This window comes from Sinisalibacter aestuarii (genome assembly GCF_027923545.1).
Lineage (GTDB): Bacteria > Pseudomonadota > Alphaproteobacteria > Rhodobacterales > Rhodobacteraceae > Sinisalibacter > Sinisalibacter aestuarii.
The window spans coordinates 1-54,827 of the sequence record NZ_BROH01000016.1; the positions used below are offsets into that span (position 1 = coordinate 1).

A 54,827-nucleotide genomic window follows, 5' to 3' on the forward strand; every position below is an offset into this window, starting at 1 on the left:
GCTGGTTCCGCATGGCCCATCGTCCTCACCTGGCGCGCCCAACGTGCGCCCGTCGCGGGCGAAAGCTGCAAACGCAACGCTGCCGCGCGCCCGCTTAACCCTTCTTCAATGTATCTCTGAAATCGCGTCCTGAGTGCCGATGGCAAAGGGGCTGACATGATCCATCCTCCCAACAAGGATGAATCACATCCGATGCCTCAAGGGAATCCCCCGCGAGTCAGGTTCAAGCCGAAACGCTTTAGCTTGAAGCGGGCAGGGCGGTCTCGTCGCCTTTGCCGATGATCAGGCTTTGACCTGAGACGCCACTTTCCTCCACTCGTCGGGAGCGTCCTCCGGTTTGTGCACTGGCCACGTCCAGCGTGAGCCGCGATGCGGTTCTGTAGCCTGCACCGCCCCAGTCCGGGCGATGGTGCCCGGACCGGTTAAAGCCAGCCATGCCCTCAGCCCTGATAATCTTCGTCCGAGACCTTCTCCAACCAATCGACTGCCACACCGTCGACCGCTTCCTGAATGGCGATGTGGCTCATCACGGTCTTGGGCGAAGCGCCATGCCAGTGTTTCTCACCAGCCGGGAACCAGACCACGTCGCCCGCCGAAACCTCCTCGACCGGCCCGCCTTCGCGCTGCACCCGGCCACGGCCGAAGGTGATGATCAGCGTCTGGCCCGCCGGATGCGTGTGCCAGGCCGTGCGCGCGCCGGGCTCGAAGGTGACGTGACTGCCGGCGACGGTCGCGGGCGGTTCGGACTGGAACATCGGATCGACGCGGACCGTGCCGGTGAACCAGTCTGCCGGGCCGGGCATGGAGGGGATAGTGCCGGAGCGGGTGATTTTCATGGGATATCTCCTTGGCTTGGCGCGTGTTCAGTCGCGCAGTTTGTCGAAACGGTAGGTCAGGGCCGCCCCGCCCGGCTGGTTATAGGCCAGTTCGGCGGTGACCATGGCGAAAGGCTCGACGAAGCGGGCCGTGCGCAGGCCGCCCGCCTCCAGCGGCTCGAAGCCGATCTCGCGGACAAGATCGCCGGCGATTTCCTTGGCTTCCGGGTCATCGCCATAGATCAGCAGATGCGGCGATGGATCGAGATGTTTGCGGGCGAACACCGGCGCGAAGCTCTCCGACGGGCTGGTATTGAGCGTTGCCACCCAGCGCGCCCGGGGGCGCATCCGGGCGAGCTCCTCGGCACCCGAGGTCGTCATGCCGACGACGATATCCGTGTTGCTCTCGTCGAGCGGCACGCAGCAATTGATCACCACCTGCCCCGCCATATCGCCCGCCTGCGCAAGCACGTCTTCGATGCGTGACCAATGCACCGCGAGCAGAATGGCCCCGGCCCCCGCCACCGCCTCGGCGACGGTGCCATGCGCCCCGCCGGACTCCCGCGCAAGGCGTTCCAGCTTCGCGGGGCTGCGGGAATAGGCGAAGGTCACGTCGTGGCCGCATTGGCCCCAGAGCGTGCCCAGCTTCGCCCCCATTAAGCCCGATCCGAGAATGGCGATCTTCATGGCGTGCTCCGTGCTACTCGGCGCGTTGCTCGAACACCTGCTTGGCAATCGGCAGGGCCGAAAACACCTTCGGCCAGCCGGTGTAGAAGGCGAGATGCGAAAGCACACCGCTTGCCTCTTCCTGCGTCAACCCGTTGTCCATGGCGCGGGCGAGGTGGAAGCTCATCTGGTCGGGCTGGCCGGCGGCGACGAGGGCGGCGACGGTGACAAGGCTGCGGTCGCGCGGGGCCAGGCCGGGCCGGAGCCAGAGATCGCGGAACAGCAGATCGCGGGTATTGTCGACCACGCCGATGCTCACCTCGCCGAAATTGCCACGCACCATCTGTTCGCGCATGTCTTCGGCCTGTTCGTTGAGCGGCAGAAGCTCGACGTCGACAGCGGGCAGATCCGCAACCTCTACGCCGCGTGCATCGAAGACCGGCGCGGCGGCCTCGGCGGCGGCCATGGCATTGCCCCAGCCGGAGTAGAACGCCAGATGCGTGATCGTCTCGGAAATCTCGGCCGCCGTCACGCCGGCATCGAGCGCCAGCGCGATATGGGCGGAAAGCGCCTCGGTTTCATGCCGCGTCATCAGGGCCGCGAAGGTGACAAGGGCGCGGTCGCGCGCGGACAGTTCGTCGCCCTGCCAGACGCGGCCATAGAGGTCGTCGGTGGTGTAGGCCTGAAGCGCGGGAGCGACCCGGCCGAGGCTTTCGGGGATCGTGTCCTGCGCCAGCGCGGCGGTGGACATGAGGGCAAATGCCGATGCGACGATGGGGGTCTTCATGACGGGGCCTCCGTTCGGGGGGTTGGCTGTGCTTCCAGATATGGACCCCGTCGCCCGGCAGGTTAATGCGCGCGCCCCGCAAGCCAATCATGAGGCAGCTTCATCAATCAGCCACGCTCGCGCAGGGCCTCAAGCACAATGTCGAACGCCGCCGAGGGCCGCTCGCGGCTGGGGTAGTAGAGGTAGAACCCGGGGAAATAGGGCGAGTAATCGCCAAGGCAGACTTCCAGCGCGCCAGTGGCAAGGTGCGCCGCGACCAGACGCTCGGGAACCAGCGCCAGCCCGTGCCCGTCCACCGCCGCCTGCATCACCGGGTTGATCGTGTTGAACGTGACCTGCCCACCGACCTTGACGCGGATATCGTGGCCGTCCTTGTCCTCGAACTCCCAGGCATAGAGCGCACCATGGTTCGAGAGGCGCAGGTTGATGCAGCTATGTGCGCTCAGATCCTGCGGCGTCTCCGGCGTGCCGGCCCGCTCGAAATACGCAGGCGCCCCGACGCAGACCATGCGTTCGTCCGGGCCGATCCGCATGGCGATCATCCCCTCGCTCACCTGATCGTTGTAGCGCACGCCGGCATCGCATTGCGCCTCGGCCAGATCGGTGTAGCCGTAATCCATGACGAATTCGACATTCACCTTGGGATGCTGTTTCAGCATCGGCGAGAGCTTCGGCCAGAGCAGGCTTTCGATCGCGTATTCCACCGCGGCGATGCGCACCGTGCCGATCGGCTCGCCCCGGTCCTCGTTGAACGCCTCCAGCCTTGCTTCGATCCGGTCGAAACAGGGCGCGATGGTGGCCAGCAGATCCTCGCCCTCGATGGTGGGCGCGACCGAGCGGGTGGTTCGGATCAGGAGCCGGCGGCCAAGCCGCTGTTCCAGCGCCTTGATGGTATGGCTGAGTGCGGATTGCGACACGTTCAGCCTTGCCGCGGCGCGGGTGAAACTGCGTTCCTCGGCGACGGCCTGGAAGGCGATCAGGTCGTTGATGTTCTCGCGCAACATGGCATTCCCCGCACCTTTTCCTCGGCGCATGTGGACCATGCACCGGGCCACTCCCCCGAGCAGATCACGGATCCGAAGGCTTGGCAAATCAATCAATGATTGCTGGTCATGACTGGGTTGAGAACAGCGGGCATTATCATCGCGCAGTGCCGGGGCGATCTTTGCAGGAGGTTCGGCGCTGCCGTTGCCGGACCAGCTTGGAGAAGCCCGCCGCAAGGAGGTGACCTGCGAAGCGCGCTTCTGCTACGTCATCGGCATGACGAAGGCCCGAGTGGATCATGTGCACCGCATTGACGTCTGGTCGCGCGGCGCTCATTTTCACCGATGGACCGGGTAAGATGGGCGACGTGCAAAGGAGGGCGTCATGATCAGAAGAATCACAGGTCCCGCGCTCGCCGTCTTCCTCGCATTTCCTGCACTCGCCGGAGCGGACACACCGAAGGAGGCCGCCATGACTGAAATCGTCGTCATCGTCGACGGCGTGCATCTGCCCGCCACGCTCGACGACACCACTGCAGGGCGCGATTTCGCCGCGCTCCTGCCGCTGGAGCTGACGCTCAGCGATTATCATGCAACCGAGAAAATCGCCGATCTGCCGCGCAGGCTCGACACCACAGACGCGCCCGCCAGCTATGCCGCCCCCAACCCGGCGATATCACGCTCTACGCGCCCTGGGGCAATCTGGCGATCTTCTACAAGCCCTTCCCGGCCTCCGCCGGTCTGGTGCGCCTCGGCGCCTTCGATGGCCCGATAGATGCGCTCCTGAAGGACGGAGATTTCCCGGTGCGGATCGAACGCGCCGATTGATTGGCGCACAGCACCGCACACGGCAAACCAGGGCCGGTTTGTCCAATCTGTGCGGCGCCGGATTAATGCTCTGCGCTCATGAGTGGGTTCAGGTTTCGCCCGATTGTCTCGGCGGGGTTGCAAGGCCACATATCCACCAGACGCACCGGAAATGACCGGCCCGCAACGAAAGGAACGACACATGATCCTGCAAGAGAATTACACCCTGTCCAACGGCGTCGAGATCCCGAAACTCGCGCTGGGCACCTGGATGATCAAAGACGACGTGGTCGCCGACGCGGTCAAAACTTCCGTCGCGCTGGGTTACCGCCACTTCGACACCGCGCAGGCCTATCGCAACGAGCGCGGCGTGGGCGAAGGCGTCCGCGACAGTGGCGTGGCGCGCGAAGAGCTGTTCGTGACCACCAAGCTCGACGCCTCGTTCAAGGACTATGACGGCGCGAAAGCGGCCATAGAGGGTTCGCTGAAGGCGCTGGGGCTCGACTATATCGACCTGATGATCATCCACAGCCCGCAGCCCTGGCAGGATTTCCGGGGTGACGACCGCTACTTCCAAGGCAACCTTGCGGCGTGGAAAGCGCTCGAGGACGCCTATGAAGCCGGCAAGATCCGCGCGATCGGCGTGTCGAACTTCGAGAAAACCGACATCGACAACCTGCTCGACAACGCGAAGGTGAAGCCGATGGTGAACCAGATCCTCGCCCATGTCAGCAACACCCCGACAGCTTTGATCGAGTATTGCCAGAGCAAAGGCATTCTGGTCGAAGCCTATTCGCCGGTCGGGCATGGCGAGATCCTCAAGAACGCCGAGATCGGCGCGATGGCGGAGAAATACGGCGTCAGCATCCCGCAGCTCGCCATCCGCTACGTGCTGCAACTGGGCCTGCTGCCACTGCCGAAAACCGCGAACCCGAACCATATGCGCGCGAATGCGGAGGTCGATTTCGACATCTCCAAGGCTGACATGGAGGCGTTGAAAAACGTCGAGACGATCAAGGATTACGGCGAGGCCAGCTTTTTCCCGGTCTACGGCGGCAAGATCTAGGAAGGCGTGCCGGGCCAACCGGGCCCGCGCGGCAAACCCCCGGCAACGTGGGAAGCGAATCCTGCGTTGCCCGTTTTACACGCGCTGGCGGCACATCCAATCGCAGCCCCGGCGCCGGTTTCGATGATGGCTTCGAGTGTGATACAGGCGCTCTGCCCCCAGCCCGAAAAGCACGGGCGGGCATTGACATGGAGAACACGGATGCAGGTAGACGCCACGCACAACCCGGACCATCGGCATCTGCGCCTCTGGGCCGAATTCCTCGTGCTCTTCCTGCTCACCCCGGTCGCAATGGCGTTGTTCCTGCCGCCCACCGCGATGTTTCCGGTGCTGTTCGCCTCGACCCTGGTCGGGGCGATCCTGTTGCACCTCACGCCGGGCTTTCGCTGGCGCGATCTGAAACGCGGCTGGCAGCAGGGCGACTGGCGGACGGTCATTGCCTTCGCTCTGGTCACCGCGCTCCTCTCATGGGCCGTGTTGATGACGGTCCTGCCCGAAGCGTTTCTCGGGATCTTTCAGGTCAGCCCGTGGCTATGGCTCGCGATCATGCTGCTCTACCCGATCCTGTCGGCCCTGCCGCAGGAGGTGGTGTTTCGCCCGCTGTTCTTCCGCCGCTACGAACCGATCCTGCCGCCGGCACGCGCCGGGCTGGCGCTGAACGCGGCGCTCTTCTCGCTTGCGCATCTGCTCTACTGGAACTGGATCGTCGCGGCGATGACCTTTGGCGGCGGTCTGGTCTTCGCCTGGGCCTACGAAGTGCGGGGGTCTTTCCCGCTGGCCCTGGCGCTACATGCGGTTGCGGGCAATATCCTGTTCACCATCGGGATGGGGGTGTTCTTCTACTCCGGCAATGTCGTGCGCCCGTTCTGAGCCAACCGCGGTCGACAAAACCACCCGGGACAACGGGTGTTCGGTTGGCGTCAGATCCCGCCCGGTGCTGCGTGCTTTGCCTTGGCTGGCCCCATGGGCTTGCCCCTGATCCAGACGTTGCTTCCTGGCCGGGACGATCTGACCATAACTTATGGTCAGTTTTTTGGGGCCTGTGGTCATCTACCAAGGGGTGATCGCGGGGAGTAAGGGAGCTTCTCGTATGGCGCTGGCGAAAAACAGAAAAGTGTGCGCTTGGACGAAGAAAAAAACGCGTCATACGGAGTGCAATTCTGGATGCGGCACTGGCGACGATCGAGGCATCCGTGTTCGACGGCGTGACAATGACGGAGTTGGCAGCGCGCTCGCTATACGAGTGGCGATCAAGATCGGTGGCATGTGGAGCATCGGCAGGTTTTTGATCACGGGTCTCGTTTACAAAGTATCCAAGCGTTCCGCAGCGCTGCCTGGGTGTTATTGCGTTGTTTGGAAAATAGATTGCATTATTCCATCCAGTCAAAAACCCACAATGAACGGGGTGGCAACAGAAGACACTGGCACGAGATGGCCAGCGGCCCTGCGCGGAATGGTTGTCGCGAGACGGTCCGTTCCGATCTCGCTGCGCCTCAGCCGGTTTTGGCTGACGCGGTTGCCGCAGGTTCCCCGGAGAACAACGGCCCAACGCCCACCTCGCTCACGCCGCCCGTCGGATCGCGGAGCAGGAACAGGGCGTCGAGCCCGCGTCTGCGTGCGAGGGCGGCCCCCTTTTCGGGGCCGAGCACCATCAGCGCGGTCGCCCAGGCATCGGCCTCGGCGCAGGTCCGGGTCACGACGGTGACCGACGCGGGAGAGCCGATCAGGGGTGCGCCGCGGATCGGGTCCATGGTGTGTGACAGGCGCCGCCCCTGCACCTCGACCCAGTGGCGGTAGTCGCCCGATGTCGCCACGGCGGCATCCTGCAGCGCGAGGATGGACCGGGGCGCGCGGCGCGCGGGGTCGGGCGCCTCGACGGCAATGATCCATGCCGTGCCATCGGGCCGCAATCCGAGCGCCCGCATCTCGCCGTCGATCCCGACGAGGGCATCGGCGATGCCGTGGTCGCGCAGGGTTTCGGCCAGCCGGTCGGCGCCATAACCTTTGGCGATCCCGTTCAGGTCGAGCGCAAGGGGGGCGGACTTGCGAACGCGGCGCTCCCCGATCTCCAGCACCTCATGCGCCGGGGCGCGCGGCGAGGTCATCGCGGCCCGGATTCGCGCCGAACTGGCGGCCTCCGGCCCGAAGCCCCAGGCGGTTACCGCGTCGCCCATGCCGATATCGAAGGCTCCGCCCGAGGCGCGGCCGACCTCGACGCCGAGGCGCAGAACCTCCCTGAGATGTCCGGGAGCCGCCACCCATTCGCCCACCGCCGCCGCGTTGAGGCGCATCAGGTCGCTGTCGGGTGTCCAGGTGGACATTTGCGCGTCGACCTCGTTCACCGCCGCCTGCAGCGCCGCGCGGAGCGGATCGGGGTTAAAGCCGGGCTCCGCGAAGAGCAGCGCCGACCAGCGGGTACCCATGGTCGGGCCGCTCAGGGCAAGGCGCAGGGTCTTAGTAGACATCTTCGACATACCGCCCCTCCGCTTTCAGAAGTGCGGGCGTAAGCCCTGTCGGCGCGAGGATCTCGGCCAGAGCGTCGGTCACGCCGGCGGCCATGTCGCGTCCGCCGCAGACCATCACGCGGGCGCCGTCCCGGATGAGCCGGGCGAGCGCGGCGGTGTCACCGCGCAGCGCGTCCTGCACGTAGTGGGGCCGGGCCCCGCGCGAGACGGCGGTGACCAGACGGGCCAGACGGCCTTCCTCCTGCCAGTCGGGCATCTCCTCGCCGTAGAGGTAGTCGCTGTCGGGATGCCGCATGCCGAAGAAGAGGTGGATGGGGCGGTGCCGGGCATTGGCGCGCACGAAGCCTGCGAGCGGCCCGATCCCGGTTCCGGCGCCGATCAGGATCAAGGGCGCGCGGCCACGACCGGGGCGGAACCCCGGGTTACGGCGCCGAAAGGCGGTCACGGCGTCGCCGGGTTCCAGTGCCGTCAGTTGCCCCGAGCAGAGGCCGCCGGGGTGCTTCTTTACCACGATCTCGATGAAACCGTCGCGGCGCGCGGAGGCGAGCGAGTAAAAGCGCGGCACCGGGCTGCCTTCGGGCAGAATACCGATCAGGTCGCCCGCGTCGAAGCGCGCGAAGCCCGTCCCGGCCAGCCGCCGCCAGAGCGTGGTACGCGGCAGCGCGAAGCGCAGGATCGCGGTCGGCGCCTGCACCTCGGCGCCGTAGTCCCGGCGGGAGACGAGGGTCAGCGTCTCGGTTCTGGGAAGAACCGGCTGATGGGTCAGTTCGAGGTCGATCCCCAGCACCTCGCCGAGCGCGCGGCCCCAGCGCGCGAAGTCTTGCGGCGATTGGCGGTCGATCGTGTCGAGCGGCAGAAGTTGCGGCCAGCCCTTCGCCTCGGCTGCGTCAGCGACTGCCTTTGCGAACCCGCAATAGGCCGGAAAACTGCGGTCGCCGAAGCCGAGCACGGCAAGCGGCGCATCGGGCGCGTAGTCGGTTGCGCCCAGCCGGGCGAGAAAGCCTTTCGCCGAAGCAGGCGCCGCGCCGTCGCCATAGGTCGCGGCCAGCACGATGATCTGCCCGGCGCGGGTGTAGCGATGTGGCGCGAAGGCTGACATCGGTGAGACATGCACGCTCTGGCCCGCCTCGGTCAGAGCGGCGTGGAGCGTGGCGGCGAAGCCCCATGTGCTGCCGCCTTCGCTGCCGACGAGCAGGATCGTTTCGGCACGTCCGGCAGGCTGATTGCCCCGGATGCGGGGCCGCCCGCGCCGCCCGGCGAACCAGATCAGGGTGCCGGTCATGCTCATTGCCGGCACGCCGAGCGCTACGAGCCCCAGCAACAGCCCCAGCGCCGCGGCGCCTTGCCCGGTATGCAGCATGTAGATGGTTTCCGAGATGCGCTCCCACCCGGTCAGATCGGCCCAGCTCAAAAGCGCGCCGGTGCCCTGATCGAGATACCCGGTGCCCTGAGCGGTCTTCAACGTGAAGACATCGGTGACATCGCCCGGATAGGGAAAGCTCAGCTCGCGCAGCGCGGCGACAGGCGTTTGCCGCAGAGCGGCTATCTCGTTCAGCGCGGCCCCCGTCTTGCCGCTCACTTCGGCGGGGGCGGCCGGCGTGACGCTGCCGTCGGGAAGCAGATCGAAGGTGGAGGCCGTCATCCAGAGGGCCGTGCTGGCCGAGAGGACAAGGCCGAACACCGCGATCCGCGCGATTTCGACATGAAGGCGCCCTGCGAGCGGCCCGCGCAGGGGCGCGAACCAGTGCCGCCAGCCGCCCGCCCGCCGCGCGACCAGCGCCGCGCCCGACAGCGCCAGGACCAGCATCGCCGCCGCCCCGGCGGCCATCGCGATGCGGCCGCCATCGCCAAGAAACAGCGAGCGGTGCAAATTGGTGAGCCACCGCTCGGCCTGGTTGGGGTCGGCCGATGCCACGCCCCGGCCCGTGGCGGGCTCGATCACGGCGGCTCCGGGCGCGCCCTGATCGAACCAGTAGGCGGTGATCCGGCCCGAAGGTGACCGGCGGATCTGCTCGACGCCCGGATAGATCGCCCGGATACGCTCAGCCAGAGCGCCGACCGTCAGGCCGGCCTCGGCTTGCGGCGCAGCGATCCGCTCGGCCGCGGGAAAGACCGAGAGCGCCGCGCCGCTCAGGGCGAGGATTGTGACGAGCGCGAGGGCCAGAAGACCCGGCCAGCGATGGAATGCACGGATCATGGCCCTGTTTCCTCACATGTCGTAGGTGAAGCTGGCGACGTAGCGGCGCCCGTTCACAGGCGTGCCGGCGCCGTCCGTCGTCAGCGGAGCGCTTACTTCGTTGGGGCTGTCGCGCATGTCTTCGACGGCGGCGTCGATGTGAAGCGTATAGCCCGCATCGAAGAGTGCATCGGCGAGGTCAAGGGTGATCTCCAGCGTCCGACCCGCGCCGACGCTCGCGCCGGTGATGCCGTTCACCTGTGCGGTATCGCCGCCTGTCGCGCGATACCAGTCGCTCAGATGCTCGTAGTATTTGGATTTGCCGCCCGCCATCCAGAGGCTGCCGACATAGGCACCCGAGGCGTCGGTGACGTAGAGCGCCAGATAGGCGCCGTCGCCGCCGTAATTGTTCAGGGTGGTGGTGAGGGTCACCGGCCGGGCCATGGCCAGGCCGGGAAGCGTCAGCGCGGTGGTCACCGCGAGCGTTGCGAGGAGCGATTTCATTGGGGGGATCCTTGTTCGGGGAATTGCTGCGGCGAAGCTCAGTTCACCTGGACCTGCGGCGGGGTGGTGTTGCCGAAGAGGCCGTTCCGCGGCGGCGCGACGGTGCCGGCGGGCGCGGGATTGCGGGCACCGCGGCGGCGGTCGTCGTCCTCGTAATCCATCTCGACGATTGCCAGCGTCATCGGGTCGAGTTTTACCTCGATCTCGCGGCCTTTGCTGTCACGTCCCTTGATCTCGTAGCAGCCATCGTCGATCCCGACGTGGCGCACATTCCAGCCGTTCTGCTCGGCCACCTGCATCGCGGCCTCGCGCGGCTGCCACTGGCCGCGGGGCGCGTAGCAATCGTCGTCATCGGCAAGGGCCGCGCCTGCGGGCAGAAGTGCCGCGAGTGCGAATGCGGTGAGGGTCTTTCTCATGACAGGTCTCCTTTTGTCTGCTGAGACCTGTCTGGAGCGCCGACCTGAGGGTTTCCTGACGGCGCGGCGATTCCCCCTTCAGCTTGCCGTCAGGAAGGGAAAAGGCCGGCTGAAGCAGCCGGCCTTCGAAGCTTCTTTTGGGTGGGAGAGAGCCATCTGACCACCTGTTGCCGGGCCTCAGTTGTCAAAGCCAGGTTTGTGCGGATCACCGATACCCGTCATTGGCGTGAGCTAGGCTTCATAAGCGGGTCCGGCGGGATCGTGACGGTCGCCGGATGAGCAGATGAAGGGTGCGCCCGCGCGGCCATGTCGACGAGCAGTGCCGACGGGTAGAGCACGTCGATATCGCTGGTCTGGTGCCAGATCATTGTCTCTGCCAGGCGCGTTGTTTCGGCGTCCCCGTTCTCGTCCGCCACTGCATAAAGCTCGACCAAAGCAGTCACGAGGTTTACGTCACCGTCGTAGAGCTGCGACAGTTCCGCCTCGATGCGCATCCGGTCGGGTAAGTCCACCATCCGGCTTGTTGGCACAACACCGACCCAGCCAAGCAACGGCAGGACCAGCCGTTCTTGCGCGGCGTTTTGCAGTGCCATGAGTTCGGCGGCTGCGCGGGCGGCGGCGCCAATCTCACCGGGCCTTGTAGTGATTTTCTCGAGCTGTGCCTGGAAATCCGCGTGAACTGCGCTCAGGGCGTAGGGGGTTTCGTAGGGTGCCGCCTCGGCAGGGATGACAAGGGGCGACAGGGCCGCAGCGACGATCAGAATCTTTTGCATCTTAGCCTCCTCTTACTTGATGAATTCAATGTGAGGGTCATGCCTGATGTTTGCCTGACGGGAGTGCGGTTTACGGTTCAGCTTGCCGTCAGGAAAAGGCCCTGCGCTGAAGTGCGGGGCCAGGTGGGATCGAAGGGACGGTCGGCCCTGTAGCCTGTGCGAGTCAGCAGATGTCATCTGGTCCCGGGGTGCGTTTGTGGCCGGTAACCATGGCACGCGCGAGGTTCTCGCGATGCCGGACGGATGCCAGCACGACGCCACCGACATGCAGCGCCGCAAGCAGCAACATCAGGTTTGCCAGCGTCTCGTGGACCTCTTTCAGCGGACCGTCAATCTCGTCCCGCGCGCCGTATTCGTGCGCGTCCCGGTCGCCGTCGGCCCGGGCAGGGGGCACGATCCAGGTTGCGTCCGGCAACATCGCCACGCGGTCCGGCTCTGCAATGAGCCAGCCGGTGAAGGCGGTGCCCGACAGGGTAATGAGCAGCGCCAGGATCATCGCGGCGCCCGCTGGATTGTGGCCGAGATGGCGCTGTTCGCTTCGCCCGGCCATGTCGCGGAGATAGGCGAGCGTAGCGCCAGGGCCCTTGAGAAACTGGGCGAAACGCGCATATCGTCCGCCGACAAAGCCCCAGATCAGCCGAAATGCAATGAGGCCGGCCACCGTATAGCCCGCGATCTCGTGCAGCGGCTGCACTTCGTCGGCGGTGAGCCAGGCCGTCGCGAAAGCGGCGACAAGGCTCCAGTGAAACACCCGCACCAGCGGATCCCAGACCCGAACCTTGCCGGACGTCTCAATCTCCGTCTGCGGCGGCTTGTGCGTGGCGGTGTCAGTCATTGTCGTCTCCGTCGCGATCCCGGCGCGGGCGATCGTCATCATCGTCCTCATATTCAAACTCGATCACCTGAAGCGTGGCGGGATGGATGGTGACCTCGATCTGACGCCCATCGGAATCGTAGCCTTTGATCTCGTAGCATCCGTCGTCGATCTTGATGCGGCGCACCGACCAGCCGTTCTCCTCGGCAAGCCGGGCGACGGCATCGCGCGGCTGCCAATCGGCCATCGGCACGAAGCAGTCATCGTCCGCCAGGGCGGCGCTGGCCGGAAAGACCGCGAGAAAGCCGAGAATTGTCAATGTCTTCTTCATGGGCCAAACTCCTCGCTGCGGCCATCTTGATGCACTTCATGCGCGCCGAAGCTGACAGCAGCCTGAAGGGGCATGCGGCCCCGCTTCAGCTTCGCGTCAGCCAAACGGGTCATGGAGGGTCATCGGGGAAAAGAGAGGCGACCATGCGCATCCTGCTGATCGAGGACGACACGGTTCTGGGCGCCGCCGTGCGCGACCAGATCGCGGCCGATGGCCAGTCGGTCGACTGGGTCACGCGCCTCGATGCCGCGGGCGACGCCCTGCATGGCGCGTCCTACGATCTGATCCTGCTCGATCTCATGCTGCCCGACGGGCGCGGCATCGGGTTCCTGAAGCGCTTGCGCGCGCGGGGCGAGGTGACGCCCGTCATCATCCTGACCGCGCTCGATCAGGTGTCGGACCGGATCGAGGGGCTGAATGCCGGCGCCGACGACTACCTGGTCAAGCCCTTCGATCTGGCCGAGCTTTCCGCGCGGATCGGCTCGGTCGCCCGGCGTTATAGCGGAAACCCGAACCCCATCGTCACCCATGGGCCGCTTGAGATCGACCTTGCGGCACGCAGTGTGCGCCGAGATGGCAGGCCCGTCCAGCTGACGGCCCGCGAATGGGCCCTGTTCGAAGCCTTCCTTGCGCGCCCCGGCCAGCTCTTGTCGAAGGCGCAACTGGAAGACAAGCTCTACGCCTTTGACGCCGAGGTGGAGAGCAACACGATCGAAGTTCATGTCAGCCGCCTGCGCAAGAAGCTCGGCTCCGCGGTTATCGAGACCGAGCGGGGCCTGGGCTACAGGCTGGGCAAGCCATGAGGCTGCCCCGCAGCCTTCAGGCAAGGCTCGGTCTTTCGGTCGGGCTCGCGCTGACGATCCTGTGGTTCCTGGCCGCGACGGGCACAGCGGTGATCCTTCGGGGCGAGATGGACGAGGTCTTCGACAGCGCCCTGCGCGAGACCGCGGAGCGCATTCTGCCGCTCGCCGTGACCGATATCGTCGGGCGCGAGGATGAGGGGATCACCCAGCGGCTCGCGCCGATCCGCGAGCATGACGAGTTTTTCACCTATGTCGTGCGCGATGCCGAGGGGCGGATTCTCCTGCAATCCCATGCGGCGGATCCGGAGGTCTTCCCGGCTTATGACGGGCCGGGATTCCGGCAGACCGCGACCCATCGCCTGTACAGCGATGCGGCGCTTCAGGGGACGATCCGGATCACGGTTGCCGAACCGCTGGCCCATCGGGCGGCGGTGGCGCGGGAAATCCAGATGGGTCTTGGCCTTCCGCTGCTGATCGTGCTGCCGATCGCACTGGCAGCGATCATTCTGGCCGTCCGGTTCAGCCTCGTGCCCTTGCGCCGCTACCGCGCAAGGTTGGAATCGCGCGGCGCCCACGACTTGTCGGAAGTTCCGGCTGACGATCTGCCGGCGGAGATCGGTCCGCTGGCCGAAGCCCTGAACAGTCTGTTGGCCAGGTTGCGAGAGGCATTCGAGGCCGAGCGCAGCTTTGCCGCGAATGCCGCACACGAACTGCGCACGCCGCTCGCGGGCGCCATTGCCCAGGCGCAGCGGCTCCGGTCGGAATCGCGAGACCCTGCCGTCGAAGCGCGTGCCGCCGAGATCGAGGCCACGCTCAAGCGGCTGACGCGGCTCTCGGAGCGTCTTATGCAACTTGCCAGGGCAGAGGGCGGCCGGCTACGCCTCGACAGAAGCGCAGACCTGCGGGCCGTTGCGCGGGTTATGGTGGAGGATATCGGACATGCGCACGCACCGGGGCGTATCGTGCTGACGCTGCCGGAGACGCCGGTCATGTCGGATCTCGATCCCGATGCCTTCGCGATCCTGTGCCGCAACCTCGTGGAGAACGGTCTGCGGCATGGATCGGAGAGCGCCCCCGTCGACGTGACGCTGACCGCCGGCGGGCAGCTGATCGTCGCAAACGATGGGCCCGTCGTGCCGCGCGATGTTCTGGACCGTCTGACGGCCCGGTTCGAGCGGGCAGATGCAAGCAGCGATGGCAGCGGGCTGGGCCTTGCCATTGTCGCCGCCATCGCCGACCGGATCGGCAGCCCGCTTGTTCTGACCTCGCCGCGCCCGGGCGCTACGGCCGGCTTTCAGGCGTCGGTGATGTTGCCGACAGAGGGTGCCGTTGGGCCATACCCGTTGATCGCTGAAAAAAGATCGTGAAACAAAGCCGGAAAGCAGGCCGCCGAGGGTCCCTCGACGGCTGCGAAGCGACCCGCCGCCAACCCGAGCCGATCGAACTTTCAGGATCCGCGGGCGAGGTTGTCGGGGCTTCGTGTGAGGCATCTTTCCGGAGGGCGGTGACGCGGTGGTATTGCCGGGCCATAGGCAGCGGCGCGGTCGATGCCAGGCCATCTGAATGATCCAGCCACCTCCGGCTCAGGTCTTTGCATTTCCAAATTATTACCAAAATACTTCCGGCTAATCGTTTTGAGCATAAGACAGCACCTGTTCAGGTTCCTAGGATCTGGCCAACCGTATTGATCCAATATCGAAAGGCCAGCGCCATGATGAAAATGCCGGAAATGCCCAATCTCGATCTGCAGGCCATCGTTGACGAACTCAGATCGTCGGCCCGCCGCACCAAGCAATTGTGGCTGAACGACGACTCCCTCGCTTTCGTGGCGCGGGGCCGCGAATATCGCAGCGAGTTTCATGTGAACCCGAGCTATGAGATTCAGTATTCGCTGATCGGGGATCTGCACCTGCATTACCGCACGCCGGAGGGCAAGGAAGAGGTTGCCGTGGTGCCGGAAGGTTCCTGCCTCTATCAGCCCGCCATGGTGCCGCACTCGCCGCGTTTCGGGCCGGATTCGTTCCAGCTGGTGATCGAGCGCTCCCGCAAGCCCGGCGAGGTCGACCAGTTCAACTGGTATTGCCCCGCCTGCGACGAGCTTCTGCACACCGTCACCCACACGGTTGACGACTACAAGGTTGACCCCGTTTCGCGCGCCTATGAGCAGATGAACGCCTCGGAAGAGATCCGCACCTGCAAATCCTGCGGCAACGTGATGCCGGTGATCGAAATGAACCAGCCGAAGATCAGCGGATCGTAATGGCGGGTTTGACCACGCTTGCCGCCCAGGTCGCGCCGGCGCACACGGCGCTCCTGGTGATCGACATTCAGAACGACTTCTGCGACGAGGCCGGGTTTCTCAGCCGTGAGCGCGGCTATGACGTGAGCTTTGCCGCGCCTGTCGTCGACAGGATCGGCGCGCTGGTAGCAGACGCCCGTGCCGCCGGGGCAGGGATCGTCTGGCTGCGCTCGCATTACGATTTTCGCTTTCTGAGCGAGGCGCAGCAGGTCAAACGCGGGGCCGAGGGCTGTTGCCTCGAAGGGGCATGGGGGGCCGATTTCTACCGCATCGCCCCGGAGCCAGGCGATACAGTGGTCACCAAGCACAGCTTCAGCGGGTTCTGGAACACCGGGCTTGACGCGCTGCTGAAGGAGATGGGCGTGAAAACGCTGGTGGTGACCGGGGTCGCCACCAATGTCTGTGTCGATTCCACGCTGCGCGACGGGTTTTTCGCAGGCTATTACATCGTGCTGGCCGAAGACTGCGTCGGCAGCAACAACGCCGCCGGTCATGCCGGAACCGTCGCGACTGTCCGCACCAATTTCGGCATGGTCGCCGACAGTGTGCAGATCATCGCGGCGATGCGGGGGCAGGGCGGGTGACCATTGCGCCGCCCCGGACCGCCGCCGCTCCGGGGTATACTGTGCCGGGGCGTCAGCCGAGATAGGCGACGCAGTCGATCTCGACATTCACGCCCTTGCGATGGGGGGTGGCGCCGATGCAGGTGCGTGTGACCTTTTCGCCCGCCATCACCTCGCGGAAGGTTTCGTTGAAGGCGGGAAAATCGGCGGTGTCGCGCAGGCAGACACGCATGTTGACCACATGGGCAAAGCTCGCGCCTGCCGCGTCGAGCACCGCGCGCAGGTTTTCAAGCGTGCGGCGGGTCTGAACGGTGATGTCGCCCTCGACAACGTCGCGCGTTTCGGGGTCGAGCGGGCCCTGGCCGGAAACGTAGACGAAATCGCCCGCCCGGATCGCCTGCGCCAGCGGCGAGGGATTGGATTTGTCGGTGAAGCCCGTGACCGGGGCGGAACTGGACTGGATGATCTGCTTGGGCATGGACGGTCGGGCTCCTCGGATATCGCTGGGGTTTTGTTGGGTGAAAGTATAGCCAGAATTTCGATTTCTTAAATGGATTTCGATGTTTTCAGCGGTGGTTTCCCCTCCTTTTCGGCCTGTTATGCCCAGTGTGGTGGCGTCTTATAACCAGTCTAAGAGGCAGCATTCAGGAAACGCATAAGCTGATCCGCCGCGCCATCGGATAAGCTTAAAGGGTTGATTCGGGAGGAAAGTTCTATGCAGTGGGCCGATCTGAAGGCGGATGAGATTTCCGGCCTTCCCAAGGATGAGACCATCGTTGTGGTGCCGGTCGCCTCGCTGGAGCATCACGGACCCCACCTGCCGACCGGGGTCGATATCGTTCTGACCTCCGAGATCGCCCGGCGCACCGCTGTTCTGACCGATCCCCACCGGCCAGTGCTGGTGACGCCGGCGGTCTGGAGCGGGCTGGCCGAGATGCATATGAGCCTTGGCGGCACCATCACCCTCGATCTTGACACGCTGCACGCGGTGCTGCGCTCGATCTGCCGCTCCATCGTCCGCCAGGGCTTTGGCAAGGTGCTGCTGCTCAACGGCCACGGCGGCAATATCGCCGCCCTTGGTGCGATCACCAACGAGATCGGCTCGACCCTCGATATCGCCATCGCCACGACGAGCTACTGGGAACATGCCGCCGAAAGGTTCGCCGCGATCCTCGAAGATCAGGACACGATCGGCCATGCCTGCGAGGGCGAAACCTCGATGATGCTGGCGCTGGCCGAAGGGCTCGTCGACCGCGACAAGTTCGGCCAGGCGATCGGGCCGGATAATCCGACGGTGGCCGATATCGCCGGCCCCGCCGTTCTGCGCTGGCGCAGTTTCGCCGCGCGCAGCACTGTCACCGGCACGCTCGGCAACCCGACCCGCGCCAGCGCCGGGAAGGGCGAAAGGCTGCTCGACGCCGCCGCCGAAAGCCTGTCGGCCTTCCTGCGCAACGACGCATTCTGGAATATGAGCTACTGACGCCGCACCGTCCGCCACATCGGACCGCCTAAGCCACCACTCAGGCGAAAAGGCCCGGTCCGCAAGGGCCGGGCCTTTGAATGCAGCGCTGACGGGGATCAGCCGAACATCGAGTTGGGCAGCAGCAGCACGATGCTCGGGAAGGCCACCAGCAGGATCAGACAGATGAGCATGGCGATCCAGAACGGGAACACGCCCTTGAAGATGCTCATGATCGGCACGTCCGCCGCCACGCTTTTGACGACGAACACGTTCAGCCCGACCGGCGGGGTGATCATGCCCATCTCGATCAGGATCACGATGATGACGCCCAGCCAGATCGGGTCGAACCCCATGCCGGTGAGCAGCGGGAACACGATGGGCACCGTCACCACCAGCATTGCCAGCCCGTCCATGAACATGCCGAGGAACAGATAGGCGACCACCACCAGCGCCAGCGCGCCATAGGGGCCGAGGCCCGCCCCCATCAGCGACTCGCCCAGCGTCGAAGGGATGTGGGTAAGCGCGAGGAACGGGTTGAGCACATTGGCCCCGATGATGATCAGGTAAAGCATCGCGGCGGTGCGCACCGTTTGCATCAGCGTCTCGCCAAACTCCCGCAGCGTGATGAGCCGCCCGGCAAAGGCCATGCCCGCCACCAGCACCGCCCCCACGCCCGCGGCCTCGACCGGAGTGAACACGCCCAGATAGATGCCGCCGATGGAAATCACGATCACGGCCAGCAGCGGTGCGGCCCGCAGCAGCGCGGTGAGGCGGTTGGCGCTGTCGGGCAGGCTGCCTTTCGGCCCTTGGCCGGGTTTCAGCGTGACGATGATGGCGATGGTGCTGAGGAACAGCCCGGTCAGCAGCAGGCCGGGCAGGATGCCCGCCATGAACAGCCGCCCGATGCTTTCTTCGGTGAGAATGGCGTAGATCACGAAGCCGGTGGAGGGCGGGATCAGAAAGCCCAACGTGCCGCCCGCCGCGATGGCGCCGGTCGACAGACTGTCGCTGTAGCCAAAGCGTTTCATCTCCGGCAGCGCCACCCGGCCGATTGTTACCGCCGTGGCGACCGACGAGCCGCTGACCGCGGCGAAGGCGGCGCAGCCGATCACCGAGGCCGAGGCCAGCCCGCCGCGCAGCCAGCCCACCCAGGCAAAGGCCGCCTCGTAGAGCCGGCGGCTGAACCCGGCGGCGGAGGAGAGATTGCCCATCAGGATGAAGAGCGGCATCACGGTCAGCGCGTAGTTCGACGTGGCCGAATAGGTTTCAGAGATCAGCAGCGCCCCCGCCGAGCGGTAACCGCTCAGGATCCAGGTGCCGAAGAACCCCACGATCAGCATCGCCAGCCCGACCGGCGTGCGCAGGATCATGAAGAAGAACATCGCGCCAATGGCGAGGATGCCGACGAGCGTATCAGTCATCATAGCTGCGTCCCCGCCGCAAAAGATCAATGATTTGAAGGGCAAAGATCAGGATGACGAGGCATATTCCAAGCACGATCAGCCCGTAGAACGGCCACAGCGAGAGCCGCAGCATGTTGGTGGCGTCCCCGTATTCAAAGGCGTCCGCGAGCCGCCGCCAGGCCCGCGTGACCAGCACGATCAGCACGTAGCCGCCCACCAACCGCGCGAGGATATCGCCAAACAGCCGGCCATAACGGCCGATCTTTCCGTCGAGCACGTCGATGCGCACATGCGCGTCGGTCTGGGTGGCGTAGGGCAGGGCGAGCATGACCATCGACACCGACATCAGCTGAACGATCTCGTTCACACCGAGGATCGGGGCGTTGAAGGCATAGCGCATCACCACCCCGACGAAGGTGATGCTCATCATCACGACGAGCGCCACCGCCGAGAGTGCCGCGAGGGCTTTCGATGCCCGGCCGAGATAACGCGACCGGGCAAGAGAGGATTCAGGCTTCACGGGGTTTCACGCGCGCGATCACTTCGACGCGGCGAGCGCGTCGATGAAGCCGCGGGCGTCGATGCCCTGGGATTCAGCGTCTGCGATGGCGGCGTCGAGCACCGGGGCGGAGGCGGCGTTGAACTCGGCCACCGCCTCGGGCGACAGTTCGATCAGCTCTTTGCCTTCGGTGTTGCCGAACATTTCAAGCCCTTTTTCCACGTCCGACAATTGCTGCGCATTGGCGAGGAATGACAGATCCCGGCCGGCATCGAGCATGGCCTGCTGCTGTTCCTCGGTCAGATCCGCGAAGGCATCCTTGTTCATGATCAGGAAGAAGGACGAGATCGAGCTGTCCATGCCGGTGGTGATATATTTGGTCACTTCGGCCAGTTTGAACACGAAGGTTGCCGTGCCGTCGATCATCGCGCCGTCGATCACGCCGGTTTGCATCGAGTTGTAGATTTCCGACACCGGCATCGACACCGGCGTCGCGCCCCAGCTCTCGACCATCAGGCCGGCATTGCGCGACGGAACGCGCAGTTTCAGCCCCTTGATGTCTTCCAGCGAGCGGACTGGTTTTTCCGCCGTAAACAGAAGGTTAGCACCATTTGACCAATACCCGATGAGTTGCGCGCGGCGGAATTCCTCGTCGAGCATGTCGATATTGTCGAGCACGGCCTTGGTGCCAGTTTCCTCGGTGATGACGCCGGGCAGTTCGGTCAGCAGCAGCTTGGGAAAGTTCGAGGCGGTGTAGCCGGGCAGGGCATAGGCCAGCTCGGCCAGCCCGTCGACAACGCGGTTATATTGCTCGACGGGACCCGGCCCAAGTTCGCCGCCGGGATAGACCCGGATCGTCACCTCGCCATTGGTGCGCTCGGCCACGTCATTGGCGAAGACCGCCCAGACCTTTTCTTGGAACGGATGGGTCGCGGGCAGGAAATCGGCGAGCTTCAGCTCTTCCGCCTGTGCCGCCGAAGCGCCGAGGACCGCGAAGGCCACCGGCGCAAGCAATTTTTTCATGAATGTCATTCTGGTATCTCCCTGGCTGATGCCGTTTTTCTCATTCGTTGCTGGGCACCCAAGTGGGTGTGTGACATCGTCGGATTCAGGCGCGCGAACCTGCGGAGATGTGCGGGTCGCATCGCTCCGCCGATCGCGGTCGCCCGGTCGTTGAGGAGAAACGGCAAGGATCCTTTCCAGTCGGAAGGGCGGCCCGAAATCGCCGGGCCGGTCGTGCTCCCTGCCGGCCCCCCACAGGCCGAGCGTTTGCCGAGAACCCATGTCACTCTTCACATGCGATTGGGTGCCGCAATACATTGGTAGCACATGAAAAAGCCCAAACTTATGCCTTTATTGTATAAGTGGCTACAAATTGGTAATAATAGGGCCATGCGCCCGCAACCCGTACTCTCACTCAAGCAAATTCGTGCAATCAACGCGGTTGCCCAGACCCATGGATTTGGGCAGGCCGCCGAAGCGTTGAATACGACTCAATCGGTGGTGTCGCGCGCCGTTGCGTCGGCCGAGGCCGAACTGGGTGTGCCGCTGTTCCAGCGCGGCTGGGGCGGCACCGAGCCGACCGCGCGCTGCGAGCCGGTGCTGCGCTCCTGCACCAATGTGTTGCGTCTGGTCGAAGAGGCCGAGGACGAGATCGAGGCGATGTCCGGCACCCGTCCGTTGCTGATCAATTATCTGCGCTGGCACCAGCTCGAAGCGGTGGCGGCGGTGACGCGCTCGGGCAGCGTGTCGGCGGCATCGACCCGGCTCGGCATCACCCAGCCCGCTGTCAGCCGGGCGGTTTCCGCGATTTCGAGCCATTGCCGGCAGGATCTGTTCGAGCGCCGGCGCGGCGGCTTCATCGCCACGCCGCAGGCCGACCGGCTGGCGCAGTTGCGCGACGGGGTGAACCGCGAGCTGGCCAGGATCAAGCCGCTTCTGAACCTGCATGGCAAAGGGCTCGTCGGGCGCCTCGCTGTGGGAATGCTGCCCTTCTCGGGGCAGGAATCCGTGGCCATCGCCTTTGGCCAGCTTTCGCGCGAGCATCCCGATCTGCGGTTCGTGGCGGTGCCCGGCAGCTACGATATGCTGGTCGAGGCTCTGCGGCATGGCGAGATCGACTGTTTCGTCGGCATCCTGCGCAACCCGGTGCCGTACCGCGATCTGGTCGAAACCTATCTGTATGACGAACAATATACGCTGATGGCGCGGGCCGATCACCCTTGCCACGACAAGCCGCCGACGCTGACCAGCCTGAGCAAAGAGCGCTGGATCATCGCCCAGCACGGCACCCCGGCGCGCAGCTATTTCGAGCGGCTCTTCGCGACGGAGGGCGAAATTCCCCCCGCGCAAACCTGCGAGATGCTGTCGTTCAGCAGCGCTGAGAAACTCATCATTCGCTCGGATTCCATCGCTCTGCTGAGTTACGCCAAGAGCTATCTTGCAAACCTGCCCGATGGCTTGCGCCGGGTCGCGCTCGATCTGCCGGACAACCGCACCGCCATCGGGGTGACCACGCGGGTGGCGGCGCAGGACGATGAAATCGTGCAGTTGTTCATATCGACACTGCGCGAGCATCTGCCCTGACGGGGCAAAGCGCGCCGGAGTTGCGCCCTTACCGAACGGCGGCCGGGCGCCGCGGTCAGGTGTTCTGCGCGGCGGGCATGACGTGGCCGCATTCCTTGCAGGTGCGAAATTCCTCACTGTCGAAGAAGCGCTTGTAGGCTTGCGAGACCGGATCGCTGCGATAGTCGGTCACCTCGGCGCTTTCTTCATGCAGGAAGGCGTCGCATTCGGGGCAATACCAGCGGAATCGGTCCGCCTCGCCGGGGCGGCGTTTGCGCTCGGAGACCAGAAGCAGCGCCTCCGGCGGAAAGCGGGGCGAATGCGGCATCCCGGCGGGGGTGAAGTTCAGCCCGCCTTCGGGGACGACGACGATCTTTTCGTCGCCCTCGGGCGTGCGGATGTGAAGGTTCATCTGGCCACGGATCATGTACATGATCTCGTCACTCGGGTTGACGTGAAACTCGCTGCGGTATTCGCGCCCGCGCGCCACGAAGGTGAGGGCGTCGTTCTCCTGCCAGAGCACCCTGACGCGCTTGCCTTCCTTCTCAAGCTCGCGGCCCACCTCTTCGATCATGACGACCGGCGCATCATGCATGGAACGTGTGTACATAGGCCCTCGCTTTCTTCCGGTCGGGATCGCAACTCGCAGCGTGCCGCCCTGCGGCACGGGCATCTTGTCCGACGCCTTCGGGTGAAAGGATGCAATGAATTTCGATTTTGTAAACTGATTTCTTCGCGGATGCTTCTTGGTGCGCAGGTGAAAATCGACCAAAAACCGCAACTTCATGATGTTTTAAAAGAGAAAAATATGGATTGTCAAATCCGGCTATCGACAACAGTTTTTCACATTTGCTAAAAAATTTCGATATTATCACGCGACTCGAGCATCGCAGAACTCAGACAGTGACGGGAATCTGACACCTATGACCGACCGGACCGGGGCCATTGACGTCCAGCACCACATCCTGCCGCCGGCCTATGTCGACGCTGTCGGGGCCGAGGCGATCGGCTCGCTTCTGGTCTCGGGCAAGGTGCCGGTGTGGACGCCGCAGATCTCGGTCGAGGCGATGGACCGCAACGGGATCGCCCTTGCCGTCACCTCGATCTCGGCCCCCGCCTTTCCCTCCGAAACACCGCAGGAGGCCCGCCGCCTGGCGCGGCTGTGCAACGACTACGCCGCGCGCGCCTGCGCCGATCATCCGGGCAGGTTCGGCATGTTTGCAAGCCTGCCGATGCCCGATATTGCAGCCAGCCTGCGCGAGCTGGAATATGCGCTCGATGAGCTGGGGGCGGACGGCGTCTGCCTGATGACGAGCTATGACGGGCGCTATCCCGGCCATGCCGATTTCCGCGAGCTGTTCCAGGAGTTGGAGCATCGCGGCACCGTTGTGCATATGCATCCGGTTGCCACGCCGGGGCCGCAATACCTGCCGGGCATTCCCGCCGCGACGCTCGATTTCCCCTTCGACACCACCCGCGCCGTGCTGAGCCTGCTGTTCGAAGGGGTGCTCTCTCGCCTCAGCCGCAGCAGGATCATCCTGTCACATGCCGGCGGCGCGCTGCCCTTCCTCGCCGATCGCATTGCCCGGCTCGAACGCCGCCCCGACTTCCGCGCCGCCGTGCCCGAAGGTGCGCGCAACCTGATGCAGCGCCTCTATGTCGATACCGCGCTGTCGGCCAATCGTAGCGTGTTTCCCTCGCTGCTTGAGCTTTTCCCGCCCGAGCAGATCCTCTTCGCGAGCGATTATCCCTTCGCGCCCGAAGATACGATGACGGCGACGGTGACCGGGCTGGATGCGCTCGCCTTGCCAGACGATGCCCTTGCCGCGATCCGGCGCGAAAACGCCTTGCGACTGATGCCGACGCTGGCGGCGAGGATGTAGGCCCCCGCGCCGCGCGGCGGGAAGCGCCTTACAAATTCGCAAGAACTTCGATATTTTCGCGGAACCCAGACGATGGAGCCTCCCGGAATGGATGAAACCGCCACCAGTGCACCGGCTCAGGGCCGCGGCGATGACGCGACCGAGCCGACCTTCGCCACCCAGTCGGAGGCGGCCTATCACCGGATCCGCGAGGCGATCATCACCGGCCAACTCGCGCCCAACGAAAAGCTGCTGCTCGATGGCCTGCGCGAACGCTTCCGCTTCGGCACGAGTCCGCTGCGCGAAGCCCTGTCGCGCCTGGCGGCCGACCGGCTGGTGATCGCGCGGGGCCAACGGGGCTTTCGGGTCGCGCCGATTTCCGAGGAAGAGTACCGCGACATCGTCAATATGCGCCTTCTGCTGGAACCCGAGGCGCTGCAACGCTCCATTGCCAATGCCACGCTCGCATGGGAAGGCAACGTGGCCGCTGCGTTCCACCGCCTGTCGCGGGTCGAGAGCGCGCTTGACCGGGCGCCCGACGACAGCGGCGGCATCTGGGAGCACGAAAATCAACGCTTCCACTTCGCGCTGGTCGAGAATTGCGGCTCGCCGTGGCTGCTCAATTTCATCACCGCTCTCGCCGATCAGGCCGAGCGCTACCGTCGCCCGGCGGTGGAGATGCGCGCGGTGCCGATGGAGCGGCTGATTCAGGAGCACAAAGCCCTGTTCGACGCTGCGATGAGCCGCAACGCCACGCTCGCGGCAGAACTGCTCAAGGTCCATATCAGGAATGCGGCAAGCCATCTGTCCAAGGCGCTGTTTCACGCAGGTGACGACGCTGCCGGGGGGCAGGCAATCGAGGCAGGAAACGAGCAAGCCTAACTTGGAGCCGATTGGTGCTGACCCGCGCCGAAAACGGGCCACATGCCGAAGTGTCACAACGCCCGCCAGGCAGAGCCTAGGCGTCCTTCGGAGACACCTCGGCCATGCGCGCGCTGATGTCCTGCCCGTAGGCGGCAACCGCATTTTTCAGCGCCTCATAGTCCTGATTGTCCACCGCGCCGATCTCGAACGTGAAGGAGAGGCTGCCGAGCAGCAGTTTCTGATCGCTCAGGATCGGGGCGCAGATGCCGACCGAATCCGGGCGGTGGGTGCCGATCTCCATGCTGACCTTCTCGCGCCGCACCCGGGCGAGGGCCGCGTTCAGATCGCTGAAGGTGCCGCCATAGGGGAGGGCCGCGAATTCCTCGGTGTTTTCCTCGTAGAGTTTTTTCAGCCGGTAGCGCGAGGTGAAGGCCTGCAGGATGCCCGCATGCGCGCCCCGGACCTTCGGCATCGCGCGGCCCCGGTGGAACATGTCGCGCGTGTCGCCCTCGGATTTGCAGCGATAGATGCAGACAAGTTCGTCACGATAGGCGCGGGTGACATGGGCGGTGCCGGGATAGGCGCCGACCAGCTTGTTGGCGAAGGGCGCAGCCTCGGCGATCAGCGGATCGTTCGAGCGCATCTGGTATTCCAGAAGCGAAATCCGGGGCCCGATCGTATAGGCCCCGGTGGTCGACTGGATGATGAAGCCCGCATCGCTCAGCACCTTGAGGTAGCGGTAGCAGGAGGGCACGGCGACATCCATCTCCGCCGCGATCTCTTCCAGTGTGAGTGCGAAGCGGCCCTGCTCGAACATGTCGAAAATGCTCAGGGCCTTTTCCAGGCTCGACTTGCCCGACCCGTCGGCGGCCTCGCCGTCGCCGGTCAGCTCCGGTCCGTCTGTCTGGTCTTCGTCACGCATCCGCTTTCTCGTCCTCAGTCGCTCCTAGGCCGCGCCGCGCAGCCGGTCGACCAGCTCGCGGGGGGAGGGGGGCAGCCGGTCGCCACGCCAGGCAACGTGCTGGTCGGGGCGCACCAGCACCAGCGGGGCGCTGTAGACCTCGCGCAGCGGGTCTTCGGTGACCACGTCGACAACCTGCAATGGCAAACCCACCTCCTGTGCGGCGCTTTCCAGCGGCCCGGCCTCGATGGACGAGTCGAACCGCAGCAGATTGTAGCCGTCTCCCAGCGCATCATAAAGCGATTGTCCACCCTCAAGCCACAGGTGAGGTGCGCGGCAGCCGGGAACGATGGACGAGGTGAAGGTGTTCATCGTGTAGCCGGGCTGGGATGCGCCGTCATAGGCGATGATCGGGGAGGCGTCGTAGTAATAGCCGAAGTTGAGGCCGCCACAGCAATATTGCGCTACGTTGAGATCGTAGACCTCGCGGGCGAAGGCGGCGCGGTGGGCTTCGGCCTCCGGCGTCGTCTCCTCGATATCCGCCGGCACTTCGCTGCGCTGCGAGGCCATGGCGATGCAGTGGTTCATCGCGAAGTGGCTCACCTGCTCGGTGATTGGCAGCCGCTCGGCCTGATGGGCGGCGAGAATGCCCTCGGGCGCCCAGCCGTTGATATGGGCGGCGAGAATCCAGGTGAGGTTGGTGGCGTCGGCGATCCCGGCATTCATGCCGTATCCGGCATAGGGCACCCAGAGATGCGCGGCGTCGCCGCTGATGAACACCCGGTCCTCGCGCAGCTTGTTGGCCACGAGGCGGCGGCCAAACCAGTCTTCCTTGTTCAGAAGTTCGTAGTGGAACTCGGGGCCGACGCCGAGAATGGCGCGGATGCCGGCATCGCGGTCGACGCTGTCGAAGTCCGGCTCGTCGGGCTTGAGGTAATTGTGGACGATCCAGGTTTCCTTGCCGTCGATGGAATAGACATTGCCGACGCGCCGCGGGTTCATCGAGAACATCGCCCAGGCGCGGCCCGCCTGCATCTGCTCGATCAGCCCCGGCGCGCGGATGTAGCTCGACTGCACCCGCTGGATCACCGCATCGCCTTCGAGCTGCGCGCCGATCCCCTTGCGAACCTGCGATCTTCCGCCGTCGCAGCCGATCATGTAATCGGCGCGAACGCTCACCGTCTCGCCGCTGTCGAGGTCGCGCGCGGTGACGGTCACGCCGCTCCCGTCCTGGGCGAACCCGGTCATCTCGGTGCGGTAGAGCGCGGTAATCCGGTCGTATTTCGCCACTTCCGCCGCCATCAGCGGCTCAAGGAAGATCTGGTTGATCCGGTGCGGCGGCTCGGGCGTGGGCCAGGTGCTGTCGCAGCCGGTATCGGCCTCGGTGAAGCGCTCCGCACGGGAGGCGATGCGGATGCGGGTGATCTCCGGGCCGATCGAGGTGGTCCGGTAGGATACGTCATGCGGGTAATCCGCCGGCAGGCCCGCATTGCGCACGATGTCGGCAAAGCCGAGGCGGCGGAAGATCTCCATCGTGCGGGCCGAGACGTGGTTACACTTCACGCTTGGCGGCTCGCCCGCGTGGCGGGTTTCCAGCATCACCACGTCGATGCCGCGCCGGGCAAGGTCGATTGCCGAAACCATGCCGACCGGCCCGCCGCCGATGACGACGACCTGGGTGGAAAGCTCTGTCATCTGTCCATCGCTCCGTGACTGGCTCAGACCGCGTAGGGCAGGCCAAGCATGGCCTCGCGGAACCAGCGGTTGCCGATCTCGTCATGCGCCCAGAAATCGAGTGTCTGGTGCTGGCGGCGGGTGTCGAATTCGGTCTGGCCGGGGAAGGTGTGGAAGGCTTCCGACATCAGGCAGGACCAATGCACCGTCGGCCAGATCCGCTCCAGCGCGAGGCGCGAATAATCGTCGAGCAGCGCGTCGTCCTTGTCGAGCAGGTGGCGGCGGATCGCCTCGCCGAGCAGGCGCACATCGCCCACGGCGAGGTTGAGCCCCTTGGCGCCGCTCGGCGGCACGATATGCGCCGCGTCGCCGGCGATGGCCAGCTTGCCGTGGCGCATCTTCTCGCAGACGAAAGCGCGCAGGCGGGCCACGCTCTTTTCGATGATCGGGCCACGGGTGACCTTGTTGCCGTCCTGATCGGACAGGCGGCGGTCAAGCTCGTCCCAGATCTCGTCATCGCTCATCGAGGTGATGTCGAATTCGGGGTCGACCTGCAGATAGAGCCGCGAACGGGTGGCCGAGCGGGCGGAACTCACGGCAAGGCCGCGCGGGGTGTTGGAAAAGCCGCGGGTATGCGGGTTCGGCGTGGCTTCGGCGAGGATGCCGAACCAGGCGAAGGGAAATTCCTTGAGGTAGGAGGCCGCTTCGGCCCCCGGCAGGCTGCGGCGCGACACGCCGAGATAGCCATCGCACCCGGCGATGAAATCGCAGGTGAGCGTTTTGGTTTCACCATCGACCGAATAGGTCACGCTCGGGCTGTCTTCGATCCCGTCGAGCGAGGAAACCTCGGCCTCGAAGACGATCGGCAGGCCATCCGCCTCGCGGTGCTTGATCAGGTCTTCGACCACGTAGCTCTGGCCGTAATTGGTCAACCGGCGGCCATCTTCGTCTTCCAGCGGCACGTCGCGGCGCACGCCGTTCCAGAGAAACTGCATCGTCGGGTGGGCCACGCCCATTTCGTCGAGCCGCTCGGCCACGCCATATTCGCGCAAGGTGTCAACCGTGCCCTGTTCGAGCATCCCGGCACGCACCCGCGCCAGCACGTAGTCGCGGCTCCGGCGCTCAAGGATGACGGTGCCGATCCCGTGCGACTGGAGAATCCGACCCAGCAGAAGCCCCGCGGGGCCGGCGCCGATGATGGCCACTTGAGTATGCATTTTGACAGCCTTTTCTTCGTATTACAGGAGGGTGCGGAATGTGCCGCGATGCCTCGGGCGGGGGCCGGGCGTGGTCCGGCGAGGGGATGCCCCGCCGGACCGGTTGGGATTATTCGCTCCAGGCGACGTTATGGGCCGAGATGCCGTAGGGGTTCAGCAGCCCGCCACGGTCGGTCTTGTCGAGTGCGACGCCTTCGTTGTGGATGAAGACGATCGGGTTGGCCGAGAGCGGGAACAGAACGGCTTCGCTGTCCATCAGGTCGTAAAGTTCGGTCAGCGTCGCCAGCCGCGTCTCGCCGGCTTCGCTGTCGGCGCGCAGGGCCATGTCGGCAAAGCGCGGATCGCCGGTATAGTCGCTGGAGGCGTTACCGAAGTAGAAGGTCGGCGAATAGCCCGCATCCGGCATCCCGGCATGGGTGAAGAACATCACCGTCACTTCCAGCGCGCCATCGGCCCGCGACTTGCGGTAGGCGCCGATGGTTTCGGTCTTCACGCCGGCGCGGATGCCCACGGCTCGCAGGTAACCGGCCACCGCGTCGGCGAATTGCTGCATGTTGCTGGTGGTGGTGATGGTCAGATCGAACCCGTCGCCATAGCCCGCCTCGCTGAGCAGCGCGCGCGCCGTATCGGGATCGTAGCTGGCCGGGCTGCCGCCAGCGGGGCAATCCACCTGGCGGGCGAAGCAAAGCCGGTCCATCGCCGGGGCTTCGTCGCGCGCGCCGGTCAGGTTGGTGCGGATTTCCTCGCGGTTTATCGCGTGGGCGATGGCCTGACGCACTTTCAGATCGGTGAGCGGGGTATTGCCCGAGCGGCCGGCCGCATCAATCATCACGTAGAGGAAGGACAGGTCTTCCGACACGGTGGTGGTCACACCCGGCATCCCGTCCACCGAGGTGATGACGTCGGAGCTGGAGGCGGCGAAGATGTCGATCCCGCCGGTCAGCAGTTCGGCGATCTGCGACTGGGCGTCGGGGATCGGGCGGATCACGATGCGCTCGATCTCGGGCTTATCGCCAACGGTGTAATCCTCGTAGCGCTCAAGCACGAGCCCGGTTTCCGAGCTGACCTCGACGGCGCGATAGGGGCCGGTGCCCACCGGGGTCTTGCCCCAGAGTGCCTTGTCTTCAAGCGCGCCGTGCAGATCGGAGGGATACATCGGCATCCCGGTGGCGAAGCGCGCCATGATCGCGGCATAGGGCCGGTTGAGGTGCACGCGCACTGTGTAATCGTCGACCACCTCGGCATTGTCGATGAAGCTGTAGCGCGCCTTCGACGGGAAGCGGGCTTCCGGGTCGACCAGAAAGTTGAGCGTATAGGCCACATCTTCAGCGTTGAAGGCCGAGCCGTCGTGGAAGGTGATGCCCTCGCGCAGCGCGATATCCCAGGTTACATCGTCGACCGGGGTGAAGTCGCTCGCCAGAACGCCGGAATAGGTGCCGGTGTTGGGGTCGTAGGCGGCGAGGTTGTTGAAGACGGCGGAGGCCGAAAAGTCGGTCTCCGGCTTCGGGTCGTAGACCTCGTCGATCCCCTCGATGGGGAACGAAAAGGCCATGTTCAGCGTGCCGTCATCGGGGCCCGCGAGGGCTGCCGCGCCGGTGAGCGCCGAGAGGGCAATGCCCCCCAGAAGGCTCTTTTTCAGAAACATATCACTCCTCCTCTGTTGATCCTGTTCTGCGGATTTCGGTCATGTCGTCGCCGGGCGTTCCGAGCCCGGTATACAGGTGGCAGGCCACGTCGCTGCGCCCGCGCCGGACGCTGCCGGGCACGTGCGTTTCGCAGACCTCGAGCGCGTCGAAGCAGCGCGGGTGAAAATGGCAGCCGAGCGGCGGGTTGGTCGGGTCGGGGAAGCCGCCCTTGAACACGGGCTTGGGCAGTTCCTGGTGCGGTGCGGTCGACAGATGCGCGCTGCGCAGCTTGCGGGTGTAGGGATGCAGGGGATCGTCGAGCAGATCGTCGGCCGGTCCAAGCTCGACGATGCGGCCGAGATAGATCACCGCCACCCGGTCGGAGATATGGCGCACCACCGAAAGGTCGTGGCTGATGAACACGTAGGTCAGGTTCAGCTCGGCGCGCAGATCGGCCAGCAGGTTGAGGATCTGCGCCTGGATCGACACGTCGAGCGCCGAGGTGGGCTCGTCGCAGACGATGAGCTTGGGCCGGGTCACCAGCGCGCGACCGATGGCGATGCGCTGGCGCTGGCCGCCCGAGAGCGCGGTGGGGTAGGAATGGCCGAGCCGCTGCGGCAGGCCGACAAGCTCCATGATCTCGTCCACCGTCCGGCCGATCTCCTTGGCCGAGTGCGCCCCGCGCACGCGCAGCGGCATGGCGATCAGGTCCTTGACCGTCTTGCGCGGATTCAGCGCCGATTGCGGGTCCTGAAAGATCGGCTGGATGCGCTCGGCGATGTCGCGCCGGCGCTGGTGGTGGATTTCCTTGCCCTCGAACAGCACCTTGCCCGAGGTCGGCTTCTGGATGCCGAGGATGGCGTTGGCGAGGGTGGATTTGCCGCAGCCGCTTTCACCGACGATGGAAAGCACCTCGCCCTCCTGCACGTCGAGCGAAATGCCATTCAGCGCCCGCAGCAATTTGGGCTTGCTGAACAGCCCGCCGCCGATCGGGAAGTGCACGCGCAGATTGCGGATTTCGAGCAGGCCACTCATTGTCCGCCCTCCTGTGCGCGGGTTTCGGCAAGGATCGCATCGGCATGGATGCAGCGCGCCATGCGGCCTGCGCCCACGGCGACCTCAGGGATCGGGTCCGAGGCGCAGGCGGGTTCGGCCAGCGCGCAGCGGTTGCGGAAGAGGCAGCCATGCAGGTTGCCCGCGAGCGAGGGAACCATGCCGGGAATGGTGTTGAGCGGCTGGCCGCGGTCGTCGTCTTCCATCCGGGGGATGCAATTGAGCAGGCCGCTTGTATAGGGATGGGCCGGGTTGGCGATCACGTCTTTCGCCGGGCCGCTCTCGACCACGCCGCCGGCATAGAGCACCAGCACGCGGTCGGCGATGCTCGCCACCACGCCGAAATCATGGGTGATGAGGATCAGCGCCATCTTGAACTCGTCCTGCAACTCGCGCAGCAGCGACAGGATCAGCGCCTGCACCGTCACGTCGAGTGCGGTGGTGGGTTCGTCGGCGATGATGAGCTTGGGTTTGCACATCATGGCGATGGCGATCACCACCCGCTGGCGCAGACCGCCCGAAAGCTGATGCGGATATTGCCGCATCCGCGCCGCCGCGTTGCGCATCCCGACCCGCTCCAGCAGGTAGATGGCGCGCTCCTCGGCCTCGGCGCGGGTGCCGAGGCCGTGGGCGAGGTAGACCTCGATCAGTTGTTCGCCCACGGTCAGCACCGGGTTCAGCGAGGTCATCGGGTCCTGAAAGATGACCGAGATCTCGTTGCCGCGGATCGTGCGCATCTGGTCGCGGGGCAGGGTGAGTAGATCGCGCCCTTCGAAGGCGAGCTTGTCGGCGGTCACCGTGGCGCGTTTCGGCTGCAGGCCGACCAGCGCCATCGTGTTGACCGATTTGCCCGAGCCGCTCTCGCCGACAATGGCGAGGGTTTCGCCGGGATTGAGCTCGTAGCTGATATCGCGCCCCACGGTGATCGTGCCGTGGCTGGCGCCGATCCGGGTGGAGAGGTTGCGCACCTCAAGAAGCGGGCGTTTCTGGGTCGTCGTCGGCATCGCGCTCACCCCTTTCCTTCCGGCGAGGTGATGTCGCGCAGCCCGTCACCGATCAGGTTGATCGCCACCACCAGCGCGAAGATCGCGATGCCGGGGATCATGATTAGGTAGGGCTTGGCAAACATCAGCGTGCGGCCTTCCGAGATCATCAGGCCCCAGCTCGGCGTTGGCGGCTGGATGCCGAGGCCGAGAAAGGAGAGCGTGGCTTCCACGAGGATCGCCAGCGCCATTTCCAGCGAGGCCACGACGATGATCTGGTTCATCAGGTTGGGCAGCATCTCGCGCATCAGAATCCAGCGCGACGAGGCGCCGGCCACCTCGGCGGCGGTGATGAAATCGCGTTTGGACAGCTGCTGCGTGGTGGTGCGCGCGACCACGGCGAAGCGGTCCCAGAACAACAGCCCGAGGATCAGGGTGATCGTGACCAGCGAGCCGCCGAAGATCGACACCAGAGACAGCGCGATCAGGATGCCGGGCATCGCCAGCTTCACGTTGATCAGGAAAACCACGAAATCGTCTACCCGGCCGCCGAAATAGCCGCCGCACATGCCGATGATCGTGCCGATGATGCCCGAGATGATCGCCGCGCCGACGCCCGCGATCAGCGTCACCCGCGCGCCGTAGATCAGCCGCGAGAGGATGTCGCGCCCAAGCCCGTCGGTGCCGAGAATATGCGCCCAGTCGCCGCCTTCCTGCCAGACCGGCGGGCTGAGCTTGGTGGCGATCTCCTGCACGTAAGGATCGTGCGGCGCGACGATGGGGGCGAAGATGGCGCTCACCATGACGACGAGCAGCACGAACAGGCCGACCAGCAGGCCGACATGGCCGCGCGCCTGCAGCAGCGCCTGACGCGCCGGCGAAAGCGGCATGATTTCGGCCATGTCTTCGGAGGAGGGGGGACGTTCGGGCATGGTCATTTCACTCTGATCCGCGGATCGAGCCACATGTTGATCAGGTCGGCGGCGAGGGTGAGCAGGATGTAGATGAAGGACAGGAAGAACAGGATCGCCTGAACCACCGGAAAGTCGATCCGGATGATCGACTTGTAGGCCAGCGCGCCGATGCCGTTGATCGCGAAGATCGTCTCCACCACCACCGAGCCGCCGAGCATGAAGCCGAGCGAGATCGCCGAGACGGAGACAACCGGCAGGATCGCATTGCGCAGCGCGTGTTTGAAAAAGACGGTGCGCGGCGCCAGCCCCTTGGCCCAGGCCATGCGGATATATTGCGATTCAAGCGTGTCGAGCATGCCCGAGCGGGTCAGGCGCATGAGTTGCGGCATCACCGAGACGGCCATCACGACCACCGGCATCACCAGGTTTTTCCAGCTTCCGGCGCCCGAGATCGGCAGGAGCCGCCATTGCACGCCGAGCCAGTAGATCATCAGCAGCGCCAGCCAGAAGCTGGGGATCGCCTTGCCCGAGACGGCGACGAACAGCGAAAAGCGGTCGATCCAGCTGTTTGGATTGGCCGCCGCCGCCACGCCGAGCGGAACCGAGACCACCAGCGCGAGGATCAGGCTGTAGAGCGAAAGCTGAAACGTTACCGGCGCAGCGGCGAGGATCATGTCCATCGTCGGCTCGGCGGTGAAGAGCGACTTGCCCAGATCGCCCTTGAGCACGTTGACCAGCCAGTCGACATATTGCACCGCGAAGGGCCGGTCGAGCCCGTGGGCATGGGCGATGGCCGCCACGTCCTCAGCCGTCGCGCCATCGCCGGCGAGGATGGTGGCGAGATCGCCCGACATCCGCAGCAGCGCGAAACTGATGATCGACACCGCCACCGCCACGGCGAAGGCGACGATCATACGTTTGAGAACGTAGGATCCCACGGGGATGCCTCCTTACAGGGCGAGTCCGAAGACCCGCTTGGCGTTGTTGCCGAGAATGTCGGCCTTTTCGTCTTCGGTGATGAAGTCGATCTCGCGGATCAGCGGCACCAGATCGTCGAAGGCCATCCCGGTATCGGGGTTGATCGACGAGCCCACGCCCGGCATCTCGGCACCATAGAGGCATTGCGAGGGGCCGACGACCTTGACCAGAAGCTCGATCGCTTCGCGCGAATAGAGCACCGTGTCGAAGTAGAGTTTGCGCAGCCGGTCGCTGAACCGTTTGCCGGCCACGTCCATGCCCTTGCGCGGCACGCTGGTGGCGTCGAACCGGCCCACCTGGTAGGGGATCGCGCCGCCGCCGTGGCTGACGAGGATCTTCAGATCGGGAAAATCGTCGAGCACGGTGGATTTGCACAGCCCGTAGACGGCGGTGGTTTCCTCGTTGATGAAGTGCAGCGAATAGGGCTCGCGCGGCATCAGCCGGGAACTGGCCGAGTGGATATGGCCCACCACGTCGAGATCGCACAGCTTTTCGTAGAGCGGATACCAGTAGCGGTCGCCCATCGGCGGGGCCTTGCGGCCATTGTTCTCGAACGGGTCGGGGTTGATCAGGCAACCGCGGAAGCCGAGATCCTTCACCGCGCGCTCCAGTTCCGGCAGGCTCTCCTCGATCGGGCTGTCGCCGGTCTGCGGCAGGCCGGCAATGCCGGTGAAGCGGCCCGGATAGAGCGCGCATTGCTGAGCGATGAGATCGTTCACCACCGAAACGTACCAGTGGACGAGCTGCTTGGGCTCTTCGGAATGCATGAGTTGAAACGGACGCGGCGAGAGCAGTTGATGATCCACCCCGGCGCGGTCGAGGCATTCGATATGGCCGTATTCCGCCATCTCGACGCGGGTGAAGGCGGTGCGGATTTCATCCTCGGTGAAGCTCGGCCGTTTCTGGCCATGCGCGCCGCGATGCGACAGTAGGCTCGCCTTCCATGCCGGAAGCTTTCCCGGAACCGCCATATGCGCATGACAATCAATGATCATGTAATCCTCCCTTCGCCCGCTTGCAGCGAGTCGCGTTGCGGTGAACATGTTAAATTTTCCGGAGGCAGTCAACAATTATCAAATCGTGATAAAGTTTATTGCCTCTGGAATGGCGCCGGGCGATAGTGTGAAGCAACGTAAAGCCTTATGCCGGGAGGAAGCCAACGTGTCCGACGATTACCCCGATCTTCATCTGTTCATAGCGGGCGAATGGCGCGTGGCGGGCAACCGCGATGTGCTGCCGGTGCTCGACCCGACCTCGAATCAGCCCGTTGCCGAACTGCCCGTCGCCACGCGGCAGGATCTGGACGATGCGCTGGCGGCGGCGCAGGCGGCCTTTCCGGCCTGGCGCGATACCCCGGCCTATGACCGGGCGCGGATCCTGCGACGGGCTGGCGATCTGATGCGCGAGCGGGCCGGGCGGATCGGGCGGGCGACGACGATGGAGCAGGGTAAGCCGCTGGCCGAATCCACGGCCGAGGCCCTTGCCTGCGCCGATATCTTCGACTGGTTCGCCGAGGAGGCGCGCCGCGCCTATGGCCGGATCGTGCCGTCGAAACAGCCCGGCGTGCGCCACAACGTGATCAAGGAGCCGGTCGGCCCGGTTGCCGCCTTCACGCCCTGGAACTTTCCCACCACGATCCCGTCGCGCAAGATGGCGGCGGCGCTGGCCGCCGGTTGCACCGTCATCATCAAGCCCGCCGAGGAAACCCCGGCAAGCTGCCTCGAACTCGCCCGTGCGCTGGACGATGCCGGGTTGCCCAAAGGGGTGCTCAACGTGGTCTTCGGCCATCCGGCGGAGATTTCGGAGCATCTGATCGCCTCGCCGGTCATCAAGAAGATGTCTTTCACCGGATCGACCGCCGTCGGCAAGCACCTGTCGCGGCTGGCGGCGGAGACGCTGACCAAGACGACGATGGAACTGGGCGGCCATGCGCCGGTGATCGTGATGGACGATGCCGATATCGACAAGGCCGCCGCGATGATGGCGCGTTCGAAATACCGCAATGCCGGGCAGATCTGCATCACGCCCACGCGCTTTTATCTGCATGAGGCGATCCACGATGCCTTCGTCGAGAAATTCGCGGCCATCGCCGGTGGGCTCACCGTGGGCAACGGGCTCGACCCGGAGACCGGGATGGGCCCGCTTGCCAATACCCGCCGGCTCGACGCGATGGAGGCGCTGATCGGCAATGCGCGCGAGGCGGGCGCGGGCCTGCGCCTTGGCGGCGAGCGGATCGGTAATGCCGGGAACTTCTGGGCGCCGACCGTGCTCACCGACGTGCCGGACAGCGCGGATATCATGAGCGTGGAACCGTTCGGGCCGGTGGCCGTCACCCAGCGCTTCAGCGATCTCGACGCGGCGATCCGCGAGGCCAACCGGCTGCCCTACGGGCTGTCGGCCTATGCCTTCACCGCCTCGGGCGCGACGGCGATGGAGATCAGCGACAGGCTGGAGGCGGGGATGATCGGCGTCAACTTCGCGGTGCTGACCGGGCCGGAGACCCCCTTTGGCGGGATAAAGGACAGCGGTCACGGCTCGGAAGGCGGCATCGAGGGGCTGGAGGGGTTCCTCAACACCAAATACGTCGCGCAGGCTTAGCCATAGGCACGCGGATTGCCCCGCAAACCGAGCCAGGCGGCCACCGCGATCCCGGCAAGGCCCGCGCCCGCGACCACCGCCGACATCGGCACCAGATCGCCCAGAGCGCCCAGTGCGAAACCGCTGAGCGCGATGGCGCCGAAGCTGGTGGTGGTCCACCATGTCAGGGTGCGGGCGCGGTAATCCTCGGCCACGCTCACATGCAGCGTCGCCTGGGTGCCGATCGCCACAATCGTGGCCGAGGCGGCGGCGGCGGCGAGCGCTCCGGTCATCACCAGCGGTACCGGGAACAACCCGGCGATGGTTACCGAGAGCGTGCCCACGGCCAGCGCCACCATCGTCGTGCGGAACACGTCGCGGCTGGCGAGGATCGGCAGGTTCATCGCCAGCGAGGCGGCCAGCGCACCGATCCCCGCGGTAGAGGTGAGAATGGCAAGCTGGTGGCTGTCGCCGTCCAGCGCGCCGCCGGTGATCGCGGGCATGATCTCGATCACGCTGCGCACGAAGATCGCGTTGATCGAGGTGGCGAGGATGCACCAGCGGATCAGCCCGTCCTGCACCACGTAGCGCAACCCGTCGACCAGCCCCTGCCGCGGCGTGCCGGCGCGCAAGGCGCTGCGCGGGCGCTCGGCCAGCGGGATATGGGCAAGCACGAAGATGATCGGCAGGAAGGTGATCGGGTTCACCGCCAGGCTGTTTTCGGTGCCGATGGCGGCAATCAGCACCCCCGCCAGCGCAGGCCCGGCGATCCGGGTCACGTTGAAGGCGGCGGCGTTCAGCCGGACCGCGCCCGAAAGCAGGCCGGGCGGCACGATCTGCGAAACCATGACCAGCCGCACCGGGTGCATCGCCGCGCTCGCCGTGCCGATCAGCAGCGAGATTGCCGCGATCACCACGATGCCCGGCTCGAAAAACCGGACCGTCACAAAGAGCAGGGTGGAAATGAGCGCGAGCGCGATATTGACGAGAATCGCCGCCCGCCGCATCGGCCAGTTTTCCGCCAGCACGCCGAGAAACGGCCCGAGAATGCCTGATGGCGCCACGTAGGCGACGGCGACGAAGCCGGTCCAGAAGGTCGATTGCGTCGTTTCCCAGGCGTACCAGCCGAGCGCGACCCGTTCGATCCACAGCCCGGAATAGGAGACGACATTGGCTGCCATGTATTTCGCAAAGCCTGCGTGGCGAATTGCGCTCATCTTCGGGGTCCGGTTTTACTCATAAAATCCGTGGCTTAAGCGGGTGTTTCCCGGCCAGGGCCGGGTCGGGGCCGCCACCTGTGCCAAAAGCGCATGGATCGCGGAAAAAGGCAAGGACATGTGAAAAGATATTGCCATTTGAGAAAATTTTTGCTTTTTGATCTGCCAACAGCCTCGCGCCGGCGAGGGGTGGTCATGTCGCGAACAGGGCCCTTCGAGTAAGACAACAGGGAGAGAAACCAATGGCCAGCATTGTTGGCGTCATCACCACGGCGCATGGACCGCAACTGCACACGACGCCAGACAAGTGGCTGCTCCGGCTCGAATCGGACCGCAAGCGCAAGCACCCGTTTCGCGGCGGCGTCTACAGCTTCGACGAGCTGATCGAACTGCGCAAGGGCGAGGGGCTGGCCGAGAAATCCTCGATGCCCGCGATGGAGGCCAACCACGCCGCCTGCGAGCTTGCGACAGAGCAGCTTGCCGAGGCCTTCGACGCGATGAAGGCCGATGTGGCGGTGATCTTCGGCAATGACCAGCATGAGATCTACGGCGACGATCTGAGCCCGCCCTACATGGTCTATTACGGCGACAAGATCCCGCATTTCCCCGCCTCCGAAGAGGGCCGCGCGCTGATGCCGCCCGGCGTGCGCGAAGGCGAGGCGGGCCATGCCCCCGACAGCTACCGCGAATACGATTGCCAGTCGGACCTCGCGCGCCACATCATCTCCACGCTGATCGAGGCCGAGTTCGACGTGACCGTTTCGCCCGAGCTGCCCTCGCACAATCCGCGTACCAACGGCGTGAGCCATGCCTTTGGCCATATCTACCGCCAGGTGATGCGCGACAAGGTGATCCCCTCGGTGCCGATCTATCAGAACACGTTTTTCCCGCCCAACCAGCCCTCGGCGCGCCGCTCCTACAATTTCGGCAAGACGGTGGGCCGGGCGATCCGCTCGTGGAAGAGCGATGCGCGGGTCGTGGTCTTTGGCTCCGGCGGCATGAGCCATTTCGTGATCGACGAGGATTGGGACCATCGCTTCATGCGGGCGATGCGCGAGAAGGACGGGGCGTTTCTCAAGTCCATCCCGATCTCGGAGCTGCAATCGGGCACCTCGGAGATGAAAAGCTGGATCTCGGCGGCGGGCGTGATGGAAGAGCTCGACACCGAAATGCACGAGATCGCCTATGTGCCCTGCTACCGCTCGGAGGCGGGCACCGGCACGGCGCAGGGCATGTATTGGTGGGATGTGAAAAACTGATGGCGGATGAACTGGAAAGGCTGGCGCGGCTCGATGCCTGCGCCGTATCCGACGCGATGGATGCGCTGGGGCTTGGCCCCGCGCTGACCGGCCTTGGCCGCCTCTCGGGCGAGGGGCTGCTGGTGGGGCGCATCCGCACGGTAGAACTGGCCGCCGGGCCCGCCCCCGCCGATGCGCCGAAGGTGCATCTGGGCGCGCGCGCCATTGCCGGGGCCGATGGCGAAACGGTGATCGTGGTTGCTCATCCCGGCATTGACGCGGGCGGCTGGGGCGGGGTGCTGTCCAACGCCGCGCAGATCGCCGGCGTGCGGGGCGTGGTGGTCGATGGGCCGGTGCGCGATATCGACGAGGCGCGCGGTCTTGGCTTCGCGCTGTTCGCCCGCGGCACCACTGCGCGCACCGCGCGTGGACGGGTGCATGAGGTGGCGACGGGCGGGCCGATCGAGATCGACGGGCTGCGGATCGAGGATGGCGACTACATCGTCGCCGACGGCTCCGGCACGGTCGTGATCCCGGCGGCCTCCATCGCCGCGCTGCTCGACAAGGCCGAGGCGATTGCCGCCCGCGAGGCGGCGATGACGCGCGATCTGCGCGCGGGCGTGACCGTCACCGAGGTGATGGGCGCCGATTACGAGACCATGCTGGAGACGAAATGATGACCGATGCCAATGTCGACCGCGCCCGCAAGCTCGATTGCGCCACCCTGTCCGACGCGATGGACAAGCTGGGGATCGAGGGCGTTTGCCGGGGGATCAAGCCGCGCGATCACGGCTTTCGCCTCGCCGGGCGGGCCTACACCGTGCTTTATGGGCCGATTGATCCGATCAATCCCGGCACCGTGGGCGATTACGTCGACGAGATGAAACCGGGCGAGGTCGCGGTGCTCGACAATGGCGGGCGCGAGGATTGCACGGTCTGGGGCGATATCCTCACCCAGTTTGCCCATACAAGTGGCCTCGCCGGCACGGTGATCGACGGCCCCTGCCGCGACGTGCATCTGTGCCTTGAACTGGGCTACCCGGTCTATTCGCGCAGCTTTTCGATGAAAACCGGCAAGGACCGGGTGCAGGTGGATGCGGTGCAGGTACCGGTGAATATCGGCGATGCGCGGGTCTGCCCCGGCGATCTTCTGGTGGGCGACAGCGACGGGGTGGTGGTCATCCCGCGCGGGCGCGAAGAGGATGTGCTGGCCGAGGCCGAGCGTATCCAGGCTGCCGAAGACGCGATCCGGGCGCTGGTGGCCGAGGGCCATTCGATCACCGAGGCGCGCCGTAAGATGAACTACCACGCGCTGCAGACGCGCGAGAAGGCGTGAGCCGGCCATGAATATTGCCGTGAAAGAGATCGAGCGCGCCGCGCAGGCCACCATCGACGGGCTGGCCGAGGCCGGCGTGGCGACGGTGCACGAGGTGATGGGCCGGGTCGGGCTGATGTCGTCGCGGATGCGGCCGATCCAGCAGGACCGCGCCATCGCCGGCAGCGCCGTAACCGTCTCGGTACCGCCCGCCGACAACTGGATGATCCATATCGCGCTCGAACTGGTGGCGCCCGGCGACATGCTCGTCGTCGCGCCCGTCTCGCCCTCGGATGCGGGCTATTTCGGCGATCTGCTGGCCGCCTCGGCGATGGCGCTGGGCTGCCGGGGGCTGGTGATCGACGCGGGCGTGCGCGATACACGCGATCTGCGCGCGATGGGCTTTCCGGTCTGGTCCAGCGCCGTCTGCGCGCAGGGCACGGTGAAGGAAACGCTGGGTGAGGTGAACCTGCCGATCTCCTGCGCCGGGGCCATCGTGCAGCCCGGCGATGTGGTGGTGGCCGATGACGATGGCGTCGTCGTGGTGCCGCGCGCCCGTGCCGACGAGGTTCTGGCCGCCGCCCGCGCGCGGATCGCCAATGAAGACGAAAAACGCCGCGAACTGCAAAAAGGAACCCTGAGCCTCGATCTTTACGATCTCAGGCAGCCCGCCATCGGCAAGGGGCTGAGCTACCGTTAGGGACGGGGACAGGCGCTCCAATACGAAAGGGAGGATCATGACAAGCAACAAGCTGGAGGCGGCACGCATCCGGGAGCTGGAGGCCATTCACGGCCAGTCCGACACCCGCGACGTGCTGGCCCGGGCGACAAGCCAGGCCCAGGCCGCCTATGACGATTACTTCGTCGTCGATATCGACGCCCATGTGTCTGAAGACCACTTCTGGGGCGAGGTGATCGAGCTGATCGACAACGACTATCTGCGCGATCTGGGGATGACCCAGCTCAAGGGGTTCGGCGGCAACAACGCGCTGCTGAACATCGCGCCGGGCCTGTCGCATCAGAGCGTCGGCGGGCGGATCGGGCATCAGGGCCGCCGCGAGCCGGTCGAGGGCGTCGAGGGGCACCCCTTCGTCATCGCCGCGCAACGCGGGATGGATGCGATGGGGCTCGACTATCAGATCGTATTTCCCTCGGCGATGCTGCTGCTCGGGATGCACCCGCAGGACGAGGTGGAGGTGGCGCTGGCGGGCGCCTTCAACCGCTGGATGGTCGAACGCATCCTGCCGATGGACCGGCGACTGAAAGGGCTGCTCTATCTGCCCTACAACACCCCGGAAGCCTGCGAGGCGCTGGTGGAGAAATATGCCGGTGCGGATGACATCATCGGCTTCACCGTCTGCTCGACCCGCAACAACGCGATCCATTCGGACGTATATATGCGGCTCTACGCGATGATCGAGGAGACGGGCAAGCCGCTGGCCTTCCATTCGGGCTATCACTGGGGCGATCCCTCGTTTGCCCAGCTTAACCGCTTCCTGTCGATGCATGCGCTGTCGTTCACGCATTACAACCAGATCCACGTGACGAACTGGCTCATCAACGCCATGCCCGAGCGCTTTCCGAAGCTGAAGATGCTCTGGGTCGAAAGCGGGCTGGCCTGGATTCCCTTCCTGATGCAGCGGCTCGACCACGAGGTGCTGATGCGCCCGAGCGAGGCGCCGGGCATGAAGCGCCTGCCCAGCGAATACATGCAGGAGATGTGGTATACGAGCCAGCCGCTCGAACGCACCAACATGGAGCTGCTCGAAGCGACGATGAAGGTGATGAAGGCCGAGACGCAGCTTCTCTACTCGTCCGACTGGCCGCACTGGGACTGGGATCCGCCCTCGACCATCACCTCGCTGCCCTTCCTCTCGGATCAGGCGAAGCGCAACATTCTCGGCCTCAACGCCGCGCGCCTGTTCAACCTCGATACCACGCCGCTGAAGCCGAAGGCCGATCAGGTGCTGGCGGGCCGACCGGGGAGATCGTGACGATGACGAATGACAACATTCAGGCGCAGGACGTGGCGCGGCTGAACGAGCTGGTGGCGGAGCTGTCCGCCCTCACCGAACGGCTGACCGCCGGGCGGCTGCCCGATGACGTGGCCGATGCCGATATCACCGATCTGATCGCGGCCGGTGCGCGGCTGTTTTCGGCGCGCACCGATATCGAGGGCAAGCAGGAGCTTGCCTTTCCGCCGCACGGCCTCAATGCCACGCAAAGCGTGGTGCTGGTGACCGCGCTGATGGAAGCGGCGGATATCAACCTGTTCGATCTCGCGATCTGGTACAGGAGGGTGGCATGAGCGCAGACAGCCGCGACATCGCCATCGGCGCCTATGACGAGCTGAAGGAGCGCGAGAGGATCGTGCTCGATATCGACGGTGTGTCGATCGGCGTCTACTTCATCGCGGGCGAGATCCGGGCCTGGCACAATGTCTGCCCGCATCTGGGCGGGCCGGTCTGCCAGGGCAAGATCGTGCCGCGCACCCTGCAGGGCGTCGACGAGGCGACGCGCAAGAGCAGGGGGCTTCAGCTTTCGCAGGATGAAAAGATGCTGGTCTGTCCCTGGCATGGCTTCGAGTTCGATATCCTGAATGGCCGCCATGCCATCGACGACCGTCACCGGCTGAAGGCGGTGCCGGTTCGTGTGGAGGCGGGACAGGTGGTTGTGACCCTGTAAGGTCATCGGATTTCGGACCTGCCCGGTGCGTCGGGCAGGTCCACTCCCTGGAAGGGCGGCGCCAAGTGCGCCGCCCTTTTCCGTATTTAAACAAGGGATTGTGGGTCACACATAAACTTATTTGCTTGAACAAACAAAGTGTGTAAATAATCTCGAAATATGAGAATAATCAGAATCACCATGTGGCATCCGGGGAGGGAATGACGTGGCGGATCTTTCGGGAAAAGTGGCGCTGGTTACCGGGGCGGGATCGGGCATTGGTTTCGATCTGGCGGCGGAACTCGCGCGTCAGGGCGCGCGGGTGGTGCTGGGCGATGTGGCCGGCGCCGAGCGTGCGGCTGCGCGGATCGGCGCTGAGGCGGCCCTTGGTGTGCAGATGGATGTGACCGATGCAGGCCAGGTGGCCGCGGCGGTAGAGGCCGCCCGCAGCCGGTTCGGCGGGCTCGACATCGTGGTCAACAATGCCGGGCTGTTCACGAATATCACCCGCGCCAGCTTTGCCGATCTGCCGCTCGATGAATGGGAGCGGGTCTTTGCCGTTAACGTCACCGGGGTGCTGCACATCGTGCGCGCCGCCTGGCCGCTGCTGAAGCGCTCCGGGGCCGGGCGGGTGATCAACATCACCTCCGCCACCGTGTTCTCGGCCCCGCCGATGATGCTGCATTACGTCGCCACCAAAGGGGCGCTGACGGCGATGACGCGCAGCATGGCGCGCGAGATGGGGGCGGACGGGATCACCGTCAACGCCGTAGCGCCGGGCTACACGCTGAGCGAGGGCGTGTTGGCGCGCAGCGCCGGGGCCGAGGATCCGCAACAGGAACGCGCCCGCAATGCCCGCGCGATCAAACGCGACCAGGTGCCCGGCGATCTGACCGGCGCGGTCGCCTTTCTCGCGGGCGACGCCGCGGGATTCATCACCGGCCAGACCCTCGTGGTCGATGGCGGCGCGGTGATGCACTGAGCAGGATCAACAGGGTCAGGGAGGACCAGATGGCTCACGATTTCGGAAATATCGACGCGATGATCGCCGATCCTCGCACCTATATGGACCGCGCCACCTATCACGCGCTGTTTGCCCATCTGCGCCGCGAGGAGCCGGTGCGCTGGACCGCGCCCGAAGGCATCGCGCCGTTCTGGCTGGTCTCGCGCCACGCGGATGTGCACTCGGTCGAAAGCCGCGCCAGCGTGTTCCTCAACGCGCCGCGCGCGGTGATGCGGCCTGTCGCGGTGGAAGAGGCGCTGGCCGCCAGGCAGGCGGGGCACAAGGAAATCATCCGCTCGATGAACAATATGGATGGCGAGGAGCATCGGCAGGTGCGCGCCATCACCAGCCGCAACTTCCTGCTGCCCTCGGTGCGCCGGATGACCGACGAGATCGACGCGATCGCGCAGGAATTCGTCAGCCGCCTGATCTACAAGGGGCCGGAGACGGATTTCGTGCAGGACGTGGCGGTGTGGTATCCGTTGCGGGTGATCATGGCGCTGCTCGGCGTGCCCGCCGGGGATGAGGCGCTGATGCTGAAACTCACGCGCGAAATCTTCGAGGAAAAGTCGCGTGACGAGTTCGGCAAACAGAGGGATCAGGCACAGCTCGGCTTCTTCAGCTACTTCCGGGATGTGCTTGAAGACAGGCGAAAAAATCCGCGCGACGACCTTGCCACCACCATCGCCAACGGCACGGTGAACGGGGCGCCGTTGCCGGAGTTTGAATCGCTCTCCTACTGCCTCACCGTCGCCACCGCCGGGCACGACACGACCGCGGCCACCATCGCCGGCGGGCTGCTGGCGCTGATCGAGAACCCGGACCAGATGCAGAAGCTGCGCGCCGACGTGTCGCTGATCGACAGCGCGGTCGAGGAGATGCTGCGCTGGGTGGCGCCGGTCAAACACTTCTTCCGCACCGCCGCCGAGGATACGCGGATCGGGGAAACCGCGATCAGGGCGGGCGACAGCGTGATGCTCGCCTTCCCGTCGCCCGGCTTCGATGCCGATATGGTCGAGGCGCCGGAAGAGTTCCGCGTCGACCGCGCGCCGAACCCGCATCTGGCGCTTGGCTCCGGCCCCCATGCCTGCCTCGGCCAGCACCTCGCGCGGCTGGAGATCAGGCAATTCTTCCTCGCCTTCTTCGACCGGATCGACGAGATCGCACTGAACGGCACGCCCAGCTATTCCCCAAGCTCCTTCATCAGCGGGTTGAGCAGCCTCCCGGTGAAATTTACAGTGAAATGAGTGGATTGATGGGCATAGTGAAAGTAAATACGATGGTCACGTTCCATCTGGAAACCCGCGATGGCACCCGCCGCGAGATCACCGGCGCGGCTGGTATCTCCGCGATGGAGGCGATCCGCGCGAGCGGCTGTGACGAGATCGCCGCCACCTGCGGCGGATCGTGCTCCTGCGCCACCTGCCATGTCTATCTGCGCAAGGCCGCGCCCGAATTCCTGCCGCCGATCAGCCCGACCGAGGAGGATCTGCTCGACTTCGCCGAAGACCGCACAGAGCAGTCGCGCCTGTCTTGCCAGGTGATCCTGCGGCCGGAACTGGACGGGATGGAGATCACGGTCGCGCCCGCCAGTGCGTTCTGACAGGCGCGGTGCGTTGACCGCCCCGGTCGCGCATGTTTGGCTGCGCAGGCGGGCGCGGAGCCCCGGACGGGAAAGACCGGACAGATGAGCGAGATACGCGACACACTCATGGCGGGCGATGCCTTCGCGGCGCTCGCCTTTCACGAAGAGGCCGACCCGTCGCGCCAGCGGTCGGCCCATGTGCGCGAAACCATTGTCGGCGTGGCTGAGCGCAAGTTTCTCGATTTCGGCTATGACGCGGTTTCGACCCACGAGATTTCGAAGGAAGCGGGCGTGCCGCAAAGCCTGATCCGCTACCATTTTGGCGCCAAGATCGGGCTCTGGCAGGCGGCGATGGATGCCTATTTTGGCCGGTTTCGCAACGATTTCCATGCCAGGATCACCGCGTTGTCGGGGCTGGACGACGCAAGCTTCCTGCGGGGCGTGATCGGCTTCATCGCCTCATGGCCCGCGAGCAACTATCCTTACATCCAGAAGGCGATGGCCGAGATCAACCGCGATGATGCCGATATGCTCGGCTGGCTCGCTGCGCGCCATATTCAACCGATCTACCGGGTGGTGACGCAGATCCTTGCCGGCGGCCAGCGGGCCGGGCTGGTGCGGGACGTGCCGCTGCCGAACCTCTATTACATCCTGTTTCTCGCCTCCTCGATCTTCGGCCTCAGTGACGAGATCGGGCTTGTGACGGGCGTGGATGCGACCGCCGAGAGCTTTGAAAAGGACCATGCACAGGCGGTGATTTCGTTGCTGATGAGGTGACGGATGCAATTTCAGACTTGAAAATTCGCACAATATGATAAAATTATCACCTCAAGCCGTAAGCGACTTTGGGGAGGATAAAGGTGCAACCATCTGAAACGGATCGGGTATTGATCGTCGGCGGCGGGCCGGTGGGGGTTGGGTTGGCGCTGGAACTGGCGCAATCCGGCGTGCGCAGCATCGTCTTCGAGCGGCGGCCCCGGATGCACAATGTGCCCAAGGGCCAGAACCTGACCCAGCGCACGGCGGAGCATTTTCTGCATTGGGGGATCGAACGCGCGCTGCGCGCCGCCGTCACCGTGCCGCCCGAGGTCGGCGGCGGCGGGATGACGGCCTATGGCTCGTTGTTGCGGGGCCTGCATTACGACTGGCTGAAGCGGGAAAGCGTCGCGCGCTACTACGCCAGCGCCAATGCCCGCCTGCCGCAATATGCGATGGAAAACGTGCTGCGCGCCGAGGCCGCCCTTCGGCCAGAGATCGAGCTGCGGCTTGGCTGGCGCGTGACGGGTGTGGAACAGGGGCCGGAGGGCGTGACGGTCGAGGCCGAGGATGGCGCGACGGGCACCGCCCATCGTATCGCCGGGGCCTATGCGGTGGGCTGCGACGGGGCGCATTCGTTGCTGCGCGATGCGGCGGGGATCACCCAGACGGTTTCGGACCACCACAAGAAGATGGCGCTGCTGGTCTTCCGCTCCGAAGAGATGGAGCGCGTGATGGACGCCTATCCGGGCAAGGCGTTCATGAACGTTCTGACCCCGGAGCTCGACGGGTACTGGCAGTTCTTCGGCCGGGTCGACATGGGCGGGGGCGAGACGCCGCCAAGCTGGTTTTTCCACGCGCCGGTGGACCCGGAGAAGGATTATGCACCTGAAGATTTCGCGCCGCTCGTGGCCCGCGCCATCGGGCGGCCGATCGCGCTTGACGTGATCTATTCGGGTTTCTGGAACCTGCGCTTCGCCGTGGCCGACAGCTACCGGGCCGGGCGGCTGTTCATCGCCGGCGACGCCTGCCACAGCCATCCGCCCTATGGCGGCTACGGGGTCAATAACGGATTGGAAGATGCCCGCAACCTTGGCTGGAAGCTCGCCGCGCGGATCAATGGCTGGGGCAGCGAGGCGCTCCTCGACAGCTACTCCGCCGAGCGTCAGCCCGTCTTCGCCTCGGTCGCGCGCGATTTCATCGAAGCCTCGATCGACAACGACCGCGCCTTTCTGCGCAGCCGCTCGCCCGAGCAGGATGCCGATGAATTCGCGCGCAGCTGGCAGGGCCGCGCCGCCTTTGCCGCCAGCGAGGTGGACCGCTATGAGCCGCATTATTCCGGCTCGCCCATCGTTCTGGGCGGCGCGGGCGAGACCAGCGCCATCGGCGGCCATTCGCAAGTGGCGCGCGCGGGCCACCATCTCGTGCCCGTGACGGTGGCAATGGGCGGTCTGGTTCAGGAACGGCTTTCAGGCGGTTACGCTCTGCTCACGCCGCCGGGCGCGGATCAGGCCGCCGATTTTACCCGCGCGGCCGAGGCGCTGAGCGTGCCATGTGCTGTGCTGGAAGCGGAGGTCGGTGAGATGGAGAGGCTTGCGGCGCAGGCGGTTCTGGTCCGGCCCGATGGCTTCGTGGCCTGGGCGCAAGCGCTTGGGGCCGAGGCGCCGCCAGCCGCCGCGATCCTGCGCCATTGCGTTTCCGTCGGCGAGGAATGAGCGAACGCCGGATGCGCCATGCGCCCGGTGTAAGGCGCCGCCGGCCGGTTCACCGGGATGGTTTGCCTTCCGCTCTGCGGAGCTGCCCCGGCGTGAGGCCCGCCCATTTCCTGAAAGCGCGGTGAAAGGCGCCGGGTTCGGCATAGCCCAGTTCCATGGCGATATCGGCGATTGTCCTGTCGGTCCCGGTCAGGAGGCGGCGCGCCTCGGTGTGGCGCAGCTCGTCGCAGATCGTGAGGTAGCTCTGCCCCTCGGCGCGCAGACGGCGGCGCAGCGTTGCGGGCGAGAGCGAGAGCGTGGCGGCGAGTGCGTCGAAGCCGGGCCATTGGCCGAAGGGCGTTGCGCGCAGATGCGCGCGCACCCGGCCCGAGATATCCTGATCGTGGCGGTAGCGCAGCAGGATGTTGGCGGGCGCGCCCTGCAGGAACCGCGCCAGCGCCTCCTCCGAGCGGATCGTGGGCAGTGACAGGTATCGGGTGGAGAAGCTCAGGCTGCATTCGCTCTGGCCGAAGGTCACGGGCGCGCCGAAAAACTGGTGATAATCCGAGCGGTTCGGCGGTGCTTCGCAGGAAAACTCGACGCGGGCCAGCGCGATCCTCCGCCCGACCAGCCAGCTCATCAGGCCAAGCACGATCAGCCAGTAGGTGCGATAGGCGAAGGCCGAGCGCGGGCCATGCGGATCGGCCAGAACGATCTCGGCACGGCCCTCGCGGATGCGTAGCTGGCCAAGAGGGCCGTCGAGCACCACGTCGAGAAACGCGAGCGCCCGCCGCAGCGCGCGCTCGAAATTGCCCGCATGCAGCACGGCGTGTCCCATCAGGGCGAAGCTGCCGGGCCGCATCGGGCGATGACCCTCGCCGAAAAACTCGTCGCCGATCCCGGCTGCAATAGCGCGCCAGAGCGCGCCGTACTGGAGGTTCGACACAGGCTCGCTCAGATCGCGCGCGATGCCCGCGCGGTCGAGCAGCGGGGCCGGGTCGATGCCCTCGGCATCGAGGCAGCGCAGCGCATCGCGCACGAAGCCGGGTGAGATCTGTCGCCGTTCCATGGCCTTCATATATGGCAGTTCCGATCATTAATTCTGCCTGCCGATGTCATTGCCTGCAATAGCTGTTCGGCGCATCCTGTTGCGCGGGGCCGCGACAGTGGCGTCATATCCGCTTGGGGAGGAACGGCATGGATGTCGTGGATCGCGTATTTCTGGTGACGGGGGCCGGGTCCGGCCTTGGAGCCTCGGTGGCCCGGATGGCGGTGGAGGCCGGGGGCAAGGCGGTGCTGGTCGATGTCGATGAGGCGCGCGGCGCGGCAGTGGCGGCGGAGCTGGGCGAGAACGCCCTGTTCGTGCGGGCCGATGTGAACTCCGCCAGCGAGGGCGAAGCCGCGATCAGGGCCGCGCGCGATGCGTTCGGGCAGATCGACGTGGCGGTGAGCTGCGCGGGCGTGGCCCCGGGCGAAAAGGTTCTTGGCCGCGACGGCCCGCACAAGCTTGAGACTTTCGCCCGCGCGATCAGCATCAACCTTATCGGCACCTTCAACATGCTGCGCCTCGCCGCCGAGGCGATGGCGGATAACGCAGCCGGTGAGAACGGCGAGCGCGGGGTGATCGTCAACACAGCCTCCATCGCCGCCTTCGACGGCCAGATCGGGCAGGCGGCCTATGCGGCCTCGAAGGGCGGGGTGGCCTCGCTCACCTTGCCTGCCGCCCGCGAGCTTGCGCGCCATGGCATCCGCGTTGTCACCATCGCGCCCGGCATCTTCGCCACGCCGATGATGGCGGGCTTGCCGCAGGAGGTGCAGGACAGCCTCGGCGCCACCGTGCCCTTCCCGCCGCGGCTCGGAGACCCGGCGGAATATGCTGCGCTCGTGCGGCATATCGTGCAAAATCAGATGTTGAACGGCGAGGTCATCCGGCTTGACGGCGCTCTGCGCATGGCCCCGAAATAGGAGAAGAGCATGGACAGCGATCCCATCGTCATCACCGGCGCGGCGCGCACGCCGATGGCCGGGTTTCATGGCGATTTCAATGATGTGGAAGCTTCGGCGCTGGGCGCCCGGGCGATAGAGGCGGCCGTTGCCGGGCTTGACCGCCAGGCTATCGACGAAGTGTTCATGGGCTGTGTGCTGCCCGCCGGGCAGGGGCAGGCACCGGCCCGCCAGGCGGCGCTGAAGGCGAAGCTGCCCTATGGTGCGGGCGCGACCACCGTGAACAAGATGTGCGGCTCGGGCATGAAGGCGGCGATGCTGGCGCATGATCTGATCGCCGCCGGTTCGGCGCGGATCGTGATGGCGGGCGGGATGGAGAGCATGACCAACGCCCCCTATCTTTTGCCGAAGATGCGGTCCGGCGCGCGGGTCGGGCATGGTCACGTGATCGACCACATGTTCCTTGACGGGCTGGAGGATGCCTATGAATCCGGCCGTCTCATGGGGTCTTTTGCCGAGGATTGCGCCGAAGCCTACCAGTTCTCGCGCGAAGATCAGGATGCCTTTGCCATCGCCTCGCTGAAGCGGGCGCAAAAGGCCATCGCCGATGGGGCCTTCGCCGCTGAAATCACCCCGGTCACCGTCACCAGCCGGGCGGGCGAGCGGGTGGTCGACACCGACGAACAGCCCGGCAAGGCAAGGCTCGACAAGATCCCGCTGCTGAAGCCGGCCTTCCGCGAGGGCGGCACGGTCACGGCGGCCAACAGCTCGTCGATCTCCGACGGAGCGGCGGCGCTGGTGCTGATGCGGGCCTCCGAGGCGGAGCGGCGCGGCCTCACCCCGCGCGCCCGCATTCTGGGCCATGCCAGCTTTGCCGACCGGCCCGAGAATTTTCCCACCGCCCCGATCACGGCGGTCCGCCGGTTGATGGAGCGCACCGGACTGGCGCTCACCGATTTCGATCTGGTCGAGATCAACGAGGCCTTTGCGGTGGTGGCGATGGCGGCGATGCGCGATCTCGGCCTGCCGCATGATATCGTGAACGTGCATGGCGGCGCCTGCGCGCTGGGCCACCCGATCGGGGCTTCCGGCGCGCGCATCATCGTCACGCTGCTCGCCGCGCTCGAAACCCACGGGCAGAAGCGCGGCGTGGCCTCGCTCTGCATCGGTGGCGGTGAGGCGACGGCGATTGCGATTGAGCGGATGTAGCGCGGCGGCGGGCAGGGGCGCGCCGCGCCGCTACCACATCGCCACCTGCTCCGGGTCGAGCTTCACGTCGATGAGATAGGGCTTGCTGCGGTCTCGCGCCGCGAGCCTGCCGGGCAGCGCGTCGAGATCGGTATCGGATGCGATCGTGGTTCCGTCACCGCCGAGCGCGATGGCCAGCGGCGCCAGCGCCGGCCAGTTGAACAGCGAGATATCCGGGGCGATCTGCTTGTCGCGCAGCTGGATATATTCCGCGCCGTAGCTGCCATCGTTGAACACCACCACGATCAGATCGAGCCGCTCGCGCACGGCGGTGTTGAACTCGGTGAGGTTGCCCAGCATGAAGCCGCCGTCGCCGCAGAACAGGATCGTGGGCCGACCGGGCCGCGCCGCCGCCGCACCGATTGCCGCACCCATGCCAAGGCCGATGGAGCCGAAGCTGGCGGTGGTGATGAAGTCGCGCGGACCCGGTGCCGTCAGCGTGCCGTAACTGCGCACCATCCAGCGGCCCGCATCGGTCACCAATGTGCGATCCTGCGGCAGAAGCGCATTGAGCCGGGCGAGCGTGGGCAGGAAGTCAACCGTGCCATCGGACACAAGCCGGGCCTCGGGGGTTTGTGGCTGGTCGAGGCCCTGCGCCGGCAAGGTCCGGGTGAACCCGGAGCCCGGTATCTCGGCCTCGTCGAGCCAGTAGAGAAAGGTTTCCGCCACATCGGCGCTGCGCCCGAGGATCGCCACATCGGCCACCGCGCCACGGCCGAGATCCTGCGCCCGGTCGGCCACCTGGATCACCCGCTTGCCCTCGATGAACGAGCCTTGCGCGGTCGTGTGAAAGTTCAGCCCCGCGCCGAAGGCGATCAGGCAATCCGCACCGAGGATCGCCTCGCTCGCCTGGGCCGTGCTGACCGTGCCGTAAACGCCAAGCGCATGATCTTCGCCGGCAAACAGGTTCTTGGCGCGGATCGTGGTGGCGAGCGGCGCTTCGATCCGCCGGGCAAACCGCAGGATCGCCGCGCGCGCTTCCGCGTCGATCGCGCCGCGTCCGGCCAGCACCACGGGGCGGCGGGCGGCGGCGATCATGCCCACGGCATTGTCGAGCGCCTCGCCCTCGATCCGGCCCGGCGGCAGGCCGGGCACCTCCCAGGCGACGGGCCGGTAATCGGTCTCGTCCCAGAGCAGGTTGGCGGGCATGTTGAAGGCGATGGGCCGCCGCTCGCTGCGGGCGCGGCGCACCGCGCGGGCGAGGTCGCCCAGGGCGGAACCTGCCGAGCGCATCTGCTCAAACCCGGCACCGGACGACAGGATCACCTCGCGCTGGTCGATGTTCTGCAGGTTCTCGCGGTCGGCCTCGGCGGTGTCGCCGCAGAGGAGCACGAGGGGGGTGAAGGAGCGCGCCGCCTCGGCAAGCGCGGTGACGCAATTGGTCAGCGCCGGCCCGTGCGTGACGGTGGCGAAGCCCACCCCGCCCGTCAGCATCGCCGCCCCCATCGCTGCCAGCACCGCGCCGTTTTCGTTCGCCGTGGCAACGTATCGCCCGCCATGGGCGGAGACGAAACTGTTCACCAGATAGGCGTTGGCATCGCCCACGAGGCCGCAGAGCGGGGTGGCGCCATTGTCGGCGAGGGCTTGGGCGAGGGCTTCGTAAACCTTCATTGCGGGGTCCGTTCTGGCTGGCCGGCCTGGCTTATGACCCGACGCTCATCTCCGGCAGCCAGGTGACGACGCCGGGGAAGAAGATCAGGAACAGGAGCACGAGCATGGCGGTGACGGCGAAGGGTGCGACGCCTTTGAACACGGTGCTGAGTGAGATCGTCTTGCCAAGATTTGCCTCTGGATCGAGCGCTATTCGGTGCACGACGAAGGTCAGAATCCCGAGCGGCGGGGTCAGCAGCCCGACCTCGGCCATGACGACGAGAAAGACGCCATACCACAGCGGGTCGACGCCGATGGCCTGCAAGGGCGCGAGCAGCACCGGGATGGTGAGCAGCATCATCGCCAGCGTGTCCATGAACATGCCGAGGAAGAGATAGACGAGGATCAGCAGCAAAAGCAGCTCGACCCGGCCAAATCCCATCTCGACGATGCCGCTGGCGAGCGCGTTGGGCACCTGGCTCAGCGCCATGGCGCGGGTCAGCACCTCGACCCCGACGATGAGGAGGAAGACCGAGGCTGTGCCGTGCAATGTGCCGACGATCGACTCGCGGATCATCCGCCAGACCGCGCGCCAGGCCGTGCCGCTCCGGCGCATCTGGACGACACCGAAGAACAGGGCAGTGAACATGCCGACCACGCCCGCTTCGGTGGCGGTGAAGATCCCCGCGAAGAGCCCGCCGATCACCACCGTCACAACGATCATGATCGGCAGCGTGTCACCCAGCGAATGCAGCCGCATCGGCCAGGTGACCTGGCTCATATCCACCCGTGGCGCGAGGGAGGGGCTGATCATCGCATGGCCGATGATGATCACCGCGAATGATCCGGCGAGGATCAGGCCGGGCACGATCCCGGCCAGCAATTGCATCCCCACCGGCACCGAGGCGGCCCCGGCATAGACGACGAGCAGCAGGCTTGGCGGGATGATCTGCCCGAGCGTGCCGGCGGCGGCGACGCTGCCGACAGCGAGCTGGGGCTTGTAGCCGGCCTTGAGCATTTCGGGGATCGAGACCCGCCCGAGCGCGTAGGTAATACCAATGGTGCTGCCGCTGCTGGCCGCGAGCACCGCGCCTGCGAAGTTGGTGGCCACGGCAAGGCCGCCGGGCAGCCAGCCGAGCCAGCGCCGCGCGGCCTCGAAGGCCGAGGCGGTCAGGCCGGATTTCCACAGGATCATGCCCATCAGGATGAACATCGGGATCACGCTGTAGGACCACGACGCGGTGGCGTCGAACGCGGCGCGTTCCATCGTCGAGGCAACGACGCGCATACCGCTCAGGGCATGCAGCCCGATCAGCGCCGCGCCAAGCATGGCGATCCCCACCGGGATGCCCATCAGCAGAAGCACGATGCTGAGGATGATGACGAGCCCGCCGATTGCCTGTTTCGACAGATCGAGAAACAGCATGGCCCCCACCGCACCGGCGGCGGCGAGCAGCCCGATGATGAAGATCGTGCGGGCGACGCGGTGAGAACGGTGCGCGAGAGGCCGGGTCATACGATATCCGCATCGGTATCGAGGCTGCGCGCGGTGGGCATCATCCCGAGGAACTGGCGCAGCGTGGTGGCGGCGATTTGAAGCGTCAGCATCGCCACGCCGATTGCGGCGAGCAGCTTGAACGGCCAGATCGCCACCGGCGGGTGGCCGGCGGTGGTCTGGCGATAAGAGGCGCTTTCGAGGCCCGAACTGAGCGTGTACCAGGTCAGCCC

At 65.6% G+C, this 54,827-nt stretch carries 57 protein-coding genes and 1 pseudogene (1 of these 58 running past the window's edge); 27 read left to right on the forward strand and 31 right to left on the reverse strand.

From position 1 onward, the window contains the following. Positions 1–440: 440 nt before the first annotated feature. The 4 genes from QMG28_RS19055 to QMG28_RS19070 all read right to left on the reverse strand — a co-directional run bounded on the left by QMG28_RS19055 (position 441) and on the right by QMG28_RS19070 (position 3,272). Positions 441–836, reverse strand: a complete 396-nt coding sequence (locus tag QMG28_RS19055; RefSeq protein ID WP_281843823.1) for a (R)-mandelonitrile lyase — start codon at positions 834–836, stop codon at positions 441–443. A 27-nt stretch (positions 837–863) separates the two neighbouring features. After that, positions 864–1,502, reverse strand: coding sequence for an NADPH-dependent F420 reductase (locus tag QMG28_RS19060; RefSeq protein ID WP_281843824.1), 639 nt, complete (start codon positions 1,500–1,502; stop codon positions 864–866). 13 nt (positions 1,503–1,515) lie between these two features. Beyond that, positions 1,516–2,268 carry a carboxymuconolactone decarboxylase family protein gene (locus QMG28_RS19065; protein WP_281843825.1) on the reverse strand — a complete coding sequence of 251 codons (753 nt, stop codon included), beginning with the start codon at positions 2,266–2,268 and terminating at the stop codon, positions 1,516–1,518. Between the two features lie 107 nt (positions 2,269–2,375). Beyond that, entirely contained in the window at positions 2,376–3,272 is an 897-nt protein-coding gene (locus tag QMG28_RS19070; RefSeq protein WP_281843826.1) for a LysR family transcriptional regulator, read from the reverse strand. Between the two features lie 451 nt (positions 3,273–3,723). Here QMG28_RS19070 and QMG28_RS21005 point away from each other — a divergent pair. From QMG28_RS21005 to QMG28_RS19085, 4 genes and pseudogenes are all read left to right on the forward strand, one after another. After that, positions 3,724–3,840 (forward strand): annotated as a pseudogene (locus QMG28_RS21005) (cyclophilin-like fold protein); the annotation flags it as partial. 119 nt (positions 3,841–3,959) lie between these two features. Continuing rightward, on the forward strand, positions 3,960–4,079 hold the full coding sequence (locus tag QMG28_RS21010; RefSeq protein ID WP_353545367.1) for a hypothetical protein: 120 nt from the start codon (positions 3,960–3,962) through the stop codon (positions 4,077–4,079). Positions 4,080–4,260: 181 nt separating this feature from the next. Then, positions 4,261–5,124 (forward strand): aldo/keto reductase, encoded by an 864-nt coding sequence (locus QMG28_RS19080; RefSeq protein ID WP_281843828.1) that lies wholly within the window; start codon positions 4,261–4,263, stop codon positions 5,122–5,124. A 201-nt stretch (positions 5,125–5,325) separates the two neighbouring features. Next, positions 5,326–5,994, forward strand: coding sequence for a CPBP family intramembrane glutamic endopeptidase (locus QMG28_RS19085; RefSeq protein WP_281843829.1), 669 nt, complete (start codon positions 5,326–5,328; stop codon positions 5,992–5,994). Positions 5,995–6,617: 623 nt separating this feature from the next. Here the strand turns inward: QMG28_RS19085 and QMG28_RS19090 are convergent. The 7 genes from QMG28_RS19090 to QMG28_RS19120 all read right to left on the reverse strand — a co-directional run bounded on the left by QMG28_RS19090 (position 6,618) and on the right by QMG28_RS19120 (position 12,603). Then, complete coding sequence (locus tag QMG28_RS19090; RefSeq protein ID WP_281843830.1) at positions 6,618–7,598, reverse strand: FAD:protein FMN transferase; 981 nt, start codon at positions 7,596–7,598, stop codon at positions 6,618–6,620. Then, positions 7,579–9,786, reverse strand: a complete 2,208-nt coding sequence (locus QMG28_RS19095) for a PepSY domain-containing protein (protein WP_281843831.1) — start codon at positions 9,784–9,786, stop codon at positions 7,579–7,581. The genes QMG28_RS19090 and QMG28_RS19095 overlap by 20 nt, the downstream gene beginning before the upstream one ends. A gap of 12 nt (positions 9,787–9,798) precedes the next feature. Next, the gene (locus QMG28_RS19100; protein WP_281843832.1) at positions 9,799–10,269 is read right to left on the reverse strand and encodes a DUF2271 domain-containing protein; all 471 of its coding nucleotides are present in this window, start codon (positions 10,267–10,269) and stop codon (positions 9,799–9,801) included. 38 nt (positions 10,270–10,307) lie between these two features. Further along, the gene (locus tag QMG28_RS19105) at positions 10,308–10,685 is read right to left on the reverse strand and encodes a PepSY domain-containing protein (protein WP_281843833.1); all 378 of its coding nucleotides are present in this window, start codon (positions 10,683–10,685) and stop codon (positions 10,308–10,310) included. A gap of 218 nt (positions 10,686–10,903) precedes the next feature. Continuing rightward, positions 10,904–11,458, reverse strand: a complete 555-nt coding sequence (locus QMG28_RS19110; RefSeq protein ID WP_281843834.1) for a hypothetical protein — start codon at positions 11,456–11,458, stop codon at positions 10,904–10,906. 163 nt (positions 11,459–11,621) lie between these two features. Further along, positions 11,622–12,293, reverse strand: a complete 672-nt coding sequence (locus tag QMG28_RS19115) for a cytochrome b/b6 domain-containing protein (protein ID WP_281843835.1) — start codon at positions 12,291–12,293, stop codon at positions 11,622–11,624. Beyond that, on the reverse strand, positions 12,286–12,603 hold the full coding sequence (locus QMG28_RS19120; protein ID WP_281843836.1) for a PepSY domain-containing protein: 318 nt from the start codon (positions 12,601–12,603) through the stop codon (positions 12,286–12,288). The genes QMG28_RS19115 and QMG28_RS19120 overlap by 8 nt, the downstream gene beginning before the upstream one ends. A gap of 143 nt (positions 12,604–12,746) precedes the next feature. On the opposite strand from QMG28_RS19120, the gene QMG28_RS19125 reads away from it, so the two are divergent. The 4 genes from QMG28_RS19125 (at position 12,747) to QMG28_RS19140 (ending at position 16,289) form a co-directional block, all read left to right on the forward strand. After that, positions 12,747–13,406, forward strand: coding sequence for a response regulator transcription factor (locus QMG28_RS19125; RefSeq protein ID WP_281843837.1), 660 nt, complete (start codon positions 12,747–12,749; stop codon positions 13,404–13,406). Continuing rightward, positions 13,403–14,773: an ATP-binding protein gene (locus QMG28_RS19130; protein ID WP_281843838.1), complete on the forward strand. Its 1,371-nt coding sequence runs from the start codon at positions 13,403–13,405 to the stop codon at positions 14,771–14,773. The genes QMG28_RS19125 and QMG28_RS19130 overlap by 4 nt, the downstream gene beginning before the upstream one ends. Positions 14,774–15,120: 347 nt before the next feature. Then, entirely contained in the window at positions 15,121–15,666 is a 546-nt protein-coding gene (locus QMG28_RS19135; RefSeq protein WP_281843839.1) for a 3-hydroxyanthranilate 3,4-dioxygenase, read from the forward strand. Further along, a complete protein-coding gene (locus QMG28_RS19140) occupies positions 15,666–16,289 on the forward strand; it encodes a cysteine hydrolase family protein (protein ID WP_281843840.1) in 624 nt (207 codons plus the stop codon). Before QMG28_RS19135 ends, QMG28_RS19140 begins: the two co-directional genes overlap by 1 nt. A 52-nt stretch (positions 16,290–16,341) precedes the next feature. Here QMG28_RS19140 and QMG28_RS19145 read toward each other — a convergent pair whose 3' ends face one another. After that, the gene (locus tag QMG28_RS19145) at positions 16,342–16,746 is read right to left on the reverse strand and encodes a RidA family protein (protein ID WP_281843841.1); all 405 of its coding nucleotides are present in this window, start codon (positions 16,744–16,746) and stop codon (positions 16,342–16,344) included. 237 nt (positions 16,747–16,983) lie between these two features. On the opposite strand from QMG28_RS19145, the gene QMG28_RS19150 reads away from it, so the two are divergent. Continuing rightward, on the forward strand, positions 16,984–17,748 hold the full coding sequence (locus tag QMG28_RS19150; RefSeq protein WP_281843842.1) for a creatininase family protein: 765 nt from the start codon (positions 16,984–16,986) through the stop codon (positions 17,746–17,748). A 98-nt stretch (positions 17,749–17,846) separates the two neighbouring features. Here the strand turns inward: QMG28_RS19150 and QMG28_RS19155 are convergent, their stop codons facing one another. The 3 genes from QMG28_RS19155 to QMG28_RS19165 are packed head-to-tail and all read right to left on the reverse strand — an operon-like array spanning position 17,847 to position 20,664. Beyond that, entirely contained in the window at positions 17,847–19,151 is a 1,305-nt protein-coding gene (locus QMG28_RS19155) for a TRAP transporter large permease (protein WP_281843843.1), read from the reverse strand. Further along, positions 19,144–19,653, reverse strand: a complete 510-nt coding sequence (locus tag QMG28_RS19160) for a TRAP transporter small permease (protein ID WP_281843844.1) — start codon at positions 19,651–19,653, stop codon at positions 19,144–19,146. Before QMG28_RS19160 ends, QMG28_RS19155 begins: the two co-directional genes overlap by 8 nt. Before the next feature lie 18 nt (positions 19,654–19,671). Next, the gene (locus QMG28_RS19165) at positions 19,672–20,664 is read right to left on the reverse strand and encodes a TRAP transporter substrate-binding protein (protein WP_281843845.1); all 993 of its coding nucleotides are present in this window, start codon (positions 20,662–20,664) and stop codon (positions 19,672–19,674) included. A gap of 360 nt (positions 20,665–21,024) precedes the next feature. Here QMG28_RS19165 and QMG28_RS19170 point away from each other — a divergent pair, with 360 nt between their 5' ends. Continuing rightward, positions 21,025–22,218, forward strand: a complete 1,194-nt coding sequence (locus QMG28_RS19170) for a LysR family transcriptional regulator (protein WP_281843846.1) — start codon at positions 21,025–21,027, stop codon at positions 22,216–22,218. Positions 22,219–22,273: 55 nt separating this feature from the next. Here the strand turns inward: QMG28_RS19170 and QMG28_RS19175 are convergent, their stop codons facing one another. Next, positions 22,274–22,807 (reverse strand): 3-hydroxyanthranilate 3,4-dioxygenase, encoded by a 534-nt coding sequence (locus tag QMG28_RS19175; protein ID WP_281843847.1) that lies wholly within the window; start codon positions 22,805–22,807, stop codon positions 22,274–22,276. 313 nt (positions 22,808–23,120) lie between these two features. Here QMG28_RS19175 and QMG28_RS19180 point away from each other — a divergent pair, with 313 nt between their 5' ends. Beyond that, positions 23,121–24,080, forward strand: coding sequence for an amidohydrolase family protein (locus QMG28_RS19180; protein ID WP_281843848.1), 960 nt, complete (start codon positions 23,121–23,123; stop codon positions 24,078–24,080). 87 nt (positions 24,081–24,167) lie between these two features. Then, positions 24,168–24,941: a GntR family transcriptional regulator gene (locus QMG28_RS19185; RefSeq protein WP_281843849.1), complete on the forward strand. Its 774-nt coding sequence runs from the start codon at positions 24,168–24,170 to the stop codon at positions 24,939–24,941. Between the two features lie 76 nt (positions 24,942–25,017). Here QMG28_RS19185 and QMG28_RS19190 read toward each other — a convergent pair whose 3' ends face one another. The 9 genes from QMG28_RS19190 to QMG28_RS19230 all read right to left on the reverse strand — a co-directional run bounded on the left by QMG28_RS19190 (position 25,018) and on the right by QMG28_RS19230 (position 35,263). Next, a complete protein-coding gene (locus QMG28_RS19190) occupies positions 25,018–25,845 on the reverse strand; it encodes an IclR family transcriptional regulator (protein ID WP_281843850.1) in 828 nt (275 codons plus the stop codon). A gap of 24 nt (positions 25,846–25,869) precedes the next feature. Continuing rightward, complete coding sequence (locus tag QMG28_RS19195; protein ID WP_281843851.1) at positions 25,870–27,519, reverse strand: FAD-dependent oxidoreductase; 1,650 nt, start codon at positions 27,517–27,519, stop codon at positions 25,870–25,872. A 23-nt stretch (positions 27,520–27,542) separates the two neighbouring features. Then, positions 27,543–28,715, reverse strand: coding sequence for a 4-hydroxybenzoate 3-monooxygenase (locus QMG28_RS19200; protein WP_281843852.1), 1,173 nt, complete (start codon positions 28,713–28,715; stop codon positions 27,543–27,545). A 109-nt stretch (positions 28,716–28,824) separates the two neighbouring features. Next, positions 28,825–30,360 (reverse strand): ABC transporter substrate-binding protein, encoded by a 1,536-nt coding sequence (locus QMG28_RS19205; protein ID WP_281843853.1) that lies wholly within the window; start codon positions 30,358–30,360, stop codon positions 28,825–28,827. A gap of 1 nt (position 30,361) precedes the next feature. Continuing rightward, on the reverse strand, positions 30,362–31,375 hold the full coding sequence (locus tag QMG28_RS19210) for an ABC transporter ATP-binding protein (protein WP_281843854.1): 1,014 nt from the start codon (positions 31,373–31,375) through the stop codon (positions 30,362–30,364). Then, on the reverse strand, positions 31,372–32,397 hold the full coding sequence (locus QMG28_RS19215; protein WP_281843855.1) for an ABC transporter ATP-binding protein: 1,026 nt from the start codon (positions 32,395–32,397) through the stop codon (positions 31,372–31,374). Before QMG28_RS19215 ends, QMG28_RS19210 begins: the two co-directional genes overlap by 4 nt. Before the next feature lie 5 nt (positions 32,398–32,402). Then, positions 32,403–33,308, reverse strand: a complete 906-nt coding sequence (locus QMG28_RS19220; protein WP_281843856.1) for an ABC transporter permease — start codon at positions 33,306–33,308, stop codon at positions 32,403–32,405. Positions 33,309–33,310: 2 nt separating this feature from the next. Next, entirely contained in the window at positions 33,311–34,228 is a 918-nt protein-coding gene (locus tag QMG28_RS19225) for an ABC transporter permease (protein WP_281843857.1), read from the reverse strand. Positions 34,229–34,240: 12 nt separating this feature from the next. Beyond that, the gene (locus QMG28_RS19230) at positions 34,241–35,263 is read right to left on the reverse strand and encodes an amidohydrolase family protein (RefSeq protein ID WP_281843858.1); all 1,023 of its coding nucleotides are present in this window, start codon (positions 35,261–35,263) and stop codon (positions 34,241–34,243) included. Between the two features lie 166 nt (positions 35,264–35,429). On the opposite strand from QMG28_RS19230, the gene QMG28_RS19235 reads away from it, so the two are divergent. Continuing rightward, on the forward strand, positions 35,430–36,866 hold the full coding sequence (locus QMG28_RS19235; RefSeq protein WP_281843859.1) for an NAD-dependent succinate-semialdehyde dehydrogenase: 1,437 nt from the start codon (positions 35,430–35,432) through the stop codon (positions 36,864–36,866). On the opposite strand, the gene QMG28_RS19240 is transcribed toward QMG28_RS19235, so the two are convergent. After that, positions 36,863–38,062 carry an MFS transporter gene (locus tag QMG28_RS19240; protein WP_281843860.1) on the reverse strand — a complete coding sequence of 400 codons (1,200 nt, stop codon included), beginning with the start codon at positions 38,060–38,062 and terminating at the stop codon, positions 36,863–36,865. The genes QMG28_RS19235 and QMG28_RS19240 overlap by 4 nt on opposite strands. A 19-nt stretch (positions 38,063–38,081) precedes the next feature. Further along, positions 38,082–38,231, reverse strand: coding sequence for a hypothetical protein (locus QMG28_RS19245; RefSeq protein WP_281843861.1), 150 nt, complete (start codon positions 38,229–38,231; stop codon positions 38,082–38,084). Between the two features lie 73 nt (positions 38,232–38,304). On the opposite strand from QMG28_RS19245, the gene QMG28_RS19250 reads away from it, so the two are divergent. The 12 genes from QMG28_RS19250 to QMG28_RS19305 all read left to right on the forward strand — a co-directional run bounded on the left by QMG28_RS19250 (position 38,305) and on the right by QMG28_RS19305 (position 48,338). Next, on the forward strand, positions 38,305–39,321 hold the full coding sequence (locus QMG28_RS19250) for a DODA-type extradiol aromatic ring-opening family dioxygenase (protein ID WP_281843862.1): 1,017 nt from the start codon (positions 38,305–38,307) through the stop codon (positions 39,319–39,321). After that, positions 39,321–39,977 (forward strand): RraA family protein, encoded by a 657-nt coding sequence (locus QMG28_RS19255; protein WP_281843863.1) that lies wholly within the window; start codon positions 39,321–39,323, stop codon positions 39,975–39,977. Before QMG28_RS19250 ends, QMG28_RS19255 begins: the two co-directional genes overlap by 1 nt. Beyond that, positions 39,977–40,636: an RraA family protein gene (locus QMG28_RS19260; RefSeq protein ID WP_281843864.1), complete on the forward strand. Its 660-nt coding sequence runs from the start codon at positions 39,977–39,979 to the stop codon at positions 40,634–40,636. Before QMG28_RS19255 ends, QMG28_RS19260 begins: the two co-directional genes overlap by 1 nt. Before the next feature lie 7 nt (positions 40,637–40,643). Next, the gene (locus QMG28_RS19265; RefSeq protein ID WP_281843865.1) at positions 40,644–41,315 is read left to right on the forward strand and encodes a 4-carboxy-4-hydroxy-2-oxoadipate aldolase/oxaloacetate decarboxylase; all 672 of its coding nucleotides are present in this window, start codon (positions 40,644–40,646) and stop codon (positions 41,313–41,315) included. Positions 41,316–41,352: 37 nt separating this feature from the next. Next, positions 41,353–42,609 carry an amidohydrolase family protein gene (locus QMG28_RS19270; RefSeq protein ID WP_281843866.1) on the forward strand — a complete coding sequence of 419 codons (1,257 nt, stop codon included), beginning with the start codon at positions 41,353–41,355 and terminating at the stop codon, positions 42,607–42,609. A 2-nt stretch (positions 42,610–42,611) separates the two neighbouring features. After that, positions 42,612–42,923, forward strand: a complete 312-nt coding sequence (locus tag QMG28_RS19275) for a hypothetical protein (protein WP_281843867.1) — start codon at positions 42,612–42,614, stop codon at positions 42,921–42,923. Then, positions 42,920–43,300 carry a Rieske (2Fe-2S) protein gene (locus QMG28_RS19280; protein WP_281843868.1) on the forward strand — a complete coding sequence of 127 codons (381 nt, stop codon included), beginning with the start codon at positions 42,920–42,922 and terminating at the stop codon, positions 43,298–43,300. Before QMG28_RS19275 ends, QMG28_RS19280 begins: the two co-directional genes overlap by 4 nt. Positions 43,301–43,505: 205 nt before the next feature. After that, positions 43,506–44,261 (forward strand): SDR family NAD(P)-dependent oxidoreductase, encoded by a 756-nt coding sequence (locus tag QMG28_RS19285; RefSeq protein WP_281843869.1) that lies wholly within the window; start codon positions 43,506–43,508, stop codon positions 44,259–44,261. Positions 44,262–44,290: 29 nt separating this feature from the next. After that, positions 44,291–45,529 (forward strand): cytochrome P450, encoded by a 1,239-nt coding sequence (locus QMG28_RS19290; RefSeq protein ID WP_281843870.1) that lies wholly within the window; start codon positions 44,291–44,293, stop codon positions 45,527–45,529. An 8-nt stretch (positions 45,530–45,537) separates the two neighbouring features. Further along, positions 45,538–45,885: a 2Fe-2S iron-sulfur cluster-binding protein gene (locus QMG28_RS19295; RefSeq protein ID WP_281843871.1), complete on the forward strand. Its 348-nt coding sequence runs from the start codon at positions 45,538–45,540 to the stop codon at positions 45,883–45,885. Between the two features lie 84 nt (positions 45,886–45,969). Then, positions 45,970–46,644 (forward strand): TetR/AcrR family transcriptional regulator, encoded by a 675-nt coding sequence (locus tag QMG28_RS19300; RefSeq protein WP_281843872.1) that lies wholly within the window; start codon positions 45,970–45,972, stop codon positions 46,642–46,644. Positions 46,645–46,727: 83 nt separating this feature from the next. Then, a complete protein-coding gene (locus tag QMG28_RS19305) occupies positions 46,728–48,338 on the forward strand; it encodes an FAD-dependent monooxygenase (protein WP_281843873.1) in 1,611 nt (536 codons plus the stop codon). Between the two features lie 49 nt (positions 48,339–48,387). Here QMG28_RS19305 and QMG28_RS19310 read toward each other — a convergent pair whose 3' ends face one another. Further along, a complete protein-coding gene (locus QMG28_RS19310; protein WP_281843874.1) occupies positions 48,388–49,386 on the reverse strand; it encodes an AraC family transcriptional regulator in 999 nt (332 codons plus the stop codon). 128 nt (positions 49,387–49,514) lie between these two features. Between QMG28_RS19310 and QMG28_RS19315 the strand changes: the two genes are divergently transcribed. Both QMG28_RS19315 and QMG28_RS19320 read left to right on the forward strand, forming a co-directional pair. After that, entirely contained in the window at positions 49,515–50,282 is a 768-nt protein-coding gene (locus QMG28_RS19315; RefSeq protein ID WP_281843875.1) for an SDR family NAD(P)-dependent oxidoreductase, read from the forward strand. A 9-nt stretch (positions 50,283–50,291) separates the two neighbouring features. Beyond that, positions 50,292–51,470 carry an acetyl-CoA C-acyltransferase gene (locus QMG28_RS19320; protein ID WP_281843876.1) on the forward strand — a complete coding sequence of 393 codons (1,179 nt, stop codon included), beginning with the start codon at positions 50,292–50,294 and terminating at the stop codon, positions 51,468–51,470. Positions 51,471–51,500: 30 nt separating this feature from the next. On the opposite strand, the gene QMG28_RS19325 is transcribed toward QMG28_RS19320, so the two are convergent. The 3 genes in view from QMG28_RS19325 to QMG28_RS19335 are tightly spaced (at most 31 nt apart) and all read right to left on the reverse strand, a layout consistent with a single transcriptional unit that may run on beyond the window. After that, positions 51,501–53,120, reverse strand: a complete 1,620-nt coding sequence (locus QMG28_RS19325; protein WP_281843877.1) for a thiamine pyrophosphate-binding protein — start codon at positions 53,118–53,120, stop codon at positions 51,501–51,503. A gap of 31 nt (positions 53,121–53,151) precedes the next feature. After that, a complete protein-coding gene (locus QMG28_RS19330) occupies positions 53,152–54,615 on the reverse strand; it encodes a TRAP transporter large permease (protein ID WP_281843878.1) in 1,464 nt (487 codons plus the stop codon). After that, positions 54,612–54,827, reverse strand: partial view of a TRAP transporter small permease subunit gene (locus QMG28_RS19335; RefSeq protein WP_281843879.1) — the end only. Its footprint extends 357 nt past the window's final position; 216 of the gene's 573 nt are visible here — the last part of the coding sequence; its start codon lies off the right edge, out of view; the stop codon is at positions 54,612–54,614. The genes QMG28_RS19330 and QMG28_RS19335 overlap by 4 nt, the downstream gene beginning before the upstream one ends.

What these genes read in the sequence shown, in the direction of transcription:
- QMG28_RS19055 (WP_281843823.1), bottom strand. Translation starts at nt 836, where the DNA reads ATGAAAATCACCCGCTCCGGCACTATCCCCTCCATGCCCGGCCCGGCA.
- QMG28_RS19060 (WP_281843824.1), bottom strand. Translation starts at nt 1,502, where the DNA reads ATGAAGATCGCCATTCTCGGATCGGGCTTAATGGGGGCGAAGCTGGGC.
- QMG28_RS19065 (WP_281843825.1), bottom strand. Translation starts at nt 2,268, where the DNA reads ATGAAGACCCCCATCGTCGCATCGGCATTTGCCCTCATGTCCACCGCC.
- QMG28_RS19070 (WP_281843826.1), bottom strand. Translation starts at nt 3,272, where the DNA reads ATGTTGCGCGAGAACATCAACGACCTGATCGCCTTCCAGGCCGTCGCC.
- QMG28_RS19080 (WP_281843828.1), top strand. Translation starts at nt 4,261, where the DNA reads ATGATCCTGCAAGAGAATTACACCCTGTCCAACGGCGTCGAGATCCCG.
- QMG28_RS19085 (WP_281843829.1), top strand. Translation starts at nt 5,326, where the DNA reads ATGCAGGTAGACGCCACGCACAACCCGGACCATCGGCATCTGCGCCTC.
- QMG28_RS19090 (WP_281843830.1), bottom strand. Translation starts at nt 7,598, where the DNA reads ATGTCGAAGATGTCTACTAAGACCCTGCGCCTTGCCCTGAGCGGCCCG.
- QMG28_RS19095 (WP_281843831.1), bottom strand. Translation starts at nt 9,786, where the DNA reads ATGATCCGTGCATTCCATCGCTGGCCGGGTCTTCTGGCCCTCGCGCTC.
- QMG28_RS19100 (WP_281843832.1), bottom strand. Translation starts at nt 10,269, where the DNA reads ATGAAATCGCTCCTCGCAACGCTCGCGGTGACCACCGCGCTGACGCTT.
- QMG28_RS19105 (WP_281843833.1), bottom strand. Translation starts at nt 10,685, where the DNA reads ATGAGAAAGACCCTCACCGCATTCGCACTCGCGGCACTTCTGCCCGCA.
- QMG28_RS19110 (WP_281843834.1), bottom strand. Translation starts at nt 11,458, where the DNA reads ATGCAAAAGATTCTGATCGTCGCTGCGGCCCTGTCGCCCCTTGTCATC.
- QMG28_RS19115 (WP_281843835.1), bottom strand. Translation starts at nt 12,293, where the DNA reads ATGACTGACACCGCCACGCACAAGCCGCCGCAGACGGAGATTGAGACG.
- QMG28_RS19120 (WP_281843836.1), bottom strand. Translation starts at nt 12,603, where the DNA reads ATGAAGAAGACATTGACAATTCTCGGCTTTCTCGCGGTCTTTCCGGCC.
- QMG28_RS19125 (WP_281843837.1), top strand. Translation starts at nt 12,747, where the DNA reads ATGCGCATCCTGCTGATCGAGGACGACACGGTTCTGGGCGCCGCCGTG.
- QMG28_RS19130 (WP_281843838.1), top strand. Translation starts at nt 13,403, where the DNA reads ATGAGGCTGCCCCGCAGCCTTCAGGCAAGGCTCGGTCTTTCGGTCGGG.
- QMG28_RS19135 (WP_281843839.1), top strand. Translation starts at nt 15,121, where the DNA reads ATGAAAATGCCGGAAATGCCCAATCTCGATCTGCAGGCCATCGTTGAC.
- QMG28_RS19140 (WP_281843840.1), top strand. Translation starts at nt 15,666, where the DNA reads ATGGCGGGTTTGACCACGCTTGCCGCCCAGGTCGCGCCGGCGCACACG.
- QMG28_RS19145 (WP_281843841.1), bottom strand. Translation starts at nt 16,746, where the DNA reads ATGCCCAAGCAGATCATCCAGTCCAGTTCCGCCCCGGTCACGGGCTTC.
- QMG28_RS19150 (WP_281843842.1), top strand. Translation starts at nt 16,984, where the DNA reads ATGCAGTGGGCCGATCTGAAGGCGGATGAGATTTCCGGCCTTCCCAAG.
- QMG28_RS19155 (WP_281843843.1), bottom strand. Translation starts at nt 19,151, where the DNA reads ATGACTGATACGCTCGTCGGCATCCTCGCCATTGGCGCGATGTTCTTC.
- QMG28_RS19165 (WP_281843845.1), bottom strand. Translation starts at nt 20,664, where the DNA reads ATGACATTCATGAAAAAATTGCTTGCGCCGGTGGCCTTCGCGGTCCTC.
- QMG28_RS19170 (WP_281843846.1), top strand. Translation starts at nt 21,025, where the DNA reads ATGCGCCCGCAACCCGTACTCTCACTCAAGCAAATTCGTGCAATCAAC.
- QMG28_RS19175 (WP_281843847.1), bottom strand. Translation starts at nt 22,807, where the DNA reads ATGTACACACGTTCCATGCATGATGCGCCGGTCGTCATGATCGAAGAG.
- QMG28_RS19180 (WP_281843848.1), top strand. Translation starts at nt 23,121, where the DNA reads ATGACCGACCGGACCGGGGCCATTGACGTCCAGCACCACATCCTGCCG.
- QMG28_RS19185 (WP_281843849.1), top strand. Translation starts at nt 24,168, where the DNA reads ATGGATGAAACCGCCACCAGTGCACCGGCTCAGGGCCGCGGCGATGAC.
- QMG28_RS19190 (WP_281843850.1), bottom strand. Translation starts at nt 25,845, where the DNA reads ATGCGTGACGAAGACCAGACAGACGGACCGGAGCTGACCGGCGACGGC.
- QMG28_RS19195 (WP_281843851.1), bottom strand. Translation starts at nt 27,519, where the DNA reads ATGACAGAGCTTTCCACCCAGGTCGTCGTCATCGGCGGCGGGCCGGTC.
- QMG28_RS19200 (WP_281843852.1), bottom strand. Translation starts at nt 28,715, where the DNA reads ATGCATACTCAAGTGGCCATCATCGGCGCCGGCCCCGCGGGGCTTCTG.
- QMG28_RS19205 (WP_281843853.1), bottom strand. Translation starts at nt 30,360, where the DNA reads ATGTTTCTGAAAAAGAGCCTTCTGGGGGGCATTGCCCTCTCGGCGCTC.
- QMG28_RS19210 (WP_281843854.1), bottom strand. Translation starts at nt 31,375, where the DNA reads ATGAGTGGCCTGCTCGAAATCCGCAATCTGCGCGTGCACTTCCCGATC.
- QMG28_RS19215 (WP_281843855.1), bottom strand. Translation starts at nt 32,397, where the DNA reads ATGCCGACGACGACCCAGAAACGCCCGCTTCTTGAGGTGCGCAACCTC.
- QMG28_RS19220 (WP_281843856.1), bottom strand. Translation starts at nt 33,308, where the DNA reads ATGCCCGAACGTCCCCCCTCCTCCGAAGACATGGCCGAAATCATGCCG.
- QMG28_RS19230 (WP_281843858.1), bottom strand. Translation starts at nt 35,263, where the DNA reads ATGATCATTGATTGTCATGCGCATATGGCGGTTCCGGGAAAGCTTCCG.
- QMG28_RS19240 (WP_281843860.1), bottom strand. Translation starts at nt 38,062, where the DNA reads ATGAGCGCAATTCGCCACGCAGGCTTTGCGAAATACATGGCAGCCAAT.
- QMG28_RS19250 (WP_281843862.1), top strand. Translation starts at nt 38,305, where the DNA reads ATGGCCAGCATTGTTGGCGTCATCACCACGGCGCATGGACCGCAACTG.
- QMG28_RS19255 (WP_281843863.1), top strand. Translation starts at nt 39,321, where the DNA reads ATGGCGGATGAACTGGAAAGGCTGGCGCGGCTCGATGCCTGCGCCGTA.
- QMG28_RS19260 (WP_281843864.1), top strand. Translation starts at nt 39,977, where the DNA reads ATGACCGATGCCAATGTCGACCGCGCCCGCAAGCTCGATTGCGCCACC.
- QMG28_RS19265 (WP_281843865.1), top strand. Translation starts at nt 40,644, where the DNA reads ATGAATATTGCCGTGAAAGAGATCGAGCGCGCCGCGCAGGCCACCATC.
- QMG28_RS19270 (WP_281843866.1), top strand. Translation starts at nt 41,353, where the DNA reads ATGACAAGCAACAAGCTGGAGGCGGCACGCATCCGGGAGCTGGAGGCC.
- QMG28_RS19275 (WP_281843867.1), top strand. Translation starts at nt 42,612, where the DNA reads ATGACGAATGACAACATTCAGGCGCAGGACGTGGCGCGGCTGAACGAG.
- QMG28_RS19280 (WP_281843868.1), top strand. Translation starts at nt 42,920, where the DNA reads ATGAGCGCAGACAGCCGCGACATCGCCATCGGCGCCTATGACGAGCTG.
- QMG28_RS19290 (WP_281843870.1), top strand. Translation starts at nt 44,291, where the DNA reads ATGGCTCACGATTTCGGAAATATCGACGCGATGATCGCCGATCCTCGC.
- QMG28_RS19295 (WP_281843871.1), top strand. Translation starts at nt 45,538, where the DNA reads ATGGGCATAGTGAAAGTAAATACGATGGTCACGTTCCATCTGGAAACC.
- QMG28_RS19300 (WP_281843872.1), top strand. Translation starts at nt 45,970, where the DNA reads ATGAGCGAGATACGCGACACACTCATGGCGGGCGATGCCTTCGCGGCG.
- QMG28_RS19310 (WP_281843874.1), bottom strand. Translation starts at nt 49,386, where the DNA reads ATGGAACGGCGACAGATCTCACCCGGCTTCGTGCGCGATGCGCTGCGC.
- QMG28_RS19315 (WP_281843875.1), top strand. Translation starts at nt 49,515, where the DNA reads ATGGATGTCGTGGATCGCGTATTTCTGGTGACGGGGGCCGGGTCCGGC.
- QMG28_RS19320 (WP_281843876.1), top strand. Translation starts at nt 50,292, where the DNA reads ATGGACAGCGATCCCATCGTCATCACCGGCGCGGCGCGCACGCCGATG.
- QMG28_RS19325 (WP_281843877.1), bottom strand. Translation starts at nt 53,120, where the DNA reads ATGAAGGTTTACGAAGCCCTCGCCCAAGCCCTCGCCGACAATGGCGCC.
- QMG28_RS19330 (WP_281843878.1), bottom strand. Translation starts at nt 54,615, where the DNA reads ATGACCCGGCCTCTCGCGCACCGTTCTCACCGCGTCGCCCGCACGATC.